This window comes from Bacillus salipaludis (genome assembly GCF_004358205.1).
This window is the reverse complement of sequence record NZ_SMYO01000014.1, coordinates 57,672-107,328: the sequence shown is the minus strand read 5'-3', so window position 1 is coordinate 107,328 and position 49,657 is coordinate 57,672. Positions and strand designations below refer to the sequence as shown.

43 protein-coding genes, 17 tRNA genes, 2 rRNA genes and 2 pseudogenes (1 of these 64 running past the window's edge) are annotated in these 49,657 nt (G+C 40.3%); 51 read left to right on the top strand and 13 right to left on the bottom strand.

Annotated elements, in window-relative coordinates:
• The 19 genes from E2K98_RS23830 to nfsA all read left to right on the top strand — a co-directional run.
• A 23S ribosomal RNA gene (locus E2K98_RS23830) occupies window positions 1–195 on the top strand; the annotation flags it as partial.
• Window positions 196–326: 131 nt separating this feature from the next.
• Window positions 327–443, top strand: a 5S ribosomal RNA gene (rrf, locus tag E2K98_RS23825).
• Window positions 444–457: 14 nt separating this feature from the next.
• A tRNA-Asn gene (locus tag E2K98_RS23820) sits at window positions 458–532 on the top strand.
• Window positions 533–539: 7 nt separating this feature from the next.
• Window positions 540–631 (top strand) — tRNA-Ser (locus E2K98_RS23815).
• Between the two features lie 18 nt (window positions 632–649).
• Window positions 650–724, top strand: a tRNA-Glu gene (locus tag E2K98_RS23810).
• A 38-nt stretch (window positions 725–762) separates the two neighbouring features.
• A tRNA-Val gene (locus E2K98_RS23805) sits at window positions 763–838 on the top strand.
• 9 nt (window positions 839–847) lie between these two features.
• Window positions 848–921 (top strand) — tRNA-Met (locus tag E2K98_RS23800).
• Window positions 922–924: 3 nt separating this feature from the next.
• Window positions 925–1,001, top strand: a tRNA-Asp gene (locus E2K98_RS23795).
• Between the two features lie 7 nt (window positions 1,002–1,008).
• Window positions 1,009–1,081: transfer RNA gene (locus E2K98_RS23790), tRNA-Phe, on the top strand.
• Between the two features lie 21 nt (window positions 1,082–1,102).
• A tRNA-Thr gene (locus E2K98_RS23785) sits at window positions 1,103–1,175 on the top strand.
• Window positions 1,176–1,205: 30 nt separating this feature from the next.
• Window positions 1,206–1,290 (top strand) — tRNA-Tyr (locus E2K98_RS23780).
• A gap of 4 nt (window positions 1,291–1,294) precedes the next feature.
• Window positions 1,295–1,368 (top strand) — tRNA-Trp (locus E2K98_RS23775).
• A gap of 15 nt (window positions 1,369–1,383) precedes the next feature.
• Window positions 1,384–1,459: transfer RNA gene (locus E2K98_RS23770), tRNA-His, on the top strand.
• A 40-nt stretch (window positions 1,460–1,499) separates the two neighbouring features.
• Window positions 1,500–1,574: transfer RNA gene (locus tag E2K98_RS23765), tRNA-Gln, on the top strand.
• Between the two features lie 4 nt (window positions 1,575–1,578).
• Window positions 1,579–1,653 (top strand) — tRNA-Gly (locus tag E2K98_RS23760).
• An 8-nt stretch (window positions 1,654–1,661) separates the two neighbouring features.
• Window positions 1,662–1,736, top strand: a tRNA-Cys gene (locus E2K98_RS23755).
• 47 nt (window positions 1,737–1,783) lie between these two features.
• Window positions 1,784–1,869: transfer RNA gene (locus tag E2K98_RS23750), tRNA-Leu, on the top strand.
• 22 nt (window positions 1,870–1,891) lie between these two features.
• A tRNA-Leu gene (locus E2K98_RS23745) sits at window positions 1,892–1,973 on the top strand.
• A 248-nt stretch (window positions 1,974–2,221) separates the two neighbouring features.
• On the top strand, window positions 2,222–2,956 hold the full coding sequence (gene nfsA, locus E2K98_RS23740) for an oxygen-insensitive NADPH nitroreductase (protein WP_133338618.1): 735 nt from the start codon (window positions 2,222–2,224) through the stop codon (window positions 2,954–2,956).
• A gap of 129 nt (window positions 2,957–3,085) precedes the next feature.
• On the opposite strand, the pseudogene pdxR reads toward nfsA, so the two are convergent.
• Window positions 3,086–4,484: pseudogene (pdxR, locus tag E2K98_RS23735) on the bottom strand (MocR-like pyridoxine biosynthesis transcription factor PdxR).
• A gap of 115 nt (window positions 4,485–4,599) precedes the next feature.
• Here pdxR and E2K98_RS23730 point away from each other — a divergent pair.
• Together E2K98_RS23730 and E2K98_RS23725 are read left to right on the top strand one after the other, a co-directional pair.
• Entirely contained in the window at window positions 4,600–5,025 is a 426-nt protein-coding gene (locus tag E2K98_RS23730; RefSeq protein ID WP_133338612.1) for a GNAT family N-acetyltransferase, read from the top strand.
• A gap of 97 nt (window positions 5,026–5,122) precedes the next feature.
• Window positions 5,123–5,644: an ECF transporter S component gene (locus E2K98_RS23725; RefSeq protein ID WP_133338610.1), complete on the top strand. Its 522-nt coding sequence runs from the start codon at window positions 5,123–5,125 to the stop codon at window positions 5,642–5,644.
• Window positions 5,645–5,915: 271 nt separating this feature from the next.
• On the opposite strand, the gene pyc is transcribed toward E2K98_RS23725, so the two are convergent.
• Together pyc and E2K98_RS23715 are read right to left on the bottom strand one after the other, a co-directional pair.
• Window positions 5,916–9,365 carry a pyruvate carboxylase gene (gene pyc / locus E2K98_RS23720; RefSeq protein WP_133338608.1) on the bottom strand — a complete coding sequence of 1,150 codons (3,450 nt, stop codon included), beginning with the start codon at window positions 9,363–9,365 and terminating at the stop codon, window positions 5,916–5,918.
• A 195-nt stretch (window positions 9,366–9,560) separates the two neighbouring features.
• Window positions 9,561–11,258, bottom strand: a complete 1,698-nt coding sequence (locus E2K98_RS23715) for an L-lactate permease (RefSeq protein WP_133338606.1) — start codon at window positions 11,256–11,258, stop codon at window positions 9,561–9,563.
• A gap of 298 nt (window positions 11,259–11,556) precedes the next feature.
• Between E2K98_RS23715 and E2K98_RS23710 the strand changes: the two genes are divergently transcribed.
• The 6 genes from E2K98_RS23710 (at window position 11,557) to E2K98_RS23685 (ending at window position 16,473) form a co-directional block, all read left to right on the top strand.
• Window positions 11,557–12,291: a FadR/GntR family transcriptional regulator gene (locus tag E2K98_RS23710; protein WP_133338604.1), complete on the top strand. Its 735-nt coding sequence runs from the start codon at window positions 11,557–11,559 to the stop codon at window positions 12,289–12,291.
• A 210-nt stretch (window positions 12,292–12,501) separates the two neighbouring features.
• Window positions 12,502–13,218 carry a (Fe-S)-binding protein gene (locus tag E2K98_RS23705; RefSeq protein ID WP_133338602.1) on the top strand — a complete coding sequence of 239 codons (717 nt, stop codon included), beginning with the start codon at window positions 12,502–12,504 and terminating at the stop codon, window positions 13,216–13,218.
• A gap of 35 nt (window positions 13,219–13,253) precedes the next feature.
• Complete coding sequence (locus E2K98_RS23700) at window positions 13,254–14,687, top strand: LutB/LldF family L-lactate oxidation iron-sulfur protein (RefSeq protein WP_133338600.1); 1,434 nt, start codon at window positions 13,254–13,256, stop codon at window positions 14,685–14,687.
• Window positions 14,684–15,403, top strand: coding sequence for a LutC/YkgG family protein (locus E2K98_RS23695; protein ID WP_133338598.1), 720 nt, complete (start codon window positions 14,684–14,686; stop codon window positions 15,401–15,403). The genes E2K98_RS23700 and E2K98_RS23695 overlap by 4 nt, the downstream gene beginning before the upstream one ends.
• Window positions 15,404–15,706: 303 nt before the next feature.
• A complete protein-coding gene (locus E2K98_RS23690) occupies window positions 15,707–16,147 on the top strand; it encodes an SRPBCC domain-containing protein (RefSeq protein ID WP_133338596.1) in 441 nt (146 codons plus the stop codon).
• 2 nt (window positions 16,148–16,149) lie between these two features.
• A complete protein-coding gene (locus tag E2K98_RS23685; RefSeq protein WP_208025414.1) occupies window positions 16,150–16,473 on the top strand; it encodes an ArsR/SmtB family transcription factor in 324 nt (107 codons plus the stop codon).
• A gap of 166 nt (window positions 16,474–16,639) precedes the next feature.
• Here the strand turns inward: E2K98_RS23685 and E2K98_RS23680 are convergent, their stop codons facing one another.
• Window positions 16,640–17,152, bottom strand: a complete 513-nt coding sequence (locus E2K98_RS23680; RefSeq protein ID WP_133338592.1) for a flavin reductase family protein — start codon at window positions 17,150–17,152, stop codon at window positions 16,640–16,642.
• A 483-nt stretch (window positions 17,153–17,635) separates the two neighbouring features.
• Here E2K98_RS23680 and E2K98_RS23670 point away from each other — a divergent pair, with 483 nt between their 5' ends.
• The 12 genes from E2K98_RS23670 to dmpG all read left to right on the top strand — a co-directional run bounded on the left by E2K98_RS23670 (window position 17,636) and on the right by dmpG (window position 28,666).
• A complete protein-coding gene (locus E2K98_RS23670) occupies window positions 17,636–18,400 on the top strand; it encodes an IclR family transcriptional regulator (protein ID WP_133338588.1) in 765 nt (254 codons plus the stop codon).
• A 283-nt stretch (window positions 18,401–18,683) separates the two neighbouring features.
• Window positions 18,684–20,180, top strand: coding sequence for a 4-hydroxyphenylacetate 3-hydroxylase family protein (locus E2K98_RS23665; protein WP_133338586.1), 1,497 nt, complete (start codon window positions 18,684–18,686; stop codon window positions 20,178–20,180).
• A 37-nt stretch (window positions 20,181–20,217) separates the two neighbouring features.
• Window positions 20,218–20,745, top strand: a complete 528-nt coding sequence (locus tag E2K98_RS23660; RefSeq protein WP_133338584.1) for an FAD synthetase — start codon at window positions 20,218–20,220, stop codon at window positions 20,743–20,745.
• Between the two features lie 295 nt (window positions 20,746–21,040).
• Window positions 21,041–21,583 (top strand): 3-hydroxyanthranilate 3,4-dioxygenase, encoded by a 543-nt coding sequence (locus tag E2K98_RS23655; RefSeq protein ID WP_133338582.1) that lies wholly within the window; start codon window positions 21,041–21,043, stop codon window positions 21,581–21,583.
• Window positions 21,574–22,590 (top strand): amidohydrolase family protein, encoded by a 1,017-nt coding sequence (locus tag E2K98_RS23650; protein WP_208025413.1) that lies wholly within the window; start codon window positions 21,574–21,576, stop codon window positions 22,588–22,590. Before E2K98_RS23655 ends, E2K98_RS23650 begins: the two co-directional genes overlap by 10 nt.
• A complete protein-coding gene (locus E2K98_RS23645) occupies window positions 22,587–23,045 on the top strand; it encodes a RidA family protein (protein WP_133338578.1) in 459 nt (152 codons plus the stop codon). The genes E2K98_RS23650 and E2K98_RS23645 overlap by 4 nt, the downstream gene beginning before the upstream one ends.
• A 2-nt stretch (window positions 23,046–23,047) precedes the next feature.
• Complete coding sequence (locus E2K98_RS23640) at window positions 23,048–24,517, top strand: aldehyde dehydrogenase (RefSeq protein WP_133338576.1); 1,470 nt, start codon at window positions 23,048–23,050, stop codon at window positions 24,515–24,517.
• A 62-nt stretch (window positions 24,518–24,579) separates the two neighbouring features.
• The gene (locus E2K98_RS23635) at window positions 24,580–25,359 is read left to right on the top strand and encodes a 2-keto-4-pentenoate hydratase (protein ID WP_133338574.1); all 780 of its coding nucleotides are present in this window, start codon (window positions 24,580–24,582) and stop codon (window positions 25,357–25,359) included.
• Window positions 25,360–25,449: 90 nt separating this feature from the next.
• Window positions 25,450–26,244: a 2-keto-4-pentenoate hydratase gene (locus E2K98_RS23630; RefSeq protein ID WP_133338572.1), complete on the top strand. Its 795-nt coding sequence runs from the start codon at window positions 25,450–25,452 to the stop codon at window positions 26,242–26,244.
• 86 nt (window positions 26,245–26,330) lie between these two features.
• The gene (locus tag E2K98_RS23625) at window positions 26,331–26,603 is read left to right on the top strand and encodes an iron-sulfur cluster biosynthesis family protein (RefSeq protein WP_133338570.1); all 273 of its coding nucleotides are present in this window, start codon (window positions 26,331–26,333) and stop codon (window positions 26,601–26,603) included.
• Window positions 26,604–26,725: 122 nt separating this feature from the next.
• Complete coding sequence (locus E2K98_RS23620) at window positions 26,726–27,613, top strand: acetaldehyde dehydrogenase (acetylating) (RefSeq protein ID WP_133338568.1); 888 nt, start codon at window positions 26,726–26,728, stop codon at window positions 27,611–27,613.
• Between the two features lie 24 nt (window positions 27,614–27,637).
• Complete coding sequence (dmpG, locus tag E2K98_RS23615) at window positions 27,638–28,666, top strand: 4-hydroxy-2-oxovalerate aldolase (RefSeq protein ID WP_133338566.1); 1,029 nt, start codon at window positions 27,638–27,640, stop codon at window positions 28,664–28,666.
• An 86-nt stretch (window positions 28,667–28,752) separates the two neighbouring features.
• Here the strand turns inward: dmpG and E2K98_RS23610 are convergent, their stop codons facing one another.
• The 3 genes from E2K98_RS23610 to E2K98_RS32375 all read right to left on the bottom strand — a co-directional run bounded on the left by E2K98_RS23610 (window position 28,753) and on the right by E2K98_RS32375 (window position 30,671).
• Window positions 28,753–29,586: a hypothetical protein gene (locus E2K98_RS23610; protein ID WP_133338564.1), complete on the bottom strand. Its 834-nt coding sequence runs from the start codon at window positions 29,584–29,586 to the stop codon at window positions 28,753–28,755.
• A gap of 164 nt (window positions 29,587–29,750) precedes the next feature.
• On the bottom strand, window positions 29,751–30,155 hold the full coding sequence (locus tag E2K98_RS32380; protein ID WP_407921225.1) for a CBO0543 family protein: 405 nt from the start codon (window positions 30,153–30,155) through the stop codon (window positions 29,751–29,753).
• A 219-nt stretch (window positions 30,156–30,374) separates the two neighbouring features.
• Window positions 30,375–30,671 (bottom strand): CBO0543 family protein, encoded by a 297-nt coding sequence (locus E2K98_RS32375; protein WP_407921224.1) that lies wholly within the window; start codon window positions 30,669–30,671, stop codon window positions 30,375–30,377.
• 313 nt (window positions 30,672–30,984) lie between these two features.
• Here E2K98_RS32375 and E2K98_RS23605 point away from each other — a divergent pair, with 313 nt between their 5' ends.
• The 3 genes from E2K98_RS23605 (at window position 30,985) to E2K98_RS23595 (ending at window position 33,997) form a co-directional block, all read left to right on the top strand.
• Window positions 30,985–32,193, top strand: a complete 1,209-nt coding sequence (locus E2K98_RS23605; RefSeq protein WP_133338562.1) for an SEC-C metal-binding domain-containing protein — start codon at window positions 30,985–30,987, stop codon at window positions 32,191–32,193.
• 88 nt (window positions 32,194–32,281) lie between these two features.
• Entirely contained in the window at window positions 32,282–33,208 is a 927-nt protein-coding gene (locus E2K98_RS23600; protein ID WP_133338560.1) for an alpha/beta hydrolase, read from the top strand.
• 715 nt (window positions 33,209–33,923) lie between these two features.
• Window positions 33,924–33,997, top strand: a tRNA-Gly gene (locus tag E2K98_RS23595).
• 83 nt (window positions 33,998–34,080) lie between these two features.
• Here the strand turns inward: E2K98_RS23595 and E2K98_RS23590 are convergent.
• Complete coding sequence (locus E2K98_RS23590) at window positions 34,081–34,749, bottom strand: B3/B4 domain-containing protein (protein ID WP_133338558.1); 669 nt, start codon at window positions 34,747–34,749, stop codon at window positions 34,081–34,083.
• Window positions 34,750–34,857: 108 nt separating this feature from the next.
• On the opposite strand from E2K98_RS23590, the gene queG reads away from it, so the two are divergent.
• From queG to yhbH, 5 genes are all read left to right on the top strand, one after another.
• The gene (gene queG / locus E2K98_RS23585) at window positions 34,858–35,991 is read left to right on the top strand and encodes a tRNA epoxyqueuosine(34) reductase QueG (RefSeq protein ID WP_133338556.1); all 1,134 of its coding nucleotides are present in this window, start codon (window positions 34,858–34,860) and stop codon (window positions 35,989–35,991) included.
• A gap of 86 nt (window positions 35,992–36,077) precedes the next feature.
• A complete protein-coding gene (locus E2K98_RS23580; protein ID WP_133338554.1) occupies window positions 36,078–36,947 on the top strand; it encodes an amidase domain-containing protein in 870 nt (289 codons plus the stop codon).
• Between the two features lie 64 nt (window positions 36,948–37,011).
• Window positions 37,012–37,509, top strand: a complete 498-nt coding sequence (trmL, locus tag E2K98_RS23575) for a tRNA (uridine(34)/cytosine(34)/5-carboxymethylaminomethyluridine(34)-2'-O)-methyltransferase TrmL (protein ID WP_133338552.1) — start codon at window positions 37,012–37,014, stop codon at window positions 37,507–37,509.
• 435 nt (window positions 37,510–37,944) lie between these two features.
• Window positions 37,945–39,840, top strand: a complete 1,896-nt coding sequence (locus tag E2K98_RS23570) for a PrkA family serine protein kinase (RefSeq protein ID WP_133338550.1) — start codon at window positions 37,945–37,947, stop codon at window positions 39,838–39,840.
• A 229-nt stretch (window positions 39,841–40,069) separates the two neighbouring features.
• Entirely contained in the window at window positions 40,070–41,236 is a 1,167-nt protein-coding gene (gene yhbH / locus E2K98_RS23565; RefSeq protein ID WP_026574369.1) for a sporulation protein YhbH, read from the top strand.
• A gap of 37 nt (window positions 41,237–41,273) precedes the next feature.
• Here yhbH and nagE read toward each other — a convergent pair whose 3' ends face one another.
• Entirely contained in the window at window positions 41,274–43,163 is a 1,890-nt protein-coding gene (gene nagE / locus E2K98_RS23560; RefSeq protein ID WP_133338548.1) for an N-acetylglucosamine-specific PTS transporter subunit IIBC, read from the bottom strand.
• A 247-nt stretch (window positions 43,164–43,410) separates the two neighbouring features.
• On the opposite strand from nagE, the gene nagA reads away from it, so the two are divergent.
• Genes nagA through E2K98_RS23545 form a run of 3 tightly spaced genes read left to right on the top strand, consistent with a single transcriptional unit; the run spans window position 43,411 to window position 46,122 of the window.
• Complete coding sequence (gene nagA / locus E2K98_RS23555; RefSeq protein WP_133338546.1) at window positions 43,411–44,604, top strand: N-acetylglucosamine-6-phosphate deacetylase; 1,194 nt, start codon at window positions 43,411–43,413, stop codon at window positions 44,602–44,604.
• Window positions 44,605–45,351, top strand: a complete 747-nt coding sequence (gene nagB / locus E2K98_RS23550; RefSeq protein ID WP_133338544.1) for a glucosamine-6-phosphate deaminase — start codon at window positions 44,605–44,607, stop codon at window positions 45,349–45,351.
• A gap of 48 nt (window positions 45,352–45,399) precedes the next feature.
• Window positions 45,400–46,122, top strand: coding sequence for a GntR family transcriptional regulator (locus tag E2K98_RS23545; RefSeq protein WP_133338542.1), 723 nt, complete (start codon window positions 45,400–45,402; stop codon window positions 46,120–46,122).
• A 37-nt stretch (window positions 46,123–46,159) separates the two neighbouring features.
• On the opposite strand, the gene E2K98_RS23540 is transcribed toward E2K98_RS23545, so the two are convergent.
• From E2K98_RS23540 to E2K98_RS32125, 3 genes are all read right to left on the bottom strand, one after another.
• Window positions 46,160–47,425, bottom strand: a complete 1,266-nt coding sequence (locus E2K98_RS23540; RefSeq protein WP_133338540.1) for a sensor histidine kinase — start codon at window positions 47,423–47,425, stop codon at window positions 46,160–46,162.
• 139 nt (window positions 47,426–47,564) lie between these two features.
• Window positions 47,565–48,680: a GGDEF domain-containing protein gene (locus tag E2K98_RS23535; RefSeq protein WP_133338538.1), complete on the bottom strand. Its 1,116-nt coding sequence runs from the start codon at window positions 48,678–48,680 to the stop codon at window positions 47,565–47,567.
• Window positions 48,681–48,831: 151 nt separating this feature from the next.
• Window positions 48,832–48,957 (bottom strand): hypothetical protein, encoded by a 126-nt coding sequence (locus tag E2K98_RS32125; RefSeq protein WP_268884131.1) that lies wholly within the window; start codon window positions 48,955–48,957, stop codon window positions 48,832–48,834.
• A gap of 96 nt (window positions 48,958–49,053) precedes the next feature.
• On the opposite strand from E2K98_RS32125, the pseudogene E2K98_RS23530 reads away from it, so the two are divergent.
• Window positions 49,054–49,470, top strand: a pseudogene (locus E2K98_RS23530) (FGGY-family carbohydrate kinase); the annotation flags it as partial.
• Between the two features lie 36 nt (window positions 49,471–49,506).
• Here the strand turns inward: E2K98_RS23530 and E2K98_RS23525 are convergent.
• A protein-coding gene (locus E2K98_RS23525; protein WP_133338536.1) for a hypothetical protein crosses the window boundary here: on the bottom strand, window positions 49,507–49,657 show its 3' portion. 128 nt of this gene lie beyond the right edge of the window; the window shows 151 of its 279 coding nt (coding positions 129–279); the start codon falls outside the window, past its right edge; the stop codon is at window positions 49,507–49,509.

The window sequence follows — 49,657 nt, the reverse complement described above, 5'->3', positions numbered from 1 at the left end:
AAGGCATCGCTGGGTAGCTATGTGCGGACGGGATAAGTGCTGAAAGCATCTAAGCATGAAGCCCCCCTCAAGATGAGATTTCCCATAGCGTCAAGCTAGTAAGATCCCTGAAAGATGATCAGGTTGATAGGTCAGAGGTGGAAGCGTGGTGACATGTGGAGCTGACTGATACTAATCGATCGAGGACTTAACCATAGTCTTAAGGTGAACTCGTTTTTACTGAAACTTCTTCTGTATTATCTAGTTTTGAGGGAATGAAAAAAAATAAATTTACCTCTTGAAAAATCTCAAAAAGACATTATAATAAAATAGTGTCTGATAAATAGTCTGGCAATAATGGCGAGAAGGTCACACCCGTTCCCATACCGAACACGGAAGTTAAGCTTCTCAGCGCCGATGGTAGTTGGGGGCTGTCCCCCTGTGAGAGTAGGACGTTGCCAGGCTGTTATATAATTATTCCGCAGTAGCTCAGTGGTAGAGCTATCGGCTGTTAACCGATCGGTCGTAGGTTCGAGTCCTACCTGCGGAGCCATTTTAATGGAGAGCTGTCCGAGTGGCCGAAGGAGCACGATTGGAAATCGTGTAGGCGGGTAACCCTGTCTCAAGGGTTCAAATCCCTTGCTCTCCGCCATTAAAATTTTTCTAAAATGGCCCCTTGGTCAAGCGGTTAAGACACCGCCCTTTCACGGCGGTAACACGGGTTCGAATCCCGTAGGGGTCACCAAAGTTTTTTACAGTAGTGAAAACAATTGTCATTAATATGGAGGATTAGCTCAGCTGGGAGAGCATCTGCCTTACAAGCAGAGGGTCGGCGGTTCGATCCCGTCATCCTCCACCATATTGTTATCGCGGGGTGGAGCAGTCTGGTAGCTCGTCGGGCTCATAACCCGAAGGTCGCAGGTTCAAATCCTGCCTCCGCAATTTGGTCTGGTAGTTCAGTTGGTTAGAATGCCTGCCTGTCACGCAGGAGGTCGCGGGTTCGAGTCCCGTCCAGACCGCCATTTAAGTGGCTCAGTAGCTCAGTCGGTAGAGCAAAGGACTGAAAATCCTTGTGTCGGCGGTTCGATTCCGTCCTGAGCCACCTTTAATTTTTAAAAGATACGCCGATGTAGCTCAATTGGTAGAGCAACTGAATCGTAATCAGTAGGTTGGGGGTTCAATTCCTCTCGTCGGCACCTTAAGCTGACAACTCAACTTTCAAATGTGGAGGGGTAGCGAAGTGGCTAAACGCGGCGGACTGTAAATCCGCTCCCTCCGGGTTCGGCGGTTCGAATCCGTCCCCCTCCACCATTTTAGGGGTATAGTTTAAAGGTAGAACGAAGGTCTCCAAAACCTTTGGTGTGGGTTCAATTCCTACTACCCCTGCCAATTATTTTCATTATGGCGATTGTGGCGAAGTGGTTAACGCATCGGATTGTGGTTCCGACATTCGTGGGTTCGATTCCCATCAGTCGCCCCATTTAATTTTTATTGAATAAGTGGTAAATTTATTATACTATTGGGCTATAGCCAAGCGGTAAGGCATCGCACTTTGACTGCGACATGCGTTGGTTCAAATCCAGCTAGCCCAGCCAATTTGCGGAAGTAGTTCAGTGGTAGAACACCACCTTGCCAAGGTGGGGGTCGCGGGTTCGAATCCCGTCTTCCGCTCCAATAATTATGGCGGCATAGCCAAGTGGTAAGGCCAAGGTCTGCAAAACCTTTATCCACCGGTTCGAATCCGGTTGCCGCCTCCATCTTTACAGATTGTGTTGAGATTGGAGAATTAGAAGAATAAGATTTCGCCGGGGTGGCGGAACTGGCAGACGCACAGGACTTAAAATCCTGCGGTAGGTGACTACCGTACCGGTTCGATTCCGGTCCTCGGCATTAGCTTTAAAATTTTATACACGCCGGTGTGGCGGAATTGGCAGACGCGCACGACTCAAAATCGTGTTCCGCAAGGAGTGTCGGTTCGACCCCGACCACCGGTATCACAGACAGTGTTAGAAACACAGTCGCAGCAACGGTTTGACAATTTTGTCAGGCCGTTTTTTGTCGTTTGATGAAAATCATATTGAACAAATCAGATTAAAGAGATGCAGAACATTTTGAAGGGATTCTAGCAAGAAAATGTTCTTTAAGGCTTGTAGGAGCTGGAAGGATATTCATTCTCTTCTAATAGGTTATAATAAAACTAATTAGAAGAAAAGGATGAGTTTATATGAAATATTCTAAGAATATATCGGAAACAATTAAGGTGATGCAAAGTCACGTCTCTGTCCGCAAGTATTTAGCGGAACCAATCCCAAAAGAACATTTATTGGAAATCCTTAAATCAGGACAGGGTGCGGCTACCTCCCATTTTGTCCAGGCTTATTCCATCATTCATGTTACAGACAAGGAGAAAAAAGACAAAATAGCTGAACTTGCAAAAAATAGCCATATTAGTAATGCTTCAGATTTCTTCATATTTTGCGCAGATTTAAAACGCCTGGAAGTGGCCGGCAGGAAGCATGGAATCGTCATTGAACACGATAATTTAGAAAATTTTATGGTTGCAATTATCGATACTGCCCTGATTGCCCAAAATGTCATTACAGCAGCAGAATCACTTGGATATGGCGGCTGTTATATTGGCGGTGTTCGGAATAATCCCGATCCTATTAGCAAGCTTGTTGGTCTTCCTGACAAAGTGTTTCCGATATTTGGATTATGCTTAGGGGTTCCTGCCGAAAGGAACGAGGTAAAACCAAGATTGCCATTAGATGCGATTCTCCACAAAAATCAATATAACACGGAGAAATATGAAAGTCTGCTTGACGAGTATGATCAAACCATGAATACATATTATCAGCAGCGCTCTACCAATAACAAACAAACCAACTGGACTGAATCAATGGCTCATTTTATGGAAAATAAAAGAAGAGTTCATATGCGAGAATTTGTTGAAAGCAAAGGATTCCATTTGGAGTAAAAAAAGAATCCGGCGCCATTTCGAATAGCGCCGGATTTATTTATGAATTTTCTTATATAAAAGCATATTCGGACAGGAGAAGAAGGAAAGCTTAAATCCAGTCCAAATCTAAGATCATAAACCAATCTCCTAAAGCTCCCATGCCTCTTTTAATAACTGAATTCCTGTTTCAATTTCAGATTCGGATAAACCGCCAAAACCGAGTAAGACCCGAGAACCAAAGCTTCCTTTAGAATAATAATAGGCCGATAAGGGATATACCTTTACCCCAACCTTTAAGGCTTTTCTGATTAGCTGCTCTTCCCCCATCCCGTTTTTTACTTCCAAGACAATATGAAGCCCAGAATTTTCACCAATGACAAGCACGTTGTCCCCAAGAAAATTTTTAATCGACTGCATTAAAACAACATGCTTCTTGCGGTAAAGGGTTCTCATTTTATTTAAATGACTTTGCCAATAACCTTCACTCATAAAGCGATAAAGGGTATCCTGATGCAATCGGGAGGACGTTTGCTTATAAATGGTATAGCGGTCGTGATACTTCTTTAACAAATTCGGCGGTAAAACGAGATAACTGATCCGGATTGAAGGTATTAAAGACTTGGAAAAAGTCCCTAAATAGATCACCCGTCCTTTTTGGTCCAACCCTTGCAACGAAGGAATTGGCTTTCCCTTATAGCGATATTCACCGTCATAATCATCTTCAATGATATAACCATTCTTTTCCTCCGCCCATTTTAACAATTCCAACCTTCGTGATATCGGCATTACCATTCCAAAAGGGAATTGATGAGAGGGAGTCACATAAGCAACACTAGCATTACTACTATTCAGTTCCTGTATATTCAATCCATCTTCATCAAGTGGGATAAAAATCGTGTTCGCCCCGAAATCTTGTAGAACTGTTTTCGTTCGATGAAATCCAGGATTCTCCAGTCCATAGGTTTGGCCTTTTCCTAGTAACATGCACAATAATCCGATTAGAAACTGGGTCCCAGCTCCAATGATAATTTGCTGGGCAGAACATTTTACCCCCCTGGAGGCAAATAAATACTTTGCAATTTGCTCGCGGAGTAACAGTTCTCCTTGAGGATTTCCATTATAGAACAACTCTCCCCGATCCAAAGATTGAATCGTCAATTTCCGCCATGCGGTATTTGGAAAGTTTTCTAAATCCACTTGGCCTGAATTGAAATCAATTTTAGCAATTTCTTGTGGTACATGATCACTGATTACCTCCATTTTTTGAGGATAATCCTGGCTTGAGAATAGGTCATCTTCAAATGGCGTAACAAATAGTCCTTTTCGGGGTTTACTTTCTAAATATCCCTCTGCACATAACTGATCGTAGGCAGACTGCACGGTGTTAAGGCTTAAACCAAGATAATTAGATAAACTTCTTTTTTGACGGTAATTTTTCTTTCGGTTTTATTCTACCTGATGAGATTTCTTCTTTAATGTAGTCGGCCAACTGTAAATACAGCGGTTTACTCATGCTATTATCCAAAACGGGTGTGATTTCAATCATGATTTTATCCTCCAGTCTATTTCTGGAACCATTAAATTTATCAAAACTGGTACTTTTGATTATACCAGATTGTGATTTAATATTGTTAAAAGATCCTTAAAGGGAATGGGGGAAGATGGCAAGAACAATAATAAGGATATTAAAAAATTCACAGGAAATTAAAGAAGCATTTCCAATAATGAAACAGCTGCGGGCGCATTTAAATGAAGCAAGTTTTCTTCAATTGGTTCAGGAAGCTGTGGAAAAAGAGGGGTATCAATTAGCGGCCTTATATGAAGACGAAAACATTGTTGCTGTAACAGGATTTATGCCCATGATCACCTTATATAATGGCAGGTCCATTTGGGTCTGCGATTTAGTGACAGATGAAGAAAAGCGGTCGAAAGGGTATGGAAAAAAACTTTTAAATTTTGTCCATCTATGGGCAAAAGAGAATGGATTTGGGATTGTCTCACTCTCATCCGGCTTACAACGGGGAGATGCTCATCGTTTTTATGAAGATAAAATGGAATATGACAAGTTCAGCTATGTTTTTTTTTAAAAGACTTTAATATAAAAAAAGGCTTTGTAAATCAGTTTTTATCAGAATCTTTACCTGTGCAATTTATTTTATATTAAATAAAGAAAGAGGAAAGCATATGAATTCAACATTCGTACAAACAGAATCAACTAAAACAAAGGCCATCGTCATAAACGCACTTTTCATCGCAATGACCTTTGTCGCAACAATGTTCATAAACATAAGGCTGCCATTAATGGGTAACGGTGGTTTAATCCATCTTGGGAATGTGCCTCTTTTTCTAGCAGCCTTGGTTTACGGCAAAAAAACAGGAGCTATCGCAGGCGCCTTCGGAATGGGTCTTTTTGATATTGTATCTGGTTGGGCAATATGGTCACCGTTCACATTTGTCATTGTTGGTGCAATGGGCTTTGTAGTTGGTCTCATATCTGAAAAGTCAACCGGCAATAGAGTCCTTGCAAGCACACTGGCCATTGCGGTTGCACTTATTATAAAAGTTGTGGGCTACTATTTTGCCGAAGTGATTCTTTACGGTAACTGGGTACAGCCATTCGGATCCGTCCCAGGAAACATTATGCAGGTCGTATTAGCCGGTATCATTGTAATCCCAATTGCAGCACGCTTAAAGAAAAGAGCTTGAAAGATATAAGAGGGAAACATATTTTGGAACGATTTTCAATGCAGGCAAACCGAAATTTTAGGATTTGTCGACAGTCTAAGTCAACATTTTCAATGTTGACTTTTTATTTTGTCTTTGATTATTCAACTATCAAATTTCTATCAGTTTTTGATAATCTCAGAATTGTAAAGTGATTGAATGAAATGATAGAGTAGTTGCCTTCAAATAATGTATTGAAGGAGAATAGAAGGGGGAAAATCTCCTATCGACGGGATAGGAGATTTAAGATTTTTTAATTTGATAATTCAAGTAATAAATCACCGGGTTCAATCGTATCGTTATTATTTATATAAATCTCTTTAATTGTACCACTGAATGGTGCTTGAACAGTTGTCTCCATCTTCATGGCCTCTGTAATCATGAGATGATCACCTTTTGAAACTATTTGTCCTTTTTCAACAAGGAGTTTCAGAACGTTACCTGGCATGGAAGCTCCAATATGGCTTTTATTTCCAGGATCTGCTTTCAATTTTGCTTGAACAGTCGTTTTAATATTCTCGTCTTTAATAAGAACTTCACGTGTCTGACCATTTAGTTCAAAATAAAGCACGCGAGTCCCGTCCGGTTTCGGTTCGCTAATGGAAATGAGTTTGACAAAAAGGGTTTTCCCTTTTTCAATTTCCACCTCAATTTGTTCGCCTAGGCGCATTCCGTATAAAAACGTTGGCGTATCAAGAACGGAAATATCTCCATATTTCTCGACTGTTTGATGGTATTCCATAAACACCTTTGGATATAGGACATAGGCAATCACATCGTGGCTTGTCACAGGACGTTTTAATGAACGATACAACATCTCTTTAATTTCTTGAAAGTTTACAGGCTCCAAGAGTTCTCCGGGGCGAACATTTATTGGTTCTTTTCCTTTTAAAATAATACGTTGAAGCTCTTTAGGAAATCCCCCATAAGGCTGGCCAAGGTAGCCTTCAAATAATTCTATAACTGAGTCAGGAAAATCAAGTGTCTCCCCGCGTTCAAAAATATCGTCTTCCGTTATATTATTTTGTACCATATAAAGGGCCATGTCCCCAACAACTTTTGAGGATGGGGTTACTTTTATAATATCGCCAAACAACTGATTTACACGGGAATACATTTCTTTTACTTGATCCCATCTGTCTCCCAATCCTACAGCTTTTGCTTGTTGCTGTAGATTACTATATTGTCCGCCTGGCATTTCGTGAACATATACTTCGGTATGAGGAGCATTCATGCCACTCTCAAAATCTGCGTAATATTTGCGAACCTCTTCCCAATAATAAGAAATCTGCTCCAATGCCTTTATGTCAATAAGCGGTTTACGATAATGTCCTTCTAAAGCATAATAGAGAGAATTTGCACTTGGCTGTGATGTTAGTCCAGCCATAGAGCTTGCCGCAACATCCACAATATCTACTCCTGCTTCAATTGCCTTTGCGTACATAAATAGTCCATTGCCGCTTGTATCATGGGTGTGTAAATGGATCGGTATCTCAACCGATTCCTTTAAAGCGGAAATCAAGTCATACGCAGCCTGTGGTTTTAACAAACCAGCCATATCCTTAATTCCTAATATATGTGCTCCTGATTGTTCCAGCTCTTTTGCCAGATTTTTATAGTAATCCAAATCATATTTTCTTCTAGACGGATCCAAAATATCACCCGTATAACACATGGTTGCCTCTGCAATTTTTCCACTATCTCTTACTGCATCAATCGCCAGTTCCATTCCTTTTACCCAATTGAGGCTGTCAAAGATTCGGAAAACGTCAATACCTGCTTCCGCAGACTTGTTAACAAATTCTTTGATTACATTATCCGGATAATTTTTATAACCGACAGCATTTGATGCACGAAGAAGCATTTGGAACAACATATTCGGCATGGCTTGCCGCAACTTTAATAAGCGTTCCCATGGATTCTCCTTTAAAAAGCGGTAGGAGACATCGAATGTCGCACCACCCCACATTTCAACAGAAAATAAATTAGGAATTAAACGGGCAGTCGGCTCGGCAATTCGCAGCAAGTCATTTGTTCGAACACGAGTGGCTAACAATGATTGATGGGCATCACGGAAAGTTGTATCGGTTAATAAAACTTCCTTTTGTTCTTTAATCCAATTTACGACTCCTTCTGGACCTTTTTCATCAAGTATTTGTTTTGTTCCGTTTAGAATTGGCTCAAATGGATTAATCCTAGGTAATGTTGGTTTTTCAAAAAGAGGCTTATCCTTTTTAGTCACTCCCGGAAAACCATTCACCGTTACGTTTCCAATATAAGTGAGCATTTTTGTCCCACGGTCTTTCGATTTCGGGAAAATGAATAACTCCGGTGTAGAATCGATAAACGATGTATTATATTCACCTTTTAGAAATTTCTCATGCTTTACCACTTTTTCGAGGAACGGAATATTGGTTCTGATTCCACGGATCCGGAATTCTTTTAAATTTCTGACCATTTTTGCCGCAGCTTGATCAAAGGTTAGGGCCCAAGTTGTTACTTTTACAAGAAGGGAGTCGTAAAAGGGGGTAATGACTGCTCCCTGGAATCCATTTCCTGCATCTAAACGTACCCCAAACCCTCCGCCTGAACGGTAGGCCATGATTCTTCCTGTATCTGGCATAAAGTTATTCAAAGGATCTTCGGTAGTAACACGCGATTGAATCGCATAACCGTGTACCTGAATATTTTCTTGACTAGGAATTCCCACTTCATGACTATGAAGAGAATAGCCGGCCGCAATTATTATTTGGGACTGAACAATATCAATACCGGTAATCATTTCTGTAATCGTATGTTCAACCTGTACCCGTGGGTTTACTTCAATAAAAAAGAATTCATCATCTGTAACAAGGAACTCTACTGTTCCAGCATTTAGATAGGAAACGTTTTTCATTAAATGAACAGCAGCCTCACATATAGCTTGCCGCAAGTCTTCAGGCAATGAAAGGCTTGGAGCTACTTCCACAACCTTTTGGTGGCGGCGTTGGACGGAACAATCACGTTCAAATAAATGAACAACGTTTCCATTATGGTCACCTAATATCTGTACCTCAATATGTTTGGGATTTTCCACAAATTTTTCAATATAAACCTCATCGTTTCCGAATGCGGCTTTTGCTTCAGATTTGGCGCGATCATATGATTCTTTTAAACTGTCTTCACTTCGTACAATCCGCATTCCACGGCCGCCTCCGCCAAGAGATGCCTTGATCATGAGCGGATATCCATATTTTTGCCCAAAAGTTTTCGCTTCCTCCAGGCTCTCAATAGGACCATCACTTCCAGGAATTACTGGAATATTAGCCTGAATCGCTTGGTGGCGGGCCTTCACTTTATCCCCGAACATCTCTAAATGTTTTGATTTTGGACCAATAAAAATAATTCCTTCATCTTCACAACGTTTTGCGAATTCAGCATTTTCTGATAGAAATCCATAGCCCGGGTGGATAGCGTCAACTTCATGGGACTTTGCAATTTTAATAATTCCTTCAATATCCAGATAAGCATCAATTGGTTTTTTTCCTTCCCCAACTAAATAGGCTTCATCTGCTTTATACCGGTGGAAAGAGCCGCTATCCTCTTTTGAGTAAATGGCAACGGTTCGAATGTCTAACTCGGTACAGGCACGGAAAATTCGGATTGCAATTTCCCCACGATTTGCAACTAAAACTTTGTTAATCTTTTTTATTCTACTTTCCATATCTAATTCTCCTTAATAATTAAAGATTTATAGAGCGGTAAATTTTTAAAATTTTGGGCTTTTTCCCTCCAATAACGCTATTTGAATATTAATAATATTCAAATTAAATTATAGCAAAAATGAGAACCCTTTTCTTATGAAAAACTCGAAAGGCTGATTCCAATAAGGAAAGAGCCTCTCGAGTTTTTCAATATTTTAAGGAATCATGAAACTAAGAACTGAATTTTGTAGCCAAACGATGATTCCGACAATAATGACTAGGAAAATACTATGTTTGATTGTAAAGCGGAACAGCTCGGATTCTTTACCGGCAAGTCCTACGGCTGCACAGGCAACGGCAATCGATTGTGGTGAAATCATTTTACCTGTGACTCCGCCGGATGAGTTAGCTGCAAGTGCCAAAATGGGATTCATGCCAATCGATTCGGCGGTAACTTTTTGCAGATTGGCGAATAACACGTTTGCCGATGTGTCCGATCCAGTTATAAAAACCCCCAGCCATCCAAGGAAAGGTGAGAAGAATGGGAACAGGATTGGTCCTGTTTTTGCCAATGCTAATCCAAGAGTTGTACTCATTCCGGCAACGTTAATCACATAGGCGAAACCAACAACTGTAGCAATCGTTAACAGTGGGTACTTTACTTCATTTAATGTTTCCCCAAATGTTTGCACCCAAGAATTCCATGACATTTTTATAATAAACTTCGTGATAATTGCAGCAATTAAAATCGCAGTACCAGCGGCTGCCAATAGCTCAATTTTGTAAAAGGCGGGTGCCGGTACTGCCCCGGCTTTACTAATCACTTTGTTATGGACAAATGGTACTTCCGGCATAAAGGTTAAAGCATGTCCAATTGAATTAATAGCCTTTAGAATAGCATTAGCCCCTTCATAATGCCCGCTTAATGCAAGCTTGATCGTCGGAATTCCCCAAAGTGAAATGGTTGCTGTTAACAAAATAAATGGTGACCAAGCTTTAAAAATTTGTCCCCCAGTATAGTGAACTTCATTTGTTTTTCTACAAGAAATGGTAACAGCAGCGGCAAGCTCTTGTTCTGCCGAAAAACGGAAAATCGTTTTTGGCTTCCAGAAATTTAGGAAAATAGCTAAAGCAAACAACGAAACAAGTGCTGATAAGATATCAGGCAGTTCTGGTCCTAAAAAGTTAGATGTTAAGTATTGTGTAATGGCAAATGCAAACCCTGATACAAGAATTGCCGGCAATACTTCCATCGTTTTCTTAAAACCAGCCATAATAAATACAAGATAAAATGGAATAAACACTGATAAAAATGGCAGCTGACGACCGATCATTTTTGAAATTTCTTTTGCGGCAATACCGGTAGGCCCTTCCATCGCAATAACTGGAATACCAATGGCGCCAAACGCAACCGGTGCTGTGTTCGCAATTAAACAAATCCCAGCAGCATATAGCGGATTAAATCCCAAACCAACTAATAGTGCAGCGGAAATTGCAACCGGTGCACCGAATCCTGCTGCCCCTTCAAGGAACGCCCCAAACGAAAACGCTACCAACAATGCTTGCAAACGCCGGTCCTCAGTAATGGATAAGACAGAATGGCGAATGATTTCAAATTGGCCCGATTTTACGGTTAGCTTGTATAAAAATACGGAGGCAACAATGATCCAGCCAATCGGCAGAACGCCGTAAACAGCCCCTTGAGTAGCCGACATGACGGCCATTTCGGCAGGAACTTTGTAAGCAATAACAGCAATAATAATAGAAAGTATAAGTGTAGTCAGGCCGGCAATGTGGCCCTTCATTCTTTTAATAGCTAAGGCCCAGAAGAAATAAAGAATGGGTATTAATGCAACAATCGCGGTGAGTGCTAGATTGTTTCCTACTGCAGTAAAATTTTGGGTAAATGTCATTGGCATAGTCTCCCTTAATTGGTTTTGTTATAGCGTTGCATTTTCAAAGAAAAAATTACCACCCACTTTACAAATAGAGTAATCGCTTACAAGTGATGATGTGGTCATCAGATGATTAGATGTTCAACATGGTGATAGAAAAGATTATATTAATATTTTTTAAAAATTACAACAGTATTTTTTACTATGGTTTTTATAAAAATCGCCCATAAAATTTTGAAGTAGATGCAAATCATATGAAAATAGGTATAATTAAAGTGCGTGTCAAAGCTGATGAATTATATAAAGGGGCACTGGAATGAATTATAAAAAAATCAAACCTAAAAAAATATATGAAGAGGTTACCGAAGCTATTTATGAAATGATTCGGTCTGAGGAGCTTAAACCCGGGGATAAGCTTGACTCTGTACAACAGCTTGCGGAAAATTTTCAGGTAGGACGTTCGGCCATACGTGAGGCATTAACCTCATTACGGGCAATGGGACTTGTCGAAATGAAGCAGGGTGAAGGGACCTATATAAAGGAATTTGAACCAGATCAAATTACTTTTCCATTATCAACTGCTATCTTAATGAACCAGGAAGATATTGCAGAATTAGTAGAAGTGCGGAAAATTATTGAAAGCGGGACTGCAGCTGCTGCGGCAAAGCGAAGAACCGATCAGAATTTAATGATGATGGAGGCTGCTCTTGAAGCAATGCTTGAAGCAAAAGGTGATGAAGAACTTGGTGAAACGGCAGATTTACAATTTCACATGGCGCTTGCCGAAGCTGCCCAAAACCGATTATTGCTGAATTTAATGAACCATGTTTCTGAGCTTATGGTAGAAACAATGAGGGAAACGCGCAGGGTTTGGTTGTTTTCAAAAGAAACTACCATTGAGCAGTTACATAGGGAGCACTTGGCCATTTATGAAGCAATTAAAGCACAGGACAAAGAGGCAGCAAGGACCAACATGCTGATTCACCTTGAAAATGTCGATGCTATTCTAGGGAAGTATTTCCAACATACAACAAAGTTTAATAGGGAGTAAAATACTGATAAAAAAGGGTTCCTATAATAGTTGAGGGGCCCTTTTTTGCATTTTTCAATCAGATAAAAAAGGACTTTTTTTTTGAAAGCCCTTTCTAAACTTGATACTTTTGGTGTAAGATGTACAATATAAATTATTCAGTCATCAGATGACCGGTTAACTAGTTTTATAAACATAGTGACAGAATTTATTTTTGAGGGGAAGAGAAAAATGAAGGTTACTCTTTTTGCAACTTGTATCGTCGATATGTTCCAAGGCAATGTGGGGAAGGCAACGGTTGAACTGCTTGAAAGACTTGGATGTGAAGTGGAATTCCCGGAATCGCAGGTCTGCTGTGGTCAGCCTGCATACAACAGCGGTTATGTGAAGGAATCAAAAGAAGCCATGAAACGTATGATTGAAACGTTTAGTGACGCCGAATATGTAGTTTCACCATCTGGTTCATGTGCTTTTATGTTCCATGAGTATCCTCATGTTTTTGCAGACGACCCTGTATGGGAGCAAAAGGCAAAGGCATTAGCAGACAAAACCTATGAGCTGACACAATTTATCGTCGAGGTTTTAAAAATAGAAGATGTCGGTGCAAGATTTGTAGGCAATGTAACGTATCATACTTCCTGCCACATGACCAGATTACTAGGCGTAAAAGAACCGCCTATGATTTTGTTAAGAAATGTTAAAGGCTTACAGTTCACCGAATTACCTGGTAAAGAACAATGCTGCGGATTTGGCGGCACATTTTCAGTTAAAATGGCACAAATTTCGGAGCAGATGGTCGATGAGAAGGTCCGGCACGTAGAAGAAACCGGAGCACAGTACCTGGTGGGAGCGGACGGAGCCTGCTTGATGAATATCGGCGGCAGGATGGAACGATTGGGGAAACCGGTAAAAGTGCTGCATATTGCCGAAGTATTAAACAGCCGTTAATGCATTTATTTTTTTAAAAAATGGGGGGATTTCCTATGGCAATGAAAATTGGCACGGAGCAATTTAAGGAACGTGTTGACCATGGAATACACGATGATTTCATGCGCGGTGCAGTTGCCGGTGCACAGGATGGAATGGGTTTGAAGCGCAGGGCAGTGACAACTGATGAAATGAGCAACTGGGAAGATTGGCGCAATCACGGTGAAGAAATCCGGCAGCATGTTCTGGAGTATTTGGATTATTACCTGGAGCAGCTGAGTGAAAATGTCGCAAAACGTGGCGGGCACGTCTTTTTTGCACAAACTAAGGAAGAAGCAAATGAATATATTAGAAGTGTTGTCCAGAAGAAAAAGGCAAAAAAGGTTGTCAAATCCAAATCGATGGTAACAGAAGAAATCAGCTTAAATGCTCTGCTGCATGAGGAAGGCTGTGAGGTCGTTGAAACGGACCTTGGTGAATATATTCTCCAGCTGGACGATCATGATCCGCCGTCCCATATCGTTGTACCTGCCTTGCATAAAAATAAAGAACAAATTCGCGAAGTTTTTGAAAAGAAATTAGGGTATACGAAAACATCAAAACCTGAAGAACTTGCCTATCAAGCACGTGTCACCCTCCGCGAGAAATTTTTGGAAGCGGATATTGGGATAACGGGCTGTAACTTTGCGGTTGCTGAAACAGGTTCCTTCAGTCTAGTTACAAACGAAGGAAATGCTGATTTAGTAACGGCGCTGCCGAAAACGCAAATTACCGTCATGGGGATGGAGCGGATTGTGCCAACCTTTGAGGAAATGGAAGTACTCGTCAGCCTGCTAACAAGAAATGCTGTTGGGCAAAAGCTAACCAGTTATATTACTGTATTGACAGGGCCTCGTGAGGAATTGAATGTTGACGGACCTGAGGATTTCCATTTGGTAATTGTTGATAATGGCAGATCGAATATTCTTGGTGGTGAATTTCAGTCGGTATTACAATGTATCCGCTGTGCCGCCTGCATTAATGTTTGTCCGGTGTATCGTCATATTGGCGGTCACTCTTATGGTTCAATTTATCCTGGACCAATTGGTGCCGTACTCACACCATTGCTTGGTGGTTATGATGAATACAAGGAGCTTCCATATGCTTCTACCCTTTGCGGTGCCTGTACAGAAGTATGTCCGGTGAAAATTCCTCTGCACAACCTGCTGCATAAACACCGTGAAGTCATTGTTGAAAAAGAAGGCAAAGCACCTGTTTCAGAAAAATTATTAATGAAGGCATTCGGTCTTGGGGCTGCTTCTCCAACACTCTATAAATTTGGTTCAAAAATCGCGCCAGCCGCCATGTCTCCATTTACCTCGGGGGATAAAATCTCCAAAGGACCGGGACCGCTTAAAGCTTGGACGGATATTCGAGATTTCCCTGCCCCGAATAAAGAGAGATTCAGAGATTGGTTTAATAATCGCGATAAAGGAGACAAAAAACTATGATTGGCACTATCCATAATCGAGATAAATTCTTAAATCAAATTGCCAGTCAGCTGAACCGGCCGCGAATTTCCGCTCCGATTGAAAAGCCGAACTGGAAATTCCAGCCGCAATATGAAGTATTTAAGGATGCAACGCAGGATGAACTGCTGGAGATTTTAAAGGAGCATTGTAAGAAAATCCATACGAAAATTTTTACTACTGATTTAATAGAGCTGCCGGGGATTGTAAATGATGTAGTCGCTGAATACGGCGGAGGCCCGGTTGTGACGTGGAAAGACGAACGGTTCTCGAAGTGGGGGCTTGATTCCTTAATGAAGGAGAAGTGGCCTTCTGAGAAGATTGATGTGTTTGAATGGGATTACAAATTAGGCGAGGAGAATGTTCAAAAAGCAGAAAACGCAAATGTCGGCATTACCATTAGTGAAATTACCCTTGCTGAGTCTGGAACAGTGGTTTTGTTTAGCGACAAGGACAAGGGTAGGACGGTTAGTTTTTTACCGGCTACATCGATTATGCTGATTCCAAAAAGCACTCTTGTTCCAAGGGCAACACAGGCGGCAGTAAAAATGCGGGAAATCTATCAAAAGACCGGACATGTGGCGTCCTGCATCAATTTTATTACCGGTCCAAGTAATTCAGCCGATATTGAGTTGAATCTGGTTGTCGGCGTACATGGTCCGATAAAGGCTACTTATATTGTGATTAACGACTTATAATTTTGGATGAGGGGGCGGTCCTAGATAGAGACGGCCCCTTTTTCCTTCAGACCTAAAGTCAATTTCGGAAAAGGATTTCAGGCTACGGGAACTCGTAATGGGCAATTTTGTTTCCAGGTGAAAATAAATAGCGATAAATTTCTTTAACTTCTGACGAACTCGCGGACGATTTTGTGAGAAGTGAAAGTTGTATCCCCGTTTGTTTCCAAGCACAGTAACGAAAGCAGTGCAACCGATTAGTTGCATGGAAATTCAAAATGTGCTACCATGTGGTTGCAGATTAAATTGAGGAGGAATTATGAGATGGAAAATGATCAAATTGAGCGAGAGATATTCATTGCTGCGCCACTGGAAAAGGTTTGGTTGTTATTTAGCGAGCCAGCCTGGTGGGTTGGCGATGCCCCAGGTCCGAATTCTGTTCATGTTGATGGCAAACGTGTGGTTGCGGAAACAAGGTTCGGCAATTTTCCAGTGGAGATTGAGAGAATGGATCCACCAAACTATTTAGCATGTCGATGGGCAAGCTCCTTTCCTGGTGAGGAGCCAAGAGAAGGTAATTCCACATTGGTTGAGTTTACTTTGACTGCTAAAGATGAAGGCACTATGCTACGTGTGGTGGAAAGTGGTTTTGCTAATTTAACCACCACACATGATGAACGAATGAAGTTTTTTAGAGAAAATTCGGATGGATGGAAGCAGCAGCTAGATTACTTACGCCAACGTGCTGAGAAGACGGTGGAATGAAATTGGATAAGGAACAAGACGAACAAGTTTTGGCGGCACTCGCAGATTCCACCCGTCGTCAGTTGCTCGATATCCTCGCAGCGTATGGAGAAGCCTCTGCAACGGCTTTAGCTACTCAAGTAACGATATCCCGCCAAGCGGTGGTCAAACATTTGTGGGTTCTTGAGAAGGCTAGACTAGTAACTTGTAATCGTGTAGGGCGTGAGATGCGTTATACAGTCTGCACACAACCAATAGAATCGACGGCTCAATGGATGGCAAACCTTGCAAATGATTGGGACAGGAAATTGAAGGCAATTAAACACAGAGCAGAAATGGAGGAATGATTTCTCTATAGCAGCAGGAATCTTTCTTTGAGAATGGTCTAGCGCAAGCACCCAAGCACCTCTAGGTCATAAGCCAGTCCGTCAAGAGGTTTAAAGAACAACCTTCTCACCGGCTTGGCTTATGTTTGTCGGTACTGACCAAGGCGCTTGCGTATTTTTTATCAATCTACATAGTTTGCTTTGGCTGATAAAACTCTTTCGGAATAGGGCCAAAATTTCTACGGTGATACAGCATTGGATCTTTCTCTTTATTGATTTGAAGGTCAGTAACTTCCCCTATGAAAACTGTATGATCCCCCGCCTCAATGTCTTTAAATGTTTTACATTCAAATACTCCAAGCACTCCATCAATAATAGGCAATCCGTTGCTCGATATCTCCCAATCACATGTACTGAAACGGTCATCATGTTTCGTCGCAAACGTTTTACAAAGTTCAACCTGATCTTCTGCTAATACATGAACAGTGAATTTCCCACCTTCTTTAAACTCCTTAAGTAAGGACGATCTGTGATCAATAGACCAAAGAACCATTAGCGGCTCGAGCGATACGGAAGCAAATGAATTTACTGTCAGCCCAACTGGTGTCCCATCCTCCTTTGTTGTGGTAACGATTGTTACACCGGTCGGGTAGTTGCCCATAATTTGTTTGAATAAATCCTGATTCATTTCTTTTTGCATGTATCTTTCTCCTTTAAAAATAAATTTTGACTTTATATTATTATAATCTGAATATTATGAGGGATTTATCTTTGCATTTAACATTGTGAAATGTATGAAATTCTTTTATGAAACTTTTGGCTGTGTTAAACGTGGTTGTTGATTTCCGCTCCAGGATGCTCGCTTTCCGCGGGGCGGGCGGTGAGCCTCCTCGGCGCTTTAGCGCCTGTGGGGTCTCACCTGTCCCGCTGCTCCCGCAGGAGTCTCGCACCTTCCGCTCCAATCAACTTTGTTTAAACATCAACATTGTTCTTTAACAAAGCCAAACTTTTAAAGGCATGGCGAAGGTAATAAAAGAAGGTTTTTACAATTTAAAAGTTGCTAATAGAAGTTAACCTATTTTATAGTACTATTATGCGTGTATTTTGAATTTTTCGATAGTTAGATTTCCTCTTATTTATTTTTTTGAAGAAGGATTAAATAAAAATAGGAGCGTGAGTCATTTTGATTACTTCAGTTAGCAGGGCATGTCAAATTTTAAATTGTTTTACTCAGGACGATCCAGTGCTTGGAAATGCGGAGATTGCAGAAAAGCTGGGATTAAGCATAAGTACTACACATCATCTTATTAAAACCCTTTGCAAGGAGGGAGTTTTAATAAGAGATGAAGATAAAAAGTATAGACTAGGCTGGAAGATTTTTGAGTGGAATAATCAAGTAATGTTTCAGCAGGATTTTTATGATAAAGCAATGCCGTTAGTGAAGGAATTAATAGAAAGATTTAATGGGACAGCGCACATCTCCATGTTTGATCAGGGAGATGTAATCCATGTTTTAAGATTTTCTTCAAAAGATATTGATTCAGTGCCAACCTATCTCGGGGCAAGAAATCCTGCCTATTGTACGAGTGCAGGAAAAGCATTGCTTGCTTACAATAAGGCATACCTTCAAAAGACAGTCGAAAAAGGATTAACAAGACAAGGTTTGAACACGATTACGGATGTCAAATTGCTTGAAAGGGATTTGAAATCGATTCGGGAACAAGGTTATGCAATAAGCGATAATGAAAATGATACGTGCACCTATGCTATAGCTGCTCCCATTTTCTCCTATTCGGGGGAAACCATTGCTTCGATTAACTTAGTTGGTCCAATAAGCTATATGAAAGGACTTCATCGCGCACACATTATCCAAAGCGTTGTACATACTGCTAAAGCGATTTCCCGTGAGTTAGGCTACATTGAGTTGAAAAGGGATAATAGGAAATAAATCAAAGGGTAAAATTCCTTAAACGTTTTAACGAGTAAAAAAATTCCCTAAATTTTCATAATGTTTCACTATTTTAAATCACTTAAGCGAAGTGTAATGAACTTTTTTGTATAGTGATAAACAAGTGATAGAGATTGGTGGATTGAAAGTTTAATAAATGGCAGTTATGTAAACGTTGCCATTTATTTAAACGTTACGAATATGCTGTTTCCTCTGTATGGTGGAAGTTGGCCAATCCGTCATTTTTATAGCTGAAACTTATAAAATTTGGAGGGAATTAAGAATGGGTATTAGAACAGGAGAACAATATATTAATGCATTGGAATCTCGTACTCCAGAGGTGTGGCTTCGTGGTGAAAGAATCACAGATTTGGTCAACCATCCAGTATTCAAACAGCCAATCCAGGAGATTGCCAAGTTGTACGATCTGCAGCATGACCCTGAATATCAAGATAAAATTACACATATTTGTGAGGAGACTGGCGAACGGGTGAATAACGGTTTCCTCATTCCAAGAAATGGTGATGATCTTAAGGCTCGCAGACAGCTTTTCGAAGTGTGGGCTGAGGCCACTTTTGGTTTGATGGGGAGAACACCAGATTTTTTAAATATTGTCGTAACATCGATGGCAACAAACGATTGGTTTTTCCGGCAGTATGGTGAACAATATGGCGATAACATTGTTAACTATTACCGATATATAAGAGATCATGATTTGTTTCTTACACATGCCATCGTAAATCCTCAGAATGATCGCAGCAAGGCTTCATTTGAACAAAATGATGAGTTTACTCACTTGGGTGTAGTAAAAGAGACCGAAGATGGATTAATTGTACGCGGTGCTAAAATGTTAGCAACACTTGCACCTATTACGGATGAGGTAATTGTTTACTCTTATCCCGGCTTTAAGCCAGGTGATGATAAATATGCCATCTCATTTGCCCTTCCACTTGATACTCCTGGACTTAGCATCTATTGCCGAGAGGAAACTCAGGATGGGAAACGATCGACTTGGGATCATCCATTGGCGTCACGATTTGAAGAAATGGATGCCATTTTAGTATTTCATGATGTTCTTGTACCATGGGAACGGGTATTTATTAACCAAAATGTAGAGGCAGGGAATTTACTCTATCCTAAAACGGGTGCAAACCTACAGCCAGCCCATCAGTCTGCCGTTAGAGGATTATGTAAGCTTTCATTTGTAACGGATGTGGCATGTTCTGTAGCTGATGCTATTGGTGTAGACGGATTCTTAAATGTTCAAAATCAATTATCTGAGCTAATTCAAGGCGTCGAGACCATCAGAGCATTGGCGCGAATTGCTGAGTATGAATATACGATTACAGAGCAAGGAGAAGCATTACCAAACATTGTGCCATTCGAAACGATCAGGGGATTGCTTCCGAAACTGTATCCTAGGGCCATTGAAATATTACAGACGATTGGTGCAGGCGGCCTCTTAATGTCACCAACGGGTGCAGACTTTGTAAATCCGGAACTAGCTCTAGACATGGAGAAATATTATGTCGGCCGTCAGGGTGTTACTTCTGAAAAAAGAGTGAGATTATTCAAGTTAGCCTGGGATTTATGCGGGGAGGCATTTGGTCAAAGACTGCTGCAATATGAGCGTTATTATTCCGGTGACCCAGTCCGTAAAATGGGAATGTTCTACAATGTCCATAAGAGAAACAATCCTTCCTATCCGCGTGTTGAACGGGCATTGGAAGAATCCCTGTTGATGTCGGAGGAATATAAGGCGAAAATGCAAAAGGTGTAAATGACACTAAAACATTCAAGGGTAAGGAGGAATTTGCTTGAAAATCCATCAGACTGAAGGGCTAAAATTAAATGGTTCCGTCATTGCGATAGGTGCCTTCGATGGAGTACATCGCGGACATCAGTCTGTCCTCCGAGAGATGGTAAAAGACAGCCAAGTGGAAGGGTTGCCGAGTGTCGTTTATACCTTTTATCCGCCCCCGCGTTCTTATTTTCAAGGTGCGAAAATATTGACTAGCCCGGAGAAAAAGATTCAACTAATAAAAAGTTTAGGAGTAGAGCATGTCGTTGTTGCACAGTTTAATGAAAGATATCTTCAGCGGACAGCAGATGATTTCCTTGAAGAGCTATCGTTATTGAACCCTGCAAAAATTTTCGTCGGGGATGATTTTCGATTCGGCCATAAACGCTCAGGAGATGTTCAATTATTAAAAGAACATTTTCCGGTCCAATCAATCAACCCTATTTGCAGCACAGATGGAGAAAGGATTTCCTCTACCAGAATTAGAGAGCTTATTTTACAGGGTAAGCAGGAGCAAGCAGTTCCGCTACTCGGATGGACATAAGGGAATAATCAGATAAATGAAAGTTTAATCGTAAAAAAGGCACAGCTAGCATTGACTAAGTTGTGCCTTTTTAGCATTTCAAGGATTGTTTTAGGGCATTGGAGAAAAAAGAGTTATAAATACAAAATAAATATTTCTCGAAAAATTTGACTAATTTCATAATATGAAAAAAGTGAATGATCTTGAAAGCGCTTTTTCATTATACTCGGATTAGAAACTTAGTAAATTCCAAGGCTCATAGATTTCTTTGGTAATTTTCTATACAAAATAGATTAAAAATCGGAGGGAATGTAAAATGACAAAATCTACTATGAGAAAGTTGAAAGCGTTTAACTTATTAAACTGGATTGAAGAAAATAAGGATCAGCTTAAGCCGCCGGTAAACAATAAGGTGCTTTGGGAAGACTCCGAATTTATTTGTATGATTCTTGGCGGACCGAACAAACGCCGCGATTTCCATGTTGATCCTTCAGATGAGTTCTTTTATCAAATCAAAGGCGATTGCTTTGTAGAAGTCATTAACAATGGAAAACGTGAAGTCGTTACAGTGAAAGAGGGGGAAGTTTTCATGCTGCCAGCGAATGTTCCGCATTCCCCTCACCGTATTGCGGATACCTTTGGTCTAGTCATTGAACGAAAACGTGACCAAGGGGAACTGGAAGACTTCGTTTGGTTCTGTGATAACTGTGATCATGAAATGCACCGTAAAACGGTTCAATTAACAGATATTGAAACGCAGGTTAAAGGAGCCATTCAAGAATTCAATAGCAGCCCAGACCTTCGCACTTGTGAAAAATGTGGGCATGTCATGTCTGAAGAAGTAGGGTTATGGAAATGAGAGTAGATTTTCATACACACATCATTCCTGAACACATTCCCAACTTCGTTGAAAAATTTGGAGGCGAACGCTGGCCGACGCTCGAGAAAACATGTTCCTGCGGTGCAAATATTATGGTGGCCGGGAAGGTGTTCCGCGAAGTAACGGATCAGGTATGGGATCCTGAAAAAAGAATCAAGGATATGGATGAAGAAGGGGTCGATATTCAGGTATTGTCACCAATTCCTGTGACATTCTCTTATTGGGCAGAGCCCGGCGCCGCTGAAGAAATGTCGAAAATCCAGAATGACTTTATTGCGGAAACCGTGAAGAAGTATCCGGACCGTTTTGTCGGATTAGGTACGGTGCCAATGCAGGATGTGGAAGCCTCCATTCGCGAAATGGATCGCTGCATTCATGAACTTGGCTTAAAAGGAATCGAAATTGGGACAAATGTTAATGGGAAAAACTTGGATGATCCGTACTTTACGAAGTTCTTCGAAATGGCAGAAAAATGGGGAGTGCCGTTATTTGTTCACCCATGGGAAACATTAGGCAGAGAGCGGATGCCGCGCCATAATTTCATGTACACAGTCGGCATGCCAAGTGAAACAGCTCTTGCTGCCGCTAGTTTAATCTGCGGCGGTGTGATTGAGAAATTCCCAGGTCTCAAAGTTTGTTTCGCTCATGGCGGAGGATCCTTCCCCTATATCTTACCTCGCTTGGATCAAGGGTGGAAGGTATGGCCGCATTTACGAGTGATAAGCAAGCCGCCAAGCCATTATGCGAAGAACTTTTATTTTGATTCATTGAATTATGATCCGTTGAACATTAAATATTTGGCCGACCGTTTTGGCCATGAAAAAATTGTCATGGGATCCGATTATCCATTTTTATTAAGAGAGATTCCTCCTGGAAATGTTGTTGATCAAACCGTGGAGCTTACGGAAGGGCAAAAACAGGATATATTAGGCAGAAATGCCCTCGCCTTTCTAAATATTGAAATAAAGGAAGAGGTTAAATCATGAGTACACCGGAAGAAAAGCTGGCAGAATTAGGGCTAGAATTGCCACCATTACGTCCTGCACATGGAGATTATGTCGGCTGTGTCAGAACGGGGAATCTGCTGTTCACCGCTGGTCAAGGTGTGGATCAATACCACGGCAAACTGGGAAGAGAGTTAACAGTGGAAGAAGGATACTTAGCTGCACAGCAATCGATGCTGAACCTTTTAAGTGTTGTGAAAAATGAAATTGGCGAATTAAGCAGGGTAAAGCAGTTCGTCAAAGTGCTCGGGATGGTCAATAGTACGGAAGAGTTTACCGACCATCCGAAAGTCATGAACGGTGCATCCGATCTAATCATGAAGGTTTTCGGAGAAAAAGGGAAGCATGGCCGTTCAGCAGTAGGATTTGCACAATTACCGAACAATACAGCAATTGAAATTGAAATGATTCTTGAGATTGAGGAGCAGGAGGAATAGATGTGGCAAATGGATTAGTTGTTGAAAATACGATCATTCAAGATGCAAAACTGTTTATCAATGGAGAATATCGGGACGCTCTTTCGGGGGAAACGTTTGATTCTTTAAATCCAGCAACAAATCAGAAGCATGCTTCCGTGGCAAATGGCGGACAGGAGGATGCCAAGCTTGCCATCGAAACGGCTCAGCGCACATTTGCAAGTGGAGTTTGGAGCAATATGCCTGTAGAAGAAAGATCAAGGATCCTCTGCAGAATGGCGGATTTAATCATGGCAAATGTCGACCGGCTGGCCATGATTGAAACATTGGATGTCGGTAAGCCGATTAAGGAAAGCCGCGGGTTTGATATCCCTCGCGCCGCGCAGAACTTCCGCTTCTTTGCCGAAATGGCGAAATACATGGTACACGAGCATTTTGATATGAGCGGTCATATGTCATATGTTCAGTATGCACCTGCAGGAGTCACCAGCTTAATCATTCCGTGGAACCTGCCGTTTATGCAGATGACCTGGAAAGCGTCGGCCGCACTTGCAGCGGGAAATACAGTAGTGATTAAACCAGCTTCTTATACACCATTAAGCGCGGTTTTACTTGGTGAAATTGCGAATGAAGCTGGATTACCGCCAGGTGTCCTGAATATCATTACCGGTCCGGGGAGCACGGTCGGCAATGTGATGGCATCCCATCCATCCGTCCGGAGAATTTCTTTTGTCGGTGAATCGAATACAGGGAAAACCGTCATGCGAAATGCAGCTGAAAATTTAATCCCTGTTTCACTTGAGCTTGGTGGCAAATCGGCCAATATCGTTTTTGAAGATGCTGATCTAGACGAAGCCGTTGCCGGTTCAATTGAAGCGATTTTCCGCAACCAGGGGGAAATATGTTTAGCCGGTTCCCGAATTCTAGTTCAAGAAAGTGTTTACGACAAGTTCTTAGAGAAGTTCGTTGCCGCAGTTAAGAAAATTAAAGTCGGAAATCCAACGGATGAATCGACAGATATGGGAGCGCTTGTGTCTAAGGGGCATTTAGAATCAGTTGATGAGTATGTACAAATCGGTTTATCAGAGGGTGCAAAGCTTGCGGCTGGCGGTAAGAGAGTTGCGGGCCTAACAGAAGGAAACTTCTATGAACCGACTGTACTTTATGATGTGAATAATAAAATGCGCGTTGCACAGGAAGAAATCTTTGGTCCTGTCCCAGTGATCATTCCATTTAAGACAGAAGAAGAAGCGATCCAAATTGCTAATGATTCCATCTACGGATTGGCCGGGGTGGTTTGGACAAACGATTTAAAGCGCGCCCACCGCGTGACATCTCAAGTATTCTCAGGATTATTATGGGTAAATTGCTGGTATGTCCGTGATTTGCGTACACCATTTGGCGGTGCAAAAGCGAGCGGCATCGGCCGGGAAGGCGGCCGTCACAGTTTCGATTTCTACACGGAAGCGAAAACCATCACAATGAAAAAATAATGGAGATAAGCGAAAGGCGCCTTGTTCACCTTTTGTTTATCGTTTCTTAGGAGGTTTTTCTAGTGGCAGTACGAACGATTGATTTTGCAAGTGAGCTATTGAAGGCGGAGGAAACGAGGGAGGCTGTCCCTGCCTTGACGGACCGTGATCCGGACTTAACGGTGGAGGATGCCTATCAGATTCAGCTGGAGGCCGTAAATGCAAAGTTGGTGCAAGGGAAAAAGGTGATCGGGAAAAAGGTAGGATTAACCAGTTCGGCTATGCAAAAAATGCTGAATGTAAATGAACCGGATTACGGTCATTTGCTGGATGATATGCGGGTGGAAAATGGGGAAGCCGTAAAGGTTGATTCATTGATTTCGCCAAAGATTGAAGCAGAGATCGGTTTTGTGCTAGCGGAGGATTTAACCGGTCCCAATATTACTTTTTTAGATGTGATAATGGCGACAAAATATGTTGTCCCGACGATTGAAATCATTGACAGCCGTGTGAAGGATTGGAAGATTAAATTAATCGATACAGTAGCAGATAATGGATCATCCGCAAAAGTTGTGGTGGGTGACAAATTCACCGAGCTTGATGGTGTGGATTTGCGTGCGGCCGGCATGTCTCTATTTAAGAATGAGGAGCTTGTGGCAACAGGCGCAGGTGCGGCCGCACTTGGCCATCCGGCGCATGCGATTGCCTGGCTTGCCAACAAATTACATGAATTCGGAATCTCCTTGAAAAAAGATGAAATCATTTTACCAGGAGCTTTATCTGCCGCTGTACCGGTTAAAGCCGGAGACACAATTAAGGCCGACTTTGGTGCACTGGGATCCGTGACTGTTCATTTTGAATAATTGGTTTTACTGGATTCTAAAATTCAAGTTGAAGCAGACCCGCAGGTGGAAGCCTGGCGGTTGAAACTAAATAAAGTGAGGGCATAAATTATGACTCTACTAGTGGATAAACACAAAGAAATTATCGAGTATTTATATACGGCAGAGCGAGATGCACGGGAAGTCATTAAAGTGACGGACGAATATCCGGAGTTGACAGTAAAGGAAGCATATGAACTGCAGGATGGCTTGCTTGCCCGTAAACTAGCGGAATCCGGAAGCAAAACAGTTGGTCTGAAATTAGGATTAACAAGTAAAGCGAAACAAGTCATGATGGGCGTGAATGAAGCGATTTACGGTTATCTGCATCAAGATATGCTCGGCTTTGAATGGGAGGGAATTTCCTATTCGGGCTTGATCCATCCAAAGGTGGAACCGGAAATTGCCTTTTTGCTGGATAAAGATTTACAAGGTGAAAACATCACTGAGGAAGACGTGTTAGCGGCAACCAAATATGTTGCTCCCGCTCTGGAAGTGATTGATAGCCGGTATAAGGATTTTCGCTTTACCTTAGTTGATGTTATTGCAGATAATTGTTCTTCGGCTAAATTTGTAGTCGGAAGTAAATGGGTCGCGCCTGGGGCGATTGATTTAGGAAACATCGGCATGGTGATGTCCAAAAACGGTGAAGTGGCGCAAACAGGTTCGAGCGCTGCGGTATTAGGGCATCCGGCAACAGCTATCGCCTGGGCGGTAAATGAATTAGGGGCCCGCGGGAGAGGACTGAAAAAGGGAGATATCATCCTCAGCGGAGCCATGTCAGAAGCAATCGCGTTTAAACCGGGTGACTCAGTCATTGCCAATTTCGAAGGATTAGGCAGTGTTTCGATGTATTGCAAGGAATGAAGCATGGGGACTGTTCTTTTTAAGGAAGCAGAAAGAACTGTCCCTTTGCTTTATGATTCCGGAGTTGTTTCTATAAGGGTGATTATATGTTTACTGTAACGAATGCAGCAAAAATAGAACTGCAAAATAGATTGAATTCTTCAGATGAAAACTCATTGATCCGCCTGCAGATGCGGAAAAGTTGTTTCATGAAAGTAAAATTAACGCTGGAAGATTCGATTCAGCCTAATGATACAGAAGTGATGTTGGATGGTCTGCATTTTATCATTGATCAAGGTGAGTGCCATTATTTTAATCATAAAACATTAGATTTTTTACCAGACAAAACCGGTTTTAAACAATTTGAGGTATTACATTAGTTTGGATTAATTATTTCAAAGGCTGTTTTCTAGAAGATTATTGTTTATAAATAGTTTTTATGAAAGGTTGATTGGAGCGGAAATCAACCTCAACTCTTTTTGATATAGGAGGAGAAAATAGGATGGAAAAAGTAAAAGTTGCGATCCTAGGCTCAGGGAACATCGGAACAGATTTAATGATCAAATTAGCACGCTCTAAATTTTTAGAGCTGATTGCTGTAATCGGAATTGATCCACAATCTGACGGTTTACGCCGTGCAAGGGAATTAGGGTATGCCGGGGTTGATACAGGAATTGATGGATTTTTGGCAGACCCGGAATTAAAAGCAGACATTGTATTCGATGCCACTTCCGCAAAAGCCCATCTATATAATGCAAAGGTGTTAAAAGAAGCGGGAATAAAGGTTATTGATATGACTCCAGCGGCGATAGGACCTTTAGTCTGCGCAGCCGTAAACATTGAAGAGCATTTAGATAAGGACAATATCAATCTGATTACTTGCGGTGGTCAGGCAACGATCCCAATGGTCCATGCCGTCAACCGAGTAGCGCCAGTCGAATATGCTGAGATTGTTGCGACGATTGCAAGTAAGAGTGCGGGGCCGGGAACTCGTGCCAATATTGATGAATTTACAGAAACAACCGCTCGTGCGATAGAAGTAGTTGGCGGTGCTAAAAAAGGGAAGGCGATTATTATCTTAAACCCTGCTGAACCGCCAATCCTCATGCGTGATACCGTTTACACGCTTGTAGAGGAAGGGAAAATGGATGAAGAAGCGATTCGGAACTCTATCAGGGAAGTGGAGAAAGTTGTTCAATCGTATGTCCCGGGTTATCGCGTGCGCACCGAACCAATTTTTGACGGAAATAAAGTAACCATCTTCCTTGAGGTAGAAGGAGCTGGTGACTACCTGCCTGTATATGCTGGTAACCTTGATATCATGACATCAGCTGGTGTGAAAATTGCAGAGGCGTTCGCGAAAAAATTATTAACGAAAGAAACAGTTTAAGCTGTAGAAAGGGGCAAAAAAACCATGCCAATTGAAAGAGATATTCTCATTACAGAAGTAGGGCTGCGAGATGGAAGCCACGCCATTAATCATCAATATACGGTAGATCAAGTACTTAGCGTAACAAAAGCATTAAATGATGCAAATGTTCCTTTTATTGAAGTCTCTCATGGTGACGGTTTAGCTGGATCTTCCTTACAATATGGTCTTTCACGGACAAATGAAATGGAATTAATCGAAGCGGCGGTTTCAGTAGCAGACAAGTCGAAAATTGCTGTTCTTCTATTACCAGGTATCGGTACACTGCATGAATTAAAAGAAGCCGCCCATTTAGGTGCAAAAATGGCCCGTATTGCTACACATGTAACAGAAGCAGACGTGGCACCGCAGCATATTGCCTATGCAAAAGAATTAGGAATGGAAACAGTCGGTTTCTTAATGATGAACCACATGGCCCCAGTAGACAAACTTGTTGAGCAGGCAAAATTAATGGAAAACTATGGAGCTGACACCGTATATGTTGTTGATTCAGCAGGCTATTTGCTTCCAGACCAGGTTCGTGAACGTATTCGCGCCCTTAAGCAATCGGTAGGGATTCATGTCGGCTTCCACGGCCATAATAATTTGTCACTTGCCATGGCCAACACACTTGTGGCAATTGAAGAGGGTGCGACTCGGATTGATGGCAGTGTACGCTGTTTAGGAGCAGGTGCCGGTAATACTCAAACAGAGGTACTTGTTGCCGTTTGTGAACGAATGGGAATTAAAACAGGGGTAGACTTATATAAAATGATGGATTTGGCGGAAGATATTGTTGCACCCATTTTGCAAGTGCCGCAAGAAATTACAAGAGATAGCTTAACTCTCGGGTTTGCAGGTGTGTACTCAAGTTTTGCCCTTCATGCAAAACGCGCAGCTACTAAATTTAGCGTTGATTCCCGTGATATTTTAGTTGAATTGGGCAAACGAAAAGTAGTGGGCGGTCAAGAGGATATGATCGTCGATGTGGCTGCGGAGATTGCAAAAGAAAGGAATAAGGTTGTTTTGGGTTAAGTGTTTTGATGAAGGTGTCCCAAAAGTCAAACTTTTGGGACACCCCTTCTTACATTTATAGGAAGAACATTATTTCTCAATGCCTACTAATTTTTAAATTCCTTGTAACTATGTTTAAATACTTCCTTAGTTACAGCATGAAACGATAGTTTTTGGTCGGTCGTCCAGAACGACAGGTCGAATCCAGTGGCACCTTCATGAAACTTGCCTTCCAATTTGGTTGTTTTTCCGTCTACTGTAGTGAAAAACTTCACCAAACGCCCATCTGTTACTCCGTTTAATACATACCTGGATTCTTTCCCCTTGTCATCCATCATGAGTAGGTAACCTGTCAATTCGCCTTCTAGTAAGGCTTCATCTATTTTGACGAACAATTGGAAGGAGTCGTCCTGAGCGGTGTAAAGATAGCCGTAAACACTACGAAGATTGGAAAAAAAGTATCTTATTCTTTTATTTTCGTTCTCTTCAGCGTGATAGTCTTTTAGCGCTTTTATATATCCATCGAGTTCTTTATGATTTACGGGATTGTAAAGTGTGATGTCTTTTTCTCCTTGCTCTTGTACTGAAAGATGTGGACCAGAAAACCAAGCTTCATAGCTTATAATTTCCCCGCCATTATTCAACTTGAATTTATACCCCTTTTCAGTTGTTTCCCCAGTCAGGGGGAATAGTTTCTCTTCCATTATAGGAGCTTTCCCAGCTTTTTCTATGAATCTCTGTTGGTGAAGTTTCCCCTTAACTTCCCCTCTTCTACTAGTTAGTTCAAACCAATGAAGTATGCCGTTATCACTATACACAAATGCATCCGATTTGTTCAGCGGGTCCTTTAGGTCTTTCACCTTGGATGTTGCCCACCAAAATGCTGTTCCAATCAACAACCCAATAACCGCCGTCGCTCCCCAATATTTTAACTTCTTCACTTGGTTTCCCCTCCTGAGTGAATGAGGTGCATACAATCAATTTTTGATTGATGTGCCTGGTTTTCATTTAACTAACCTTTCCTGCTATTTAAACAACATCTCTCTGAATTTTAACATAAATATCCAGAAGCCCACCTAAAGGGCAAGAGGGGAGAACAAAATATTTAGTGGTTATTTAACTTAAAATACCATTTATAAAATATCCATGCTAAAAATAAGGTAGCATAAACGGATGTCCAGGTAAAATACCATTGCCAATGAATATATGAAATCAGATTTGTATACTTTTCCATGATGACTTCAGGTAAGGTTAGTGCTGTGGAATATGCACTTATATATAGGGGTTTTTTCCAAAATGAATTGGTTTTGGGGTAAAAGAGACAAAAGAAGATGGTTACGACGGGATATAAAAAGAACTCATATAAAAAGCTGGTGCCATTCACTTTTGCGAGTTCCCGAACAGGGTACTCTAATAAGTGGAATCCCACAGCGAGAATTCCAGCAAACCATGTAACACACTGTTGAAAAAGGAAGATGACGCTGGCCTCTCTTACTTTATCCTTTGGTATGAATGCTACAGAAATAAAAGTGCAGGCATGGCATTATGCTAACTTTTATGTTTTTGATAGGGAAATTTACAAACATTATGAAGATTAGTATGGAGAATCTCATAAGAAGCTTTTTTAATTTTATCATTGAGCTTTGGATATGTCGTCGTTATGTGATATGGATTATGGCACATCCTGACTTTGAAAGGTTAGAGACAAATGAAGATTGAACCGTTGATTTTATACATTCTTTATCCCCAAAAAATAATGTAACACACGTCTTATAAAATGTGCGTTTTTTGGAAATTTTAGCTGGAACAGAAGAGCAAAAAAAGGATAAGCTAAATATTCCATCGTAAAATTTATTTTTGTTGCATGTTTGAAAATTCGAACGGGTGATTCAAGTAAGCCGAAATAGGTTAGATAAATACTGAACAGCCACGTTAACATCTGAAATAACAAAAGAGTCGCAATGGCTTCGCGAAGTCGATTTCGAGGGATAACTTTCCATATTGAGATTGGAAATATTATCCACAAAAAAACAACACAAAATAATCTGATTTCATATATGCCACCTTTTTATAACTTAGTTTGAAATATACTAGCGTAAATTATCCTGTTTATAGAAAAAACATTTTCTGTTATAGTACTAATCAAATTTTTCTGGGTCTTTAAGGTCTCTCATACATTATTACCATTTTAGCCAATACCGCTTCACTCCCTTTCAAATTTCTTGTAAAATTGATTTCTTTGAAAGCATTATATTATTTATATATATAATAGAAATACGGATAGTAGGTCGGGGCTTGCATTCTGCGAAAATGAGAGGATTTAGAAAGTAGGGAGTTTTATGAGCAACAACGTGATGGATAAACAATTAGAAGAAGGCCTTCTCAAGGCTTTGTCTGGATTAAAAAAAGTGTCCAAAGATATAGAGGTAAAACAGGATCAAAAACATTGGGGCAATTTGAATGTTCCTGTAACCTTACAGGAACAACTAGGTAAAATGACAAAGAGTGAGTTAGATAACATCAGAAAAAATTTAGAATTAAAAGGCGTCAGCAGTTTGAAAAAAGCCGAACTTGTTACAGTGTTACAAGAAATGATTCCTAAAACGCTCGAAAAGGTTTGCCTTCCATTTGATGCCGAGCGTTTGAGATTATTAACAAAAATCGCCCATAATGGCGGGCATATGATTGCCCAAGAATTAGAACCGCATCAAATCGAATATTTTCGTGCACGTGGTTTGATATTTACGGGAATCTTTCAAGGAAAAAGGATATTGGCTGTGCCGGATGAACTGATTGTTCCAATTTTATCCCTTGAAGATAATAAAAAGTTCACATCTATCATAAATAGAAATACAGAGTGGATCAAACTTACATACGGTCTTTGTTACTATTATGGAGCATTAAGTACAGCACAACTATCAGAGATGCTGGAAACCTTCACGAAAGAACCGTTACGTTTACGGGAATTTCTTGACGTTATTCATCATGCCAATCCCTATCATAAAGAAATTAGTCTTAATGAAGAAGGCTTCTCAAATATAAGAGTGTATGATCCAAAAAGAGTGAAGCAAGAACACCGGATGAGAGAAAGTGTGGCATTTTTTCCTTTTACTAAAAAACAACTTCTCAAAGCGGGGGAAGCCGGGTTTGTTGAAAAGAATCAAAGCTATCTGGAGTTTGTCCAGTTCCTTACGCTGTATTTTGAAATGGACAGGGAGGCAGCTGATAGTATTGTAGAAGAGTGTGTCTATGCGACTCGAATTGGTGACGGCCCGAATGAGGTTATGCATTATTTAGGAAGTGTCCTTGAATTTGAAAGTTTGGAAACGGTCCAAGCGATAATGGATCAAGTGGTTCATTTGATGAATAACACGAAGCAATGGTTTTTGAAAGGCTATACACCAATTGAGCTAAGGGAACATTCATTGAAACCGGAACTTTTAACGAGCCCCAAACAAACTGAAGGTAAAACAAACGAGAAAATCGGCAGAAATAATCCATGCCCTTGCGGAAGCGGGAAAAAGTATAAAAAATGCTGTGGAAGATAAGGTAAGTCAAGCTGAACGCTATAGGTACATCATGAAGTAAATGCTTTTTAGTGAAGTTCAATTGTCAAGATGCTAAGGAGTGATTGGGATGGTTAAGCAATCTGCTTTTACCTTTGAAACGAATGATGGTATTAAGATCCATGTTAGCAAATGGGATGGGGAGGAAAATCCGCGCGCAATTGTCCAAATTGCCCATGGTATGGCAGAGCATATCGAGCGATATCACTCCTTTGCAGAAGAACTCGTATCTCAAAATATAGTCGTTTTTGGTAATGATCACCGTGGCCATGGAAAAACGGCGAGTTTAAATAACTGTTCAGGTTATTTTGCAGATGAACAGGGCTTTGAAAAAGTAGTGGAGGATCTGTTTACCCTTACCACGATCATTGAAAAGGACTATCCAGATGTTCCGATTTTTCTATTTGGTCACAGTATGGGATCATTCTTATCCCGTCGTTATATTCAATTGCACGGTGATCGGATTGTAGGTGTGATTTTATCAGGTACAGGCGGAGACCCGGGGATTATGGGGAAAATCGGCAGGATGATCGCTTCCAGGCAAATGAAGAAGATAGGAAGAAGGACTCCTAGTCCACTATTAAATAATCTTACATTTGGTAACTACAATAAGAGCTTTCAACCGAATCGAACGGAATTTGATTGGTTAAGCAGGGACGAAAGAGAAGTAGATTTGTATATTGAAGATCCCAATTGTGGTGGTATTTTCTCATCAGGCTTTTTTAATGATCTGCTTGGCGGTCTTGAAACGATAAATAAAATCGCTAATATTGAGTTGATTCAAAAAAAGTTGCCGATCTATTTGGTTTCCGGAAGTATGGACCCAGTTGGAGGAAATACAAAAGGTGTGTTAAAAACCTATCAAGCATTTAAAAATGCCGGTATTATCGATGTCACTTATAAATTTTATGAAGATGCCAGGCATGAAATATTAAATGAGATTAATAAGGATGAAGTGGTTGCGGATATTATTGGGTGGATGAATGAGCATCTTTAATTTTGAAAAATACGAACTCAAATAGACTTTTACCATCTAGGGTTGAACATAGGTTGTAAATGAAAAAAAGAGTGGTTTCTTCACTGATAAGGGTTCTAAGTGCCTGTAAAGGAGAAAAAAGAGTGGAAGCGGTCACTGACGAGGGTTCTATGTGCCCGTAAAGGAGAAAAAAGAGTGGAAGCGGTCACTGACGAGGGTTCTATGTGCCCGTAAAGGAGAAAAAAGAGTGGAAGCGGTCACTGACAAGTGTTCTAAGTGCCCGTAAAGGAGAAAAAAGAGTGGAAGCGGTCACTGACGAGGGTTCTAATTGCCCGTAAACGAGAAAAAAGAATGGCCGTGGTAACTGTCAAAGATTCAAAGTACCCGCAAAGAGTGTTATTTATCATAAAAAGGGAAAAGCACCGCCCTACCATTCACCGAAAAGCCCTTTTTCTCCTACTAATCCACTCAATCTAAAAATCAAGTTAAAAAATCGACAAATTTCGCAAAAAACCTTGACGAAAAAATGAAAAGTGTGTAATATAATAAAAGTCAGTTAATTAAAGCGTTCAAGTAATAATTGAGGGTGTAGTTTACTGGTAAAACCTCAGCCACGAGCATAGCATCTGAGAATAAGCTTCGAGTTGCCTCGACGCATCATTCTTCTTCGAATATGCTTTTAGAGGAAGAGGCATGTAAATGCGTGTTGAAAATAAATATTACATTATAATAATTTGCGGGTGTAGTTTACTGGTAAAACCTCAGCCTTCCAAGCTGATGTAGTGGGTTCGATTCCCATCACCCGCTCCAATATTGTGACTAACGTAGTGTATCGTTTCAAAGAAAAACGATGCGTTACGTTTTTTTATTTGCCCAAAAAAAGAATGCCTCTATCAGCATCCTAATATGCGATAAGAAGCATCCCCGCCATGGACTTGAATAAACATATTCATTAAAGATTCCGTTAGCTGTTTCGCGTTAACTACATCCATAGATGGCCGAATATAGATCATTTGCACCGCCTGTTTGGTTTCTACCGTTACAGGTGTTCGGTCTGAGTCTACAAACGGACTGCCAAATGGTCCTTGTTGATCTACCGATACAATTAAGTTCTCTAATGAGTTCATTCTTCCATTTAAACCGCGATATTCTTCCCCAGCAGCACCAATTCGGATTGTAACTGGTCCCTCTAATTTCTCTTGATCATAAATCCCAATCGGCACTTGATATTCTAGCGAGAAAAAGTTGTTGAGATCAATCGCACTTTGAACAGGGGAAAGATAATTCTGCTTTTGAACCCTTCGGTATAGTGCTTCTGCAGAGTGACGGTAGCGGTTCGGGTCCTTTCCCGTCATTTTAAACACACTTCGCCATTCCTGAATTCCAGGTAAATCCGTCACATTTTTATTTTCCAGCTCAAAATAGATCGACTCTTGAAACAACTGAAGACGGCCTTTAACCATTTGCGGTGAATTCCCGACAGTGATATTCTCGTATTCAATAACTCCCACTTTAAAATTAGGAATCTTTTCAATCAGACTTGATGACAATTGAATTTCCAAGCTTTTTAACCTCCAAAATTTGTTGGAAATAGTTTATCATAAAAAAGTGTGTAATGAATAATTAACCGCATCATATTGATGGAAACCGTTTGAAAGAAGGCTTTAAAAATGAACGTTAACCAATTTAAAGAAGAACTAATTGCATACAGTAAGGAAATTGGCATTGATAAAATTGGTTTTACTACTGCTGCCCCCTTTACTGAACTGAAAAATAGATTAATACGCCAGCAGGAGCTAGGTTTCCAATCAGGTTTTGAGGAACCGGATATAGAAAAACGCGTTAATCCCTCCCTGCTCCTTGAAGAGCCGCGTTCCATCATAGCGATTGCGTTAGCTTATCCATCTAAAATGAAAATCAGGCTCGTGAGCAAAAAGGGAGAGCGAAGAGGAATTTTTTCAAGAGCTTCTTGGGGAATGGATTATCACCATATTCTCCGTGATCGACTAAAAAAACTGGAAGCATTTATCCTTGAAAAGGTACCGGATGCCAGGGTTAAATCAATGGTTGACACTGGAGAACTTTCAGACAGAGCTGTGGCAGAGAGAGCAGGGATTGGTTGGAGCGGAAAGAATTGTGCGGTAATCACGCCTGAATTTGGCTCTTATGTTTACCTAGGTGAAATGATTACCAGTATTCCTTTTGAACCCGACTCTCCAATAGAAGATCAGTGCGGAACATGTACAAAATGTCTTGAGGCTTGCCCTACAGGTGCATTGGTACACGGCGGACAGATCAATGCTCAGCAATGTATTTCATTTTTAACGCAAACAAAGGGCCTTATACCGGATGAATTTAGGGAGAAAATCGGAAATAGGGTGTATGGCTGTGATTCCTGCCAAACCGCCTGTCCGGAAAATAAAGGGAAGGACTTTCATTTTCATGAAGAAATGGAAACCAATCCGGAAATTGAAAAACCATTATTAACCCCAATTTTAAAGATGAGTAATCGTGAATTTAAAAATAAATTTGGCCATTTATCAGGGTCTTGGCGTGGGAAGAAGCCAATCCAACGTAATGCCATGATTGCCCTTGCTCATTTTAAAGATGAAACAGCAGTTCCCGATTTAGTTGAGGTTTTGCAGAATGAACAAAGTCCAGTAATGAAGGGAACAGCTGCATGGGCCCTTGGTAAAATTGGCGGCGAGAGCGCATATACCGCCCTTGAGAAAGCTAGGAAAACCGAAACAGATATAGAGGTCCAGCAGGAAATCGAAAAAGGTTTACGTATGTTGAATACGTAAAAAAGGGCGAATCATGATGATTGGCTCTTTTTTTGATTGAATTTCGTCCTTTCCACATATGTATGAATGGAAAGGAGTGGAGAGAGATGCAAGAATCCCTTCAAGAATTATTTGATAAAAGAATTCATCAATTTATTTCAAATACGAGGGAGCAGAAAAGTTTATATCCAAAGGCAGAAAGAAAATTAGCTTCTTTGTCCAAACGGTCGGCTGAAATTGTAAAAGTAAAGGCTGCGGGCAATATCATAGAAAAAATTGAAAATGGGAATTACGAAACTGTCCATTATATGGCTCATTTTCAATATCTTATTAAACAAAAAGACGCGCTTTATCTAGAAGAGGAGACAGAAATGAGGCTCGCTAAGCTTTATAAAGGAGAAGTAATCTCTGATCAAGAAATCGCACCTGTTCAAACTGGCGATGGTCATCAGGAATTATCCATTCCAACCGAAGAATTGGAGGAACGTTCAAGCTTCCGGTATGACCGTTTAAAGGCAGTGCAATATGCGGAACGCTGGTGGAATAGTTATAATCCTGCGTATAAAAAATTTGAAAACAATTGTACCAATTATATATCACAATGTCTTCGTGCCGGTGGAGCCCCGATGAGAGGGTATCCGAACCGCGGAAGCGGCTGGTGGATGCAAAATCATAATTATAGCTACAGCTGGGCGATGGCCCATTCTCTAAGATTATATTTGGGGAACTCTAAGAGTGGTTTAAGGGCAAGAGAGGTCAGCAGTCCTGATCAATTATTATTGGGGGACGTGATTTGCTACGATTTTGAAGGGGATGGCCGGTTTAATCATAATACGATGGTGACCGGGAAGGATGCATATGGAATGCCGTTGGTAAACGCCAATACGTACAATAGCCGTATGAGGTACTGGGCCTACGAAGATTCATCAGCCTATACGCCAAACATAAAATATAAGTTCTTTTCGATTTTGGATTGATTTCTTGTCCGTAAACAACATAGTGGTATAATTGCAGGTAGAGATTTTTTTTGAGGTGAAATTGATGTCAAACCACGTTGTACTATACCAGCCGGAGATTCCTTCTAACACCGGAAATATCGCTCGTACATGCGCTGCCACGAATACCAGTTTACATTTAATCCGCCCATTAGGCTTTTCAACAGAAGATAAAATGCTGAAGAGGGCAGGCTTGGATTATTGGGAGTTTGTGAACATTATTTATTATGATTCAATAGATGAATTTTTTGAAAAGAATGCAGGCGGTGAATTTTTTTATTTAACCAAATTTGGTGAAATCCCGCATAGCTCTTTTGACTACAGCGATCTGAACAAGGAGTATTATTTTATTTTTGGCCGGGAAACGACAGGTCTTCCTAGAGATGTCATTGCCAATAATAAGGACCGCGCGTTAAGGATTCCCATGAATCAAAATGTCCGTTCATTAAATTTATCCAATACAGCGGCTATTCTGGTATATGAAGCACTAAGGCAGCAAAACTACTCTAACCTACTTAATAAAGGACCTGCTTTAGGTCAATAAAAAAAGGCTGCCTGGCATTGGGCAGCCTTTTACATTGTCCAGCTCCAGCGCCTAGCCCCTCGAGGTTGCTTCGGTCCTGCCGATGAAGTCAAAGAACGACTTCACCGGCAGGACCTCCAGCACTTGTCGGTGCTGATCAAGGCGCTTCCGCTTTTCTATTTATTTGCGCCTGGCTTGTCGTTGTATCCTGCTGTGAAGATGGCAGCTAAGAATGTGATCATAACTAAAACTACAATAAAAGTATTCACTATGTAAACCCTCCCGCAAATTTTTTCGATTAGTCGAGCATATAGTTTTATTATAGCCTAACTTTAATAAATGAAAAGGGCTGTAACAAAAAAGATAGGGACTAAATGTCTTGGTTACGCATGTTCAAGTTCCTACGTGCATAGAGTATATTAATCGTCTCTGACTAAGCTACAGGGGGAGGGCCTTATGGATATTTTAAAAAAAATCGAGATGTTTCGTGAAGAGGAAGAAAAGCTGCGTTGGGAAGGAACTTTTGCCGATTATTTGGAGTTGTTGAAGAACAAGCCATGGGTTGCACAGTCTGCACATTCTCGAGTTTATAATATGATTAAGGATGCGGGGATTGAAGAAGAAAAAGGGACGAAGAAGTACAATTTCTTTAGTAATCAATTATTTGGATTAGAGGAAGCACTTGAACGCCTTGTGGAAGAATACTTTCATCCGGCCGCTAAAAGGCTAGATGTCAGAAAGCGTATTTTGTTGTTAATGGGCCCAGTCAGCGGCGGTAAGTCTACATTGGTAACGATGCTAAAAAGAGGATTAGAGAGTTATTCACGCTCAGATCGAGGGTCTGTCTTCGCGATTAAAGGCTGCCCGATGCACGAAGATCCATTGCATTTAATTCCCCATCATTTACGGGATGAATTTCATGAAGAATATGGGATTCGCATTGAAGGGAATTTGTCGCCATTAAACATGATGCGCCTTGAACAAGAATATGGCGGAAGAATTGAAGATGTTCAAGTGGAAAGAATCTTTTTCTCAGAGGATAAACGTACCGGTATCGGAACCTTTAGTCCATCCGATCCAAAGTCACAGGATATTGCCGATTTAACTGGAAGTATTGACTTTTCAACCATTGCAGAGTTTGGTTCCGAATCAGATCCACGGGCATACCGTTTTGACGGGGAACTAAATAAAGCTAACCGAGGAATGATGGAATTCCAAGAGATGCTAAAATGTGATGAAAAGTTTTTATGGCATCTGCTTTCGTTAACACAAGAAGGAAATTTCAAAGCGGGCAGGTTTGCGTTAATCAGTGCGGATGAATTAATTGTCGCACATACGAATGAAACGGAATACCGTTCATTTATTTCCAATAAAAAGAATGAAGCCCTTCATTCCAGGATTATCGTCATGCCAATCCCTTACAATCTTAAGGTGTCACAGGAAGAAAGAATTTATGAAAAAATGATCCGGGAAAGTGATGTGTCGAATGTTCACATTGCGCCGCATACACTAAAGGTTGCTGCAATGTTTACCATACTAACTCGATTGAAGGAACCGAAAAAAGGTGATATCGATTTAGTTAAGAAAATGCGCCTATATGATGGCGAAAGTGTTGAAGGATTTAATACAGCAGATATTGAGGAACTTAAGAAAGAGTACCAGGATGAAGGAATGAGCGGTATTGACCCACGTTATGTCATTAACCGAATTTCCTCTACAATCATTCGTAAAGAGGTACCTTCTATTAATGCCTTAGACGTATTAAGGTCGTTGAAGGATGGGCTAGACCAGCATCCGTCCATCACAGCAGAACTGCGTGAACGTTATATGAACTATATTGCAGTAGCTCGGAAAGAGTATGATAATATTGCGAAAAATGAAGTCCAAAAAGCATTTGTCTACTCCTATGAAGAGTCTGCCAAGACACTTATGGATAACTATCTGGATAATGTCGAAGCCTACTGCAATAAAGCAAAGCTTCGCGACCCATTAACTGGTGAAGAAATTAATCCAGATGAAAAACTAATGCGTTCCATTGAGGAACAAATTGGTATTTCCGAGAATGCGAAAAAAGCATTCAGGGAAGAAATCTTAATCCGTATTTCGGCCTATGCGAGAAAAGGCAAGCGGTTCGATTATAATTCCCATGACCGTCTGCGTGAAGCCATCCAGAAGAAGCTGTTTGCTGATCTTAAGGATGTTGTAAAGATAACCACATCATCGAAAACGCCGGATGAACAGCAATTGAAAAAAATCAATGATGTTGTTGCAAGGCTGATTGATGAGCATGGTTATAATTCGACATCAGCAAACGAACTATTGAGATATGTAGGAAGCTTATTAAATCGCTAACGGCTATACGGACTGGCAGAAGTAATTTTGCCAGTCTTTTTCTATCAAAATTCTTGTCCATTTTCATAGGCAAAACACCAATTGTCAAAATTATTTGTAAATTATTCGCTGTTTCTGCATAGGATAAAGTAATCAATATTTCAATTGGATTTTTACACTCGAGTTATAGTATGTGGTAGAAAAAAATGTGTGCAAAGGATTTTCAAAATTTTATAGGGAGGGGTTTTAATTGTCAGACGATAACCATCAATTTGTGATTTCTAGAGAAGATTGGTCCCTCCACCGTAAAGGCCACGATGACCAGCAGCGGCACCAGGAAAAAGTTCAAGAGGCGATTCGAAATAATCTTCCAGATCTTATCACAGAAGAAAGCATCATTATGTCAAACGGTCGAGATGTGGTAAAAATTCCGATTCGTTCACTGGACGAATATAAAATTCGTTATAATTACGACAAAAACAAACACGTGGGCCAAGGTAACGGTGACAGCCAAGTCGGGGATGTAGTAGCACGTGACGGTTCTAGCGGGCAAAAGGGTCCGGGAAAAGGGCAAGGCGCCGGCGATCAAGCTGGAGAGGACTATTTTGAGGCTGAAGTTTCGTTAATGGAATTAGAGGAAGCATTATTCAAACAGTTAGAGCTTCCAAATTTAAAGAGAAAAGAACAAGAAGAACATTTGGTTGAGAATATTGAATTTAATGATATTCGAAAAACAGGGCTAATGGGGAATATTGATAAAAAGCGGACGATGATGTCTGCATTCAAACGCAATGCGATGAGTGGGAAACCTGCATTTCATCCAATTTATAAGGATGATTTAAAATTTAAGACCTGGAATGAGGTCATTAAGCCAGATTCTAAAGCAGTGGTACTCGCGATGATGGACACAAGCGGAAGTATGGGAATTTGGGAAAAGTATATGGCACGAAGCTTTTTCTTCTGGATGACACGCTTTTTAAGAACGAAATACGAAACGGTGGAAATTGAATTTATTGCTCACCATACCGAAGCAAAGGTTGTTACGGAGGAAGATTTCTTTTCTAAAGGAGAAAGCGGTGGAACAATCTGTTCATCTGCCTATAGGAAGGCATTAGAATTAATTGATGACAAATATAGTCCAAGAAAATATAACATCTATCCATTCCATTTTTCAGACGGTGATAATCTAACATCTGATAACGCACGCTGTGTCAAATTGGTGGAGGAGTTAATGAAGGTGTCGAATATGTTTGGTTACGGCGAGGTTAATCAGTATAACCGCCACTCCACCTTAATGTCTGCTTATAAAAATATCAAGGATGAGCATTTCCGCTATTATATCCTCAAGCAAAAAGCCGATGTATTCCATGCCATGAAGAGCTTCTTCCAACAGGAAGAATCAAAATTATACGCATAACAAAAACGACAGGTGTCAGGCACCTGTCGTTTTTCCGTTATTCTATTGAGAGGATTCCGTTCTTTCCTTGCTCGGTTTGACCATGCTTTTTAACATTTAATTTTGTTAAGTTTGTAAAGATCACTGGTGTAACCGTAGATGGAACTGATTTCTTAATGAATTCTAAATCAAAATTAAGAATCGCTTGTCCCTTTGTCACTTTGTCTCCCTCATTCACGAGAACCGTAAAGCCTTCTCCTTTTAAATTTACCGTATCTAACCCAATATGGATGAGAATTTCGTAGCCTTGGTTAGAACGAATACCGATGGCATGCTTTGTAGGGAACACATTAAGGATTTCCCCGTCAACAGGAGATACAACAGATCCATTTTCTGGAATAATCCCGAAACCATCTCCCATCATTTTTTGCGAGAAAACCTGATCTGGCACTTCGGAAAGTGGAATAATTTCTCCTTTAATTGGCATAACAAAGTCTTCTTCCGTTAATTCCATCCTGCTATCCGTCATTGGAGCAGCAGAATCCGTGATAGAATCGTCAACTTGTACTTGATTCATATCCATTCTCTTCATTGCATCCGCAACAAATTCCACCTCGGTACCAACGACAACTTGCAGGTTGTTTTTATTCAATTTCATAATTCCTTTGGCTCCATGCGCTTTTAAAGAAGAATCCTTTACTTTTTCCATATCTTTAATATTTAAGCGTAAACGGGTTGTACAATTGTCAATTGAAGTGATGTTCTCTCTGCCGCCAATATCGTTAATAAAATGATAAGCCATGGTCTCATATTTGTTTCCTCCAACCGTGCTTGGAGTATCTTGATTAAGCTCGGCTGCCTCTTCATCCTCACGGCCAGGGGTTTTAATATTAAAAGCCTTAATTAATCCATAAAAAATGATGAAATAGATAATTGCGTACACTACACCAACCAATAATAACAATAATGGCTTTTGAGCAATGTTGAAGTTTAATGCATAATCAATGGCCCCTGCAGAAAAGGTAAACCCATCTTTAATTCCTAATAATGAAGTAATCCACATCGATAGGCCCGTTAAAACTGCGTGAACACCATAAAGTAATGGGGCAATAAACATAAATGAAAATTCAATTGGTTCTGTAATTCCTGTTAGAAATGAAGTCAACGCAAGCCCGATAAACATACCGGATACTGATTTTCTTTTTTCAGGCTTAGCTGCAGCAATAATCGCAAAGGCTGCTGCAGGAAGTCCAAACATCATGATGGGGAAGAATCCTGTCATATAACCGCCGGCAGTTGGATCTCCTGCAAAGAAGCGGGCAATATCCCCTGTTTTCCCCTGAAATTCTCCAAATTGGAACCAGAATAAACTGTTTAATACATGGTGAAGTCCTAATGGAATTAGTAACCGGTTTAAAAATCCAAAAAGGCCAGAACCTATTGCACCTAAACCAATAATCCAATTCCCAAGACTATTAATACCATCTTGGATAGGCGGCCAAACAAACCCGGCGATGCCTGCCAAAACCACCATCGCGACTGAGGTGATGATTGGAACAAATCTTCTGCCACTAAAGAAACCTAACCATTCTGGCAGTTTTACATCACGGAAACGATTGTAAAGAAGCCCTGCAATAATCCCGGCTAAAATCCCGCCGAGAACCCCCATATTTATATTTTTATCAATTGCTTTTGTACCTTCTGTTAATACTAAATAACCAATAGCACCTGCTAATGCGGCAGCACCATTGTTATCTTTAGCGAAACCCATTGCCACACCAATGGCAAAAATCAATGCTAAATTTGCAAAAATAGCATTACCGGCATTGGCGATAAAAGGGATGTTCAATAGATCAGGCTGTCCAAATCGGAGTAATAATCCGGCAGCTGGAAGCACCGCAATTGGAAGCATTAATGCTTTTCCGATTCTTTGTAAAAATCCTAACATATCTGTTTCTCTCCTTTGCTTTAGAAGTTATTTGTGAAAGCGTTTTTAAAATGCATTGTTATCATACCACTCGATTATTATAGATGTCTATACCAATTTAAAAATTAAAAGGGGATAATTTATTACCAAAATCTTTAATAATAAAGACGTTAACATTTATTTATAATGAATCAAGAGCGTTTAATTGGTATAGACAACTATAAGTTAAAAGTGCTAATATGAAAGTAACTTGAAAGGGGTAATGAAGATGCCTGCAAAAGTTAATCATATTTTACTAAAGGGTATTCAAATTTATACAGAAGACAAGATTATTCAAAATGGTTATATAAAAATTAAAGATCAAAAAATAGTGGAATTGGGATTAACAGATGAGCTTAAAAATGTAGAAGAATACGAAATGATAGAAATTTCATCGCAATATAAAGCCATTCCCGGTTTTATTGATGTTCATATACATGGGGTGAATGGCGCTGACGTGATGGACGCTACACCTGAAGCTTTGGAAAATATGACGGCAGCCCTTCCGAAAGAAGGCACGACCAGCTTTTTAGCTACTACCATGACACAGGAAAAAGCGGAAATAGAAACCGCATTAATCAATGCGGGAAAATTTATAGAAACACAATCGACCGAAGGAAGTGCTGAAATCCTGGGGATTCATCTTGAAGGGCCATTTGTCAATAAAAAAAGGGCGGGTGCGCAGCCGATTGAGCATATTATTGATCCGGATCTTTCTTTATTTAAGAAATGGCAGGACCTTTCAAAGGGGAATATTAAACTTGTAACGTTAGCACCTGAACGTCCCGGTGGTTTAGAACTGATACGTTATCTTAAGGAAAATGGGGTGATTGCTTCGATTGGTCATACCGATGCAGCTTATGAAGAAGTAATTACTGCCATTGATGCAGGTGCCAATCACGTCACTCATCTTTTTAATCAAATGCGCGGGCTGCACCACCGCGAGCCGGGTGTGGCGGGAGCTGCCCTTTTACGGGATGAACTAATTGCTGAAATGATTGTAGATGGAGTCCATGTCCGCCCAGAAATGATTGAACTGGCTTACAAACTAAAACGCAAAGAAGGGTTAATTTTAATCACAGACTCAATGCGGGCAAAATGTTTGAAAAACGGCCAATACGATCTTGGCGGTCAGCAGGTAAATGTACGGGATGGTAAAGCATTCCTTGATGATGGGACACTGGCGGGTAGTATTTTAAGACTCGGGGATGCTGTGAAAAATTTTCTTACATTTACAGGTTGTTCACTTGAAGACGCCATCGAAATGACTTCAGTAAACCCGGCTAAGCAACTAAATATCTATGATCGTAAAGGAAGTATTGCTGAAGGAAAAGATGCAGACATCGTAATATTAGATGATCAGTTGGAAGTTTATATGACGATATGCCGAGGAAAAGTGGCCTTTAAAAAGGAGGAAATCTAAATGAAATTTATTGAAGTAAAAAATTATCAGCAAATGAGCGAAACAGCTGCTGAATATATAATGAAAAAGGTTCTTGATAATCCTTCCATCACCCTTGGATTAGCTACTGGCGGTACACCAACTGGGACCTATCAAAACCTTATAAAAGATCATCAAAAAAATGGAACCTCCTATCAGCACGTCACGACCTTTAATCTTGATGAATATATCGGCCTTGCTGGAACAGATAAAAATAGCTACCGGTATTATATGGATGAGAATTTGTTTAACCATATTGATATTAAAAAAGCGAATACTTTTGTTCCAAAAGGTAATGGCAGGAATATTGAAGAGGAATGTAATCGTTATGAGGATTTACTAGCGGGTCACGGCGGTATTGATCTGCAGGTTCTTGGAATTGGGAGTAATGGGCATATAGGTTTTAATGAACCGGGAACATCCTTTCAATCAAAAACACATATTGTGAACCTGGCGCCTTCGACGATTGAAGCGAATGCAAGATTTTTTAATCGTCCGGAAGAAGTTCCGACACAGGCCATTACAATGGGGATTTCAACGATTATGAAGAGTAAAGAAATTCTACTATTGGTTTCTGGGGAAAGCAAAAGGGATGCTATGTACCAACTTTTGCACTCGGAATTAAATGAAAATTTCCCTGCTTCTGTACTGAAAAATCACCCATGTGTTACAATTATTGCAGATGAAGCAGCTATTTTAGATTTGAAAATTCCAATGTTGAAAGAATAGATATTCTTTCGATTGATATGGCCAAGAAAGGACGCAGTTGAGAGGAGCATGATTGATAAACATTCCCCCATTCCAATTTATTATCAACTGGAAGAACATATAAAGGATTTAATTGAAAAAGGCGAATTACAGCCGGGAGATGCGCTGCCTCCTGAAAGAGAATATGCTGAAAAATATCAAATAAGCAGGATGACGGTTAGACAAGCCTTTACACAACTGGTAAATAATGGATATTTATTTCGGTTGCAAGGTAAGGGAACATTTGTAGCGGACCGAAAAATTGAACAGGCATTGCAAGGGCTAACAAGCTTTACAGAGGATATGAAATCTAGGGGATTAAACCCGGGAAGTCAGCTGCTGTCTTTTGAGGTGATTCCTGCAACCGCCCAAATCGCTAATCAATTGGCCATAAAAGAATATGGTCCTGTATATGAAATTAAACGGATCCGTTTGGCGGATGATCTCCCCATGGCGATAGAAATCAATTATATCTCTGCTAATCTCATTAAGGGAATAACAGAGGAGATTGTCAATCGGTCACTATACGAGTATATTGAGGGCCAGTTAAACCTGCGAATTGATTATGCTACGCAGACGATTGAGTCATCGATTGCCAATCGGCTTGAGGCACCTTATTTGAAGATTTCTGCAGGTGCACCTGTCATGCTCATCCATCGAAATACATTCTTACATGACGGGACTCCAGTTGAGTTTGTAAAGTCCACCTATCGTGCAGACCGTTATAAATTTATGATCCGAATGAAACGTTAAAAATGGACAGAGGATGTAAAATCCATCTGTCCATTTCTTATTGATTTTCTGCTTTTCTATATGGCCTGATGGCAGGAAAATGAAAATGAAAGACGGTTCCGGCTTCTACTTCACTTTCTACCCGAATCCATCCGCCCATGGCCCGAACAATGCTATACACGACCATCATTCCAAGTCCGGTCCCCTTTGAACCTTTTGTAGAATAAAAGGGTTCGCCAAGCCTTTCAAGCTGTTCTTTTGTCATCCCGACACCTGTATCCTTAACAGTAACAGACACATATTCCTGGTCATATTCCGTTTTTAAGGAAAGGTATCCTCCGTTTGGCATGGACTCAATTGCATTTTTGAGGACATTAATAAAACACTGACGAAATTTCTGCTGGTCGCCTTTTATAAAACCAATGACCGAAAAGTCTGTATTAATCTCTACAGAATTTTGATTGGCTAAAGGCTGCAGTATATTTATGATTTGCTTAAGTTCACTTTTTACATTCAGTTCCTCATACGCCTCTAGGGCAGGTTTTGCAAAGGTCAGGTAATCTTGAATAACCCGTTCAGCAGAAAGTAATTCGTCCCTCACGAGTGCAAGGTACTCTCTTCTTTTATGGCGTGGCAGATAATCATCCTGCAATAACTGAACAAAGCCACTGGCTGCTGTCAGGGGATTGCGAATTTCATGAGATATTGCCGCCCCCATTTGTTCGACTGCCTTTAATTTCTCTGTTTTAATCAATTGCAGACGCATTTGGTTATTTTTTTTAACAAATTCAATTGCATACGAAACAATAGCTATTCCTAGCGGAGGAATCACTAAGAAGGCAAACCAGGCGTCAATCCAATTAGTATAGGGATGGAATAGTTCCATTCCGCCAATCGTAAGGATACCAAGGATCATCCCTAGTAACACAGCAATAAGGATTCGTCTTGAAGAACTCTGCTTCCAATACCAGGGAGTTATGAGCCAAAATACAATGGCAAGTGGACCATAGAGTATGGAAGTTTCCAATAAACCGATATCCCATCCGTAAAAACTTCTAATGATTAATAAAGCTAAAACAAGGATTGGACCCATTCCAAGATACAAACCGCCAATCACTAAAGGGATAATTCTTAGATCATAGTGGGAAAACGGTACTGGATTATAGGAAAGTTGAACACAAACCCATATTAAGCCCGTGAATAAAAAAATCAAGATAGGTTTTAAGGTAAGTAGTTTTTTATATTTATCAAAACATATCAAGTAAAAAAACAGGAGAATTATTAAAATGGAAAGGTTTAGGAAGAGATGTTTAGTAATTTCCATTCATTTCACCGTCCAAAAATAGCTGATAGGAAAATTTTACAGGTTATTTCCCAAAGATTCAACAAATTCATGCAAAATTTTCTAAATTTTGTGATTTTACCCCGTGAAAAAAGGCTGGTGAACCAGCCTTCCAGGCTTTTTATGATTGAACAGATGAAATTCTATTTCTTCCATTAGTTTTTGATAAGTAGAGAGATTGATCGGCCAATTGGATGATTTTCTCCCTGTCTAAGGAAGTTTTAGGAAACATTGTAGCAGTCCCAATACTTAATGTAACAATATCCGATATTTTTGAGCTAATATGAGGAATTTTAAGCGATTGAATTGCTTTTTGAATTTTTTCTGCCATTTGAATTCCTTCATTCTGCTCTGCGAAGGGTAAAACAAGGGCAAACTCTTCTCCTCCATAACGGCAAAAGGTGTAGGAAGTGTTCATATAAATTAAGTTCTTTATCGCATCGGCTATGGATTGAAGACAGCGGTCTCCTTCTAGATGGCCGTACGTATCATTGTATTTTTTAAAATAATCTATATCGAACATTAGCAAGGTTAGCGGAGAGTTTGTGGAAGATAAATTTGCCCACTCCTTTTCAAGGGTTTGATCAAAATATCTTCGATTGGAAATACCTGTAAGGCCATCAATATAGGAAAGTTGGTTCAATAGGCTATTGGCCTCTTTAAGATGTTGCTCGGCCTCATTTGATTTAGTGATAAAGACTACTAAATGATAGGAAAAAATACCGCCAATTAACGAAATAACGTAATGGTACGCCAATATATTTGTTAGTACAACGCGATCTTGAATAGTAATAAAGAGAATGATTGAGATTATGATTAAGCCCATAAGATTCATGAGGAAGGCTTTTATGATAGGTTTATATCTAAACTTCGAAATCCCTCCGCAAATTAGCCCTGTTAGGATGACTCCGGAGGATGCCAGGATGGAAGTATTATTAAATCCAAAGAATAAAATCCTTCCCAATCCGATTAGAATGGATGCGACCATTGCAGGGATAAAACCCCCAAAGGCCCCGGCTGTTACAATTGCCAAATGCCGTAAGTCAGCAATGGTTGTTACATTTATATGGATGCTGTAGATCATTAAGATATTTCCAAGGATTCCAAAACTTAATCCCCAGTAAAATTTGACCGATAGGGGAGAGGAAAGGTGTAATGGTTTATCTTTGAATAATTGTCCCATAATAGAAAAGGAAGCAATTAAAATTGCTGCATTTGAAACAAAATCTTTTAACATTTTATGGTTCTCCTGTAATAAAACGTTTCTAATATAATGATAAAGTAAAAATTTACATCTTATCAATTATACTATGGATTAACGAAATGTTAAATTTTTGTTGAAAAATGTAAATGAAAAAGCTTCCCATTATTTTTGGGAAGCTTTTTCGTCACTCACTATTTTGTGTTGTGTTAAAAAAATCTCGTTTTTTATTGGTACTTTCTTTCTTGCGATTTCCCATTTTCCCATCTGATTCATAGGTTAAAGTTTTATCTTGTTTTTTATGTGTTTCCAACTTAACCCCTCCTTATATTTTTATAGTATACCTATCTGTAGGTTTAATTCATGAAAGTGGATTTTTTTAAACATTTATTATTTGGAAAAATTATAAATTGCGGAGAATGTAAATCCCGACTCTGACGGTTTGATTTTTCATCCTTATATGACGGGAGAGCGGGCTCCGATTTGGGTGATTGGTGAGCCTAGAAGTATTCAGGCAACTGGAGGGTTTGCTAGGTCTGAACTTTGGCGGCAAATGATGGCGGATATTTTCAATCAAGAGGTAAATATTCCGGAAAGCTTTGAAAGCTCCTGTCTTGGTGCAGCCATCCTCGGCTTGTACAGTTTAGGGGAGATTGATTCCTTAAATGTAGTCGCTGAAATGGTTGGAGCTACCAACCACCATAAACCAATTGAAGAAAACGTGAGAGTGTATCAAGAGATTATCCCCATCTATATTCGATTATCTAGACTCTTTAAAGAAGAATATGAAAACATCTCCAATTTTCGAAAAAAGTGGGCTGAATAAAGAAAAAGGGCTGCCAGTAATGGCAGCCTTATTTATTTATGCCCATTTTACTTCCGTAACTAATTGTTGTCTAAAAAGTTCAATGATAAAGTCATTATAAAAATCTTTTCTAACAATAATTTGATATCTTTGGTTTGTGTGAGCGTATACAAGAATATCTGTTAAGACCTTATTTTCATTAAAAATT

Excerpts from the sequence above, each read along its gene's own strand:
- E2K98_RS23730 (WP_133338612.1), top strand. The coding sequence starts at position 4,600 with ATGGCAAGAACAATAATAAGGATATTAAAAAATTCACAGGAAATTAAA.
- E2K98_RS23725 (WP_133338610.1), top strand. The coding sequence starts at position 5,123 with ATGAATTCAACATTCGTACAAACAGAATCAACTAAAACAAAGGCCATC.
- pyc (WP_133338608.1), bottom strand. The coding sequence starts at position 9,365 with ATGGAAAGTAGAATAAAAAAGATTAACAAAGTTTTAGTTGCAAATCGT.
- E2K98_RS23715 (WP_133338606.1), bottom strand. The coding sequence starts at position 11,258 with ATGACATTTACCCAAAATTTTACTGCAGTAGGAAACAATCTAGCACTC.
- E2K98_RS23710 (WP_133338604.1), top strand. The coding sequence starts at position 11,557 with ATGAATTATAAAAAAATCAAACCTAAAAAAATATATGAAGAGGTTACC.
- E2K98_RS23705 (WP_133338602.1), top strand. The coding sequence starts at position 12,502 with ATGAAGGTTACTCTTTTTGCAACTTGTATCGTCGATATGTTCCAAGGC.
- E2K98_RS23700 (WP_133338600.1), top strand. The coding sequence starts at position 13,254 with ATGGCAATGAAAATTGGCACGGAGCAATTTAAGGAACGTGTTGACCAT.
- E2K98_RS23695 (WP_133338598.1), top strand. The coding sequence starts at position 14,684 with ATGATTGGCACTATCCATAATCGAGATAAATTCTTAAATCAAATTGCC.
- E2K98_RS23690 (WP_133338596.1), top strand. The coding sequence starts at position 15,707 with ATGGAAAATGATCAAATTGAGCGAGAGATATTCATTGCTGCGCCACTG.
- E2K98_RS23680 (WP_133338592.1), bottom strand. The coding sequence starts at position 17,152 with ATGCAAAAAGAAATGAATCAGGATTTATTCAAACAAATTATGGGCAAC.
- E2K98_RS23665 (WP_133338586.1), top strand. The coding sequence starts at position 18,684 with ATGGGTATTAGAACAGGAGAACAATATATTAATGCATTGGAATCTCGT.
- E2K98_RS23655 (WP_133338582.1), top strand. The coding sequence starts at position 21,041 with ATGACAAAATCTACTATGAGAAAGTTGAAAGCGTTTAACTTATTAAAC.
- E2K98_RS23650 (WP_208025413.1), top strand. The coding sequence starts at position 21,574 with ATGGAAATGAGAGTAGATTTTCATACACACATCATTCCTGAACACATT.
- E2K98_RS23645 (WP_133338578.1), top strand. The coding sequence starts at position 22,587 with ATGAGTACACCGGAAGAAAAGCTGGCAGAATTAGGGCTAGAATTGCCA.
- E2K98_RS23630 (WP_133338572.1), top strand. The coding sequence starts at position 25,450 with ATGACTCTACTAGTGGATAAACACAAAGAAATTATCGAGTATTTATAT.
- E2K98_RS23625 (WP_133338570.1), top strand. The coding sequence starts at position 26,331 with ATGTTTACTGTAACGAATGCAGCAAAAATAGAACTGCAAAATAGATTG.
- E2K98_RS23620 (WP_133338568.1), top strand. The coding sequence starts at position 26,726 with ATGGAAAAAGTAAAAGTTGCGATCCTAGGCTCAGGGAACATCGGAACA.
- dmpG (WP_133338566.1), top strand. The coding sequence starts at position 27,638 with ATGCCAATTGAAAGAGATATTCTCATTACAGAAGTAGGGCTGCGAGAT.
- E2K98_RS23605 (WP_133338562.1), top strand. The coding sequence starts at position 30,985 with ATGAGCAACAACGTGATGGATAAACAATTAGAAGAAGGCCTTCTCAAG.
- E2K98_RS23600 (WP_133338560.1), top strand. The coding sequence starts at position 32,282 with ATGGTTAAGCAATCTGCTTTTACCTTTGAAACGAATGATGGTATTAAG.
- queG (WP_133338556.1), top strand. The coding sequence starts at position 34,858 with ATGAACGTTAACCAATTTAAAGAAGAACTAATTGCATACAGTAAGGAA.
- E2K98_RS23580 (WP_133338554.1), top strand. The coding sequence starts at position 36,078 with ATGCAAGAATCCCTTCAAGAATTATTTGATAAAAGAATTCATCAATTT.
- trmL (WP_133338552.1), top strand. The coding sequence starts at position 37,012 with ATGTCAAACCACGTTGTACTATACCAGCCGGAGATTCCTTCTAACACC.
- E2K98_RS23570 (WP_133338550.1), top strand. The coding sequence starts at position 37,945 with ATGGATATTTTAAAAAAAATCGAGATGTTTCGTGAAGAGGAAGAAAAG.
- nagE (WP_133338548.1), bottom strand. The coding sequence starts at position 43,163 with ATGTTAGGATTTTTACAAAGAATCGGAAAAGCATTAATGCTTCCAATT.
- nagA (WP_133338546.1), top strand. The coding sequence starts at position 43,411 with ATGCCTGCAAAAGTTAATCATATTTTACTAAAGGGTATTCAAATTTAT.
- nagB (WP_133338544.1), top strand. The coding sequence starts at position 44,605 with ATGAAATTTATTGAAGTAAAAAATTATCAGCAAATGAGCGAAACAGCT.
- E2K98_RS23545 (WP_133338542.1), top strand. The coding sequence starts at position 45,400 with ATGATTGATAAACATTCCCCCATTCCAATTTATTATCAACTGGAAGAA.
- E2K98_RS23540 (WP_133338540.1), bottom strand. The coding sequence starts at position 47,425 with ATGGAAATTACTAAACATCTCTTCCTAAACCTTTCCATTTTAATAATT.
- E2K98_RS23535 (WP_133338538.1), bottom strand. The coding sequence starts at position 48,680 with ATGTTAAAAGATTTTGTTTCAAATGCAGCAATTTTAATTGCTTCCTTT.